The organism is Vibrio sp. THAF190c (assembly GCF_009363355.1).
Taxonomy (GTDB): Bacteria; Pseudomonadota; Gammaproteobacteria; order Enterobacterales; family Vibrionaceae; genus Vibrio; species Vibrio fortis_A.
On record NZ_CP045339.1, the window covers coordinates 749,234 to 806,904 of the forward strand.

A 57,671-nucleotide genomic window follows, 5' to 3' on the forward strand; every position below is an offset into this window, starting at 1 on the left:
GGTGATCTGGTGTATGTACCGATTGTCGGTGTCGTAATTCTGGTTATCTATGCAATCATCATTCAAGGACCTCTGCGCCGCACTATCGAAGAGGGTTCTCGTCTTGCTTCGCAGAAGTACGCGAACCTTATCGAAAGCTTAGCTGGTCTAGAAACCGTTAAGCTCTTCAGTGCGCAAAGTCAGTTTCAATTCCGTTGGGAAGAAGCCGTTGCTCACATGGCAAACTGGAATATTAAGAGCCGCCGAATCACCGACAGTATCCAGAATACAGCCGGGTTCGTTCAACAAAGTACTAACGTAGGTATGATCATCTTTGGTGTGTACTTGATTGCCGAAGGCGATCTCACCATGGGTGGTTTGATTGCAGCAACCATGTTGAGTGGTCGTGCGATTGGTCCACTAGTTCAGCTCTCTATTCTTTCGACTCGCTACAACCAAGCCAAGTCATCGATGACGTTGATCGAGCAGGTTATGGATATGCCTGATGAGCAAGAAGAAGGTAAACGCTATATCCACCGCCCAATCATTCAAGGCCACATTGCACTGGATAAAGTGACTTTCCATTACCCTGATTCACCAATTGCATCAGTGCGCGACCTCAGCCTGACGATTACTCCGGGTGAGAAAGTTGCCATCATTGGCCGTATTGGTTCGGGCAAGACAACACTAGAGCGCCTCATTATGGGCCTATACAAGCCTACAGAGGGCCATGTACGCATTGATGATACCGATATGGAGCAACTACATCACGTCGACGTACGTCGCAATATAGGCTGTGTTCCACAAGACAGTAACCTCTTCTACGGTTCTGTTCGTGACAATATCACTCTAGGCCGTCCGTTAGTGGATGATCGCGATGTGATGGACGCTGCCAACCGAGCAGGTGTAACGAACTTCACTCAGCAAGACCCTGCGGGCTTAGAACGCCAAGTCGGTGAAGGTGGCGGATTACTATCAGGTGGCCAACGTCAAGCAGTGGCCATCGCTCGCGCTTTCCTAGGCCGTCCTCCTGTACTGTTGATGGATGAGCCAACAAGTGCGATGGATAACCGCTCAGAGATGCACATCAAGCACCAACTGAATCAGTTGCTGCCGAGCGAGACACTTATCCTTATTACTCACAAGACGTCGATGCTAGATGTGGTAGACCGTGTGATTGTAATGGAGAAAGGCTGCATCATTGCCGATGGACCAAAAGCCAAAGTACTGTCTGACCTTAAACAAGGAAAAGTGAGAGCAGTTAGCTAAGTCCAAACAAGGATTAACCTTTCAACCTAAATGTAAAAAGGAGCCACTGGCTCCTTTTTTATTTCTATCGTTCTCTGCTCATAAGAATTAATGACGTAGCTACAGCTGTTCCCCAATATCTTCTTTTTCCATCTTGAACGAACATTGAATCTCATATTGGTTAAACGAGAACACACTGCCACCATGAGTGCGCTTAGTCGTTACGGTTTCATCGCCATATTGAATCGTCACACGGGTATAGACCTTCTCATGCGCCTCGACAGTACACTCTTCAAGTAGCGTATCAAATTCAGCCTCAAGGCTATCAATCTGCTGCTTAGTCGATTCAATCGCTTGGTTGTTCTGTTCCTTCATTGACTCTATGCGCTGCGCCTCTTCGTCTGTACGCTCCGCTTTAGGTCGCTTTTTGAATTCCAACTCTTGGCGAATCACATCCATGGTTTTCTCTTGAGCTGCTTTATAAACGTCTCTCAACTCACCCATCTTCTGCTTGTAGCTATCATAGCGAGCAAAGCAGTGAACCTTAGTTGCGGTATCACCCTCAACACCAAGGAAGACACACTCTACTTTTCCACCGACTTTCGCTTCACCGCCGCTTAACGTGCCGTGTCTCTTCATCCCATCAACCACAATCAAATCGTGACCGCAGCGTATTTCATTACTCATACTGTGTACTGTCAGCCTAATATCAGTGCCTGCTTGCAGTTCTGAGTACTGAGCGTAGCTCGCTTCAATTGCTCCCTTGGTCAGCACCTTACAGCTTTTACTCTCTCCCTCTTTAACCGTGTGACCAATGATACCTTTCGCGACTTTTATATCTCCTTGTGCTTGTACTTCGGCTGATTCAATAAACCCGCCAACCGTAACACTGCCCGTCGCCTTCACCACCATGCCCGGGTCGATGTTGCCGGACACAAACACATTCCCTTTAAACTTAACGTGACCAGTTGCGACACTAACGCTGTTTAGGCACAACGCCTCATCAACTTCGATGGTGCGCTCTTTAATAAGTGGGAGTCCTGAACAGTTTGCGACAAGAAGATTCGGATCATCAGAAGAGATGGTTGTTCCTTTGCCGGGTTTGAGCAGGCTATCTTTACCAGGGAGTGGCGGAAGAAGTTTTCCTTGAACAGTAAAACCAGCAGTACCTTTGGTTGCTGGCGTTCGCCTCATTACAGGATCGTTTTCTCCGACTGTGATGGTTTCGCCCAAGTCTCGCATATCGATTTTGCCAGACTCTTTGCTGCGTGGTTTAAGGACCTGGTGAGTAATGTCAGGAACGAGCGCTTCAAATTTTGCATCTTTCCCTTTTACGGGTTGTTTACCTTGAGCAACGGCTTGGGTGAACTTCTCCCCCGCTTTAAGTTTGTTGCTCATCACTAGCACTTTTTTCAATGCCAGTTTATTAATGCCTTTAGTTACATGAGCCTGAGCAAGTGCATGTACAATTTCAGCACCTCTTAACCCACGCCCTGCGTAAGCACCAGTAACAGTAATACTTGCAAGCATCTCATCGTCAGATAGCTCTACGACCATACTTGCATTACGTACTTCAGCGACAGCCACGCCTTCATACGCTTCCCCCTTCCCCTCTTTTGCTAGGTTCACGAAGCGAATGATTTCATCGTCTAAAGGATAGAATTGGCTAGCTTCCAATTTCTCTAATGATGCAGGAAGCTCCTTCTGGTCGAAACTGCTGTCCACGACAAAACCAGATTGCAAACGAGCAATCACTTCATTTCCGTCCTCAGACAATGTAACTATGTTGTCCCACATACGACTGCCACTTCCTTAGCAAAAGAGTATGATTTCAGTTTATAGAAGATACTGTTTTGTGAACATATTCCTTTTTCAATAACAAGGGATAAGTCACTTTACTCAATATTTTCTCAATAATGAGCTACTACACATCAATTAGCAACTTATTGACTTAAAGCATTAAATTGATTTGAAGGGCATCGTCAAAGGCCAATTATGTGCTGGAGTACAGGATATTCCCCAGGGGCTCAACAAACCTAAGTATGGGTGTTGCTAGTTCAAACCTCGAGAATTTCAAGCTGCTAGAGAAGATAAAATAAGAAAGCGATGAGAACACTTAGAGGAAGTGAGTTTACAGTGTAAATTGAGTTGTCATTCAGTTTACACTGTAAATCGATAATTGAGGCGGTTTAAATGGTGGCGCTATTTACACTGTAAATTGGAGAGCAGTAATCCAAGATCGTGACGAAGGGTTGATTCGGTTTGCTTTCGACCGGCAAGATTGGATAACTCACAGCACTCTGTCCAAGTTCTTTTCTGTACAACTTTCCAAAGCAGTAAATCACTCGTTTGCTCTAGCTGCACTTTATCCAAGTTATAGATTAAGTTCTCTAGCATGAAACCAACACTATCAAAGCTGTTCCCTCCGTCAACGTAATAACCGAGTAGAGGATTAATATCCTCAACCAAAAGTTGGCGTGGTTGAGAGGATAGCAATGAACGCACAATGGCTGGTTCAAGCGAGCGGTATGTCGTGGACAACAGATAACGAAGGCCGGAGTAAAAATAGAGACTCCCTTCCTCAACCCAATGACGACTTTCTTCATTCAAAGTTAGACACATCAGCAATGAATGACAACCGCTCGACTGATCTCGCTGGTGGCCAAAGTGTACTGAGACGAAGCCATTACTGCACCAGAAGTCGACTAGCTCGCCGGTCGCGCCAAAGCTCGTTGCCAAATAATCGAACTCTGCATTTGCTTTGACCAAGTGGCCAATCATTCGATGTCCTAAGCCCTGCCCTTGGATATCAGGGTGAACAGCAATTCTCATAATTCGAAGGCATTTCTGCACTGCAGCTTTATCAAGACCTAAATGGTTAGCGAGAAGTGTTGGAGCCAAATGGCCGCGAGGGCGACGCTTACCAAGCTGAACATCTTGAATAAGTTCATTTGACAATGCGCCCTCTTCAACCGTTAGAATGCAACCCAAGCAATGCTGGTCTGAAAACAGTGCGTGCAGTGACATTTGAGGGTTATCTAAAAGTTGAATCAAGTCATTAGGCGACGTTTGATAATGAGCGCTGACTAGTAAACCAAAACACTGAATAAGGACTCTAGGATTGTCGAGTAGCGTTTGTTTATCAAACTGATACCAAGACAACCCATCAAGTTCAACATCCTTTGGTAGAGCCTCGATATCAGAATCCAACAAGAAAGTATCAAACAACCAACTTTCCAACGGATCGTGTACGTTCCAGCGTATTGGTTGTTCAAGTTTAAACGAGCGCCAATTAGGGCGTTGCTCAGACAGCCACTTTTCAAACTTGATACCAAAGCCTCGTCCACTGCCCTCATATCCGTGAACCGTAGTTGAGAAAACCATACGATGATAGCTTTCAACCATACGTTTCAACATAGGCAACGGGATTGCTGCAGCTTCATCAACCAACAAAAGGTCGCAATCGGGTTGTGTTCTTAGTACTTCGTCAGGAGCAACAAAGACAATTTTGCTTTGTTCATGGACGAGCGTATGTCGATTCTCCATAGAAGAGTTAGGAAACAACTTCTGCGCATGTTCAAACAGAGGCTGTATCGCTTTGATGTTCGGCGCAGTAACTACAATCGTGACTGAGCTTTTAGCCTTAATAATATTAGCTGACGCGATACCCAACGCGGAGCTTTTACCACGACCACGGTCAGCAGTTAAAACAAGTGGGCGCTTGCGGTGACCAAACATTACTTTTTCAATCGCTTCAATAGCGAGCTTTTGTTGCTCATACTTATCGAAACCATCTGGTGTGACAACCACTTCAGGTAGCGCCGGCATTGCAGATACGCCAGCCACTTCAGAACCTTCTGACAGCGCCTTTTGCGATAAACAGATAAGCTTATCAAACTGACGTCTCAACCAAACTTGCGATAAAGTAGTTTCATGGCCTGCTGGCGGGATGACAAATAACACCCCTCCCCCAACTAGCGCACCTAATGCCGCGGTAAAACTATTTGCATCAAACCCTGTTCTAAAATCACAAATCAGAACTTGGCACTCTTGCCCTAATAATTGTTGGCCTTTATTGAAGGCGATATTTGTAGCGTCGGCTACGCTTAGTTCACCCAAAACAAAAGCCGTGGGGCTGTCTAAATCAGAGAGATAAGACTCAAGCTCTTGAGATTGCCACGCTTGATCGCCTTCGAGTAGGACACCATAGCGGTGGTTATTATTTAGGGCTACTGCGGAGAGTTGAGTTAAGAAAGGGAGAGTCGTCATAAATTGCGTCCAAATTCGTCTAAACACAGTTTATCACAGGTAAAGAAAAAGCCGCATCAAGCGGCTTTTAATCGGTAAGTGAGGAGCTTAGTTCAGCTTAGATTGAACAAAAGCGAGAATTTCTTCCATGGTCGCATCATCAACTTTTTTAAGGTTCAATGCCAAGTTAGCGCCTTTACGACTGTAAGAAGCGCGGCCTTTAACAAGTTCAACTTTTGGCGTTGTCTTTTTCGCCGGTGCTGGCGCAAGTTCAGAAATCCAGTTCTCTAGTGTTTCTGTCACATCTTTAGTCAAACGAGTAACACCTTGAGCGTCGCTACGCTGCCAAACAAAACCATCGGTTGCATCGCATTTAGTTAGCAAGCTTTGTTGCTGTTCTTCGTTAAGGGCACCAAATTGCTTGTGCAGTTTAACGATTGTTGGACGACCTAAATCGCTCACATTTGGGTATGCTTGTAACAGCTCTAACGGAAGTGATGCGGCTTTCAATGCGCCACTCACTAATGCTTCACTGCACTGGAACATTTTCGCCAATGCTTTTTGGTCCTCAGCTTCGCCTTTATCTAGCTTAGCTTGCATCTCTTTACCTTTCTCATAAAGCGATAGAGGTTTGTGTGCGTTAGCCACATCAGAAAGGAACTTAGCATGTTCACCGTTAATGTTCTCTGCTACATAGATAAGAAATTCTTTGTCAGCAAGAATACAAGACATACGACGGCGGCTACCGTCTAGAACCTCAATCTTGCCATCTTTGTTCTTACGACCAACAGCAGGATATTGTTGTCCGCGCTCTTTAAGAGTGGTTAAAACGTCAGAAAGTGCATGTTCGTTTAGGAAAGATTGCTCACGAGCATTCTCTTCGAATACGACAGTTTGCGTTGCAACTTTGTCAGCAGGAATACGAACCAGTTCAAAAGAAACCATTTGTTCACCAGCAACAGCCAGTTCAATAACTTGAGCCTGCTCTTTTGCTGCGGTTTGAGCTTCTTGAGGAGTCGCTACTCGGCGCTTGTTCGCTTTACCAAATAGCTTTGCATTTAGATCAGATGTTTTAATTGCCATGTTAATTATCCCTGATTAAGTGAAGGCCAGTTGCTATGTAATACGCGCTCTAGTTCAAGCGCACTCTTTTGAACGGCATCTTGAGCGACAGCAAGCGTCTTCTTACCACCCTCAAAATCACTTGTCGTTAAGTCGAAAACCGTACTATAGGTATCGGCACAAGTTTCAAATGCACGGCTACGAGGAATGGTTGCCATCATAACTTGGTCATTCAACAGGTAATTCATCTCGGTTAGTACAGAAACCTGTTTCTTGTTGTCATCTTCAAACATTGTTGGCATCAAGCGAATGAACTCAAGCCCTTTCCAGTCGTCTGGGAACATCTCGTAAACTGTTGGTAGATGCTGGAAAAAGTTAACTGTTGATGCCCAATCCAGACGTTTTGCAGCACATGGGATCAATAATGCGTTCGATGCGTACATTGCATTCCATACCAGCGGGTCAACGTGAGGACCTGTATCAATCATAATGACATCGAAGTCGTCAGCGATTTTATCAATCAACTTCTCTTTCAATAGACGAACAATGTCCAAAGACTGATCTTGAGAAAGGCTTTGCCAAGCTTCCGCATTGAACATTGCATCTTCCGGGAACGCTGACACGGTCTTCAAATTTGGGTATTGCGTAGGAAGTAGTACGTTCTTATGTAAGAACTCAGCGTCAACTTCTTGCCCTTCAGGAACGTTGTCCAGCATGATATCAACCGCTGAATAGATGCTGTCGTGCTCTGCACCACTAATTTGTGGGTTCAAAAACAAACGTAAAGAGCCCTGTGGGTCAAGGTCAATTAGACAGATGCGGTAGCGCTTATCCAAGTTAAGAGAGAGACAAGCAGCCAAATGTACAGCTGTCATCGATTTACCGGTACCACCCTTCTGGTTCTGAACGTTGATTATCCAAGGCTTATTATCTGCGTGTTTCTTACGTTCATGGAACTTAGCAACACCCGCAGCATCCATTAGCATGTGTGCTTCGGTAAGAGAAATTGAGTAGTGGTTGGCGTTATTCTTTGTGAACTGGTGACCTTCAGATTCAAGCTTTGTGATCGCTTCGTCCAACTTACGACGTGTCAGGCCAGAGCGTGTCTCCATCATCGCCTTAGACATTGGAGGAAAGTGTTCATCACTTCGCTCTTCTAAGATGATCTCAATTCGGTCAGCCTGAACTTGTTGAGTCTGTTCGGCTAGCTGATAGAGCTTATCAATCGTTTGTTCTCTTTTCATTGCCAATTTCCGTTATGGTTAACTTAGTTAGAATTGTACAGCAAATAACAATAAATCCAACAAAAACATGAACATCCATTTATGAGTAAAATCACATAAAATTGATGGTATATGTTGTTTTCTATGTTAAGAGACCTACCTAGGTGAACAAAAATAACTCAAAACAATGGCTGCAACTACCGATGTAGAGCCATAAATTTAAAGTGTTACAATGTCACTAATTTACAATGTAAATGAAAAATTGGCCGTTTTTCTCGGAACGATTGAAATTCAAGCACAAACTACGGTGAATGTGATTTCTACTGAAAAAACAGTCTATGAATAGTAGAAAGAAAAAGTACATTCGATTCTAGCTGCTAACAATAAACATGAATCTAACGATGGCCAATATCAGAATGACATTATTTGCGTTTCACCAGTCTCTAAAAACGGAACGATGATCAAGGAGGCTTCAGTTTTCATGCTTTCGTCAAACACAGTATTATGAAGCATGATCAAGGGGAGTTGACTAAACATAGGATCGCGACGAGATGAATTTGGACAAGATCCATTTACGGAAAAATGATCAAGAGTATACGACTCCGGAAGCATGTAATTTTAATGCTAAATTACGGAAGAATGTAGACAGACTGGGCTTTGAGCTCAATTCTCATGTTTCTACTTGATAAATCAATCGACACACAACTGAAATACAAATGTCATTGAATATCCTGATCATGCTTCCAACAGAATATACAAACCAGCATTACACCATTAATCTATATTTAAAGCGCAGAATCCGTTTAAACATTCAACAATTGTGGCTAGTTCTTATTAATACAGGCCTTACCATGATCATTGTTCCGATAAATACACCAAAATTATTACTCACATTCGATATTCAGCGTTCATCGCTTAACCGACGTCTGTGGATAAGCTGTAGAATGCTAATGATCATGCTTTCGGAACGATAATGATCATAGTTACAAGAACTTAGTGATCATTGTTCTGTGGTTTATTGATCATGCTTTCCGAGTTTCTTTGATCATGTTTTCGGACTTGTTATGATCATGCTTTCCAACGGTTTTTATTTTTGTCCCAATTATTCAGTAACTTACAGGCCACCCGAGCGCTAGATCATTAGATCACTTAATCATTTAAGATCAGATTAATCAAAAAGATCAGTTATTTAAAAGATAATAAATTCTCTTTATTTATGATCATTTTTTCTTTATTCTTCAGGAACTATAGTGAAATTACGGCTAGTGTGATACGGATCAAAGATGAAACCAGATGAAAAGTTACTGATTAAGGCAAGAAGCCATAAAGATGGTCATTTATTTGAGGTATCAGAAAGCGCAGTAGAATGGATAGAGCAGTATCAACACTTTAAGGGAGTCACCAAAAGTATTGTTGAGCTCCTTAATCTTATCTCCTTGCGTGGCTTTAGCAGTAAAGATGGTTATGTATCTACGACCGAGATCATCGATGCGACAGATGGTCAGGTGACTCGTGCTGCTCTTCAACAACGACTCAGAGCAGCCGTTAACATTGGTCTCTTTAAGCAGATTCCTGTTCGCTTTGAAGAAGGTTTAGCTGGAAAAACCATGCTTCATCGCTTTGTTAATCCGAATCAACTAATTTCAGTACTCGGTGCCACCAGCTTAGTGACTGAAAGCGTTAAACAAAACGAAAAACAGAAGCGTTCTAAAGCGTTGGCTCAAACACAAGTCAACAAGCGTTTGCTGAATGAACATGGTCTGAATACTCCCCCAACGATGAAAGATGAAGCGGATCAGTTTATTGTCTCACCAACAAACTGGGCCGGTATTATCGATCAAGCGTTAGCGCCGCCGCGTACTCGTAAAAGCTATCAAAAATCGATGGTTTCGATCTCTGGAACACGCGCTGTGATCGAGACAAGATCATCGAAAAACATAATGACTGTTGATGATCTCATGACTCTTTTTGCACTGTTTACACTGACCGTGCAATATCATGACCACCACCAAGATGATTATCATCTTGATGCGAAATCAACACCAAACAAGACGCCGTTATACATTACCGACATTCTTTCTTTACGCGGTAAGAAGGACAGTGGTCCTGCTCGTGATTCTATTCGCGATAGTATTGATCGTATCGAATTTACCGATTTCCAATTGCATGAACTGACAGGCCGTTGGTTGAGTGAAAATATGCCTGAGGGCTTCAAGAGTGATCGATTCCGCTTCCTAGCACGCACAATCACTGCATCGGAAGAAGCGCCGACAGAAGGCGCTGACGGTGAAATCCGTATTAAACCGAATCTATACATTCTTGTTTGGGAACCATCGTTTTACGAAGAACTCCTCACGCGAGACTACTTCTTCCTATTCCCACCAGAGATCCTGAAGCAGCATACCTTGGTATTCCAGCTCTACTCTTACTTCAGAAGCCGTATGGCACGCCGTCATTCAGATTGTATGTTGCTAAGCGAACTTAACCAGAAGCTCGCGAGAAACATCGATTGGCGTCGTTTTTCGATGGATTTGATCCGAGAATTAAGAAAGCTGGGTGAAGTCAGCGATCAAGACGATACTTTCTTAGTGAATTTATGGGGTTACCATTTAACGATCACCTCAATGATCGAAAAAGACAAAACCGTCGATTACCAGGTGGATATTAAATGTAACGTCGAAGAAGTATTGCGCTATTCACGCGCTCGTACCACCAATGCGGGCAAACGTAATATGGCGCCGACACTACCAAACCCTCTGCGTAACGAAATGGTTTCAAAACAGAAGCTAGAAGAATTGTCAGAGATCATCGATGGTGAGTTCGAACCGATCCAACGAAAAGCCCCTTCGCCTCGTGGCAAATTAGGGCGCCGAGTTAAGCTGCGTAAACACTCTGTAGAGATCAATGCTGATGAAATTACCATTACTCTCTCAAAATATACCTCTCCAGAGGCTCTAGAACGCAGTATAACGGCTCTCTCTGCTATGACAGGGCATTCACACGCCTCGATTAAAGAAGAGTGTTCAGAGCTCGTAGAGAAGCTCGATTGGTTGAGAGTTGCGGAAGAAGTGATTCCGTACGAAACGTTAAGTCGTACCATCGAGCTGTACAACGATCGTGATACCAATAAACACCTATCGATCGAACGTTTGATCTCTGGGTTGGCGGTAAGACGCAAAGTGTGTAAGCAGATCCACGAAGGGCACCTCGACGAAAACGTCTTTTTAGCACTGGATGAGATGGCTATCGGCCACTAAATTTGTGGGCGGAACAGGCATGAAAGGATAGAGTACGAGCTGAGTAAACAGTGACCTAATGAATCGTTCAATGAAATTGATTGGATATTGATGGTAAATCCACCTAACGCTGACAATTCACTGACATTGGCCATGAGGATGCTGGTTATTATTTATCCCGAATAGACAACCTTTTGTCCTTTCTTATGATTAATAGATTGGCTCATATTTTGTTACATCATACTGAATAGATTTTTCGCGAGTTCCACTGGAGCTCGCTTTTTTTTGTCTTAAAATCAGTAGGTAAACTCACTAACAACGAAATTAGTCGGCTATTGCTCTTGTTTGATTATCGAAAGCATGATCAAGAGTGAGATCGAAACGCCCGTTAATTGCCTTGATCATCTTTCCGTTATCAGTGGGAATAAGAGGGGTGACCTACTTGATCATGGTTATGAGGGTGGTGAGTCATGAATTTCACATGTGATTCGATCAACCTTTCCGATTCGCTTTGCCATCGCGGATCCTGTTGTTGGTTGGCAAACTCAAGTGCGAGCACACACAAATGCTGCATGCGTTTAGTGCACCAATCACGAAGCTCCGTTTCAGCTGTTGCGTCGCTCGACACTGCCTGAAGCTTACTGTAGGCAAACATCACAAACTGAAAGGCCTTCTCTGACTGGTCGGTCGTGGATTGTTTGTAGTGGGTATAAACTCGTAAACAGCCATCGAGCCAACATGCAATTGCCTTGCTCTGCTTATCATCAATCAACGGCCCCCAGATCGCGTCTGGAGGCGTTAAGATCAGACTTTCAAGTTTACTCACTTGATCATGCTTTCGAGAACGATACCAATTTTCAATGCTCTCTAACCATGCGTCTAGTTCATTCATGCAACACTATCCCAATGTTTTACATAGTGATTTTCAGAAATTTTATTCACCTTATGCTGAATAATACTGCTTCTCTCACGTACGAGATCCGCGTCTACCGAATAGTTTGGTTCATTTTTTACCAGTTCGCCAAATGGAAGATCAGGATCCGGCACCGCTGAGATCAGCAGCTTAGTGTATGGATGTTGCGGGTTGGTGAGGATCGATTGGGTTGAGCCCCATTCGACGATCTGCCCTTTGTACATCACTGCGGTCTCTTCAGCGATATAGTGAGCAGTAGCAAGATCATGAGTAATATAGAGAAAACCAATACCGAGCTCTTTCTTCATTCGTTGCATGAGATTGAGTACACCCAAACGAATCGATACATCGAGCATTGAGGTTGGCTCGTCAGCCAAGATGACTTGTGCGCCAACACCTAGCGCTCTTGCTAGGTTAACACGCTGTCTTTGGCCCCCACTGAGTTCATGTGGATACTTAGCTAAAGTTTCGATAGGAAGCTCAACCAGCTCTAATAACTCCTTGAGGCGGCTCTCAAGGGCTTGTTTAGAGTCGACCTGTTTGTGAATCTTAAGTGGGCGAGTTAGATGATGTTCAATGGTATGGGTCGGATTGAGTGAGCCGAATGGGTCTTGGAATACCATCTGTACCTTGCTGCGGTAGTCGAGAACCTCTTTACGACTCTTGAGCGTAGAGATGTCCTGACCATTAAACAAAATCTCACCTTCAGTGGCAGGGTAGACCTTGGTCATCAATCTCGCGCAGGTGCTTTTACCACAACCTGATTCACCCACCAGCGCTAGAGTTTTCCCCGCGTATAGGTCGAAGCTGACCCCGTGTAGCGCTCTAAAAATTTCTTCTTTGCCCAATCCACCACCGACAGTGAACTCTTTAACGACGTTTTTAACTTGGATAATTGGCTGTTGCATCATGCTCTCCTAGCTCGCAATCGCGTGTGACTGTTCGTGAATATTTGGGAATGAACTCCACAGTTTTTGGGTGTATTCATGTTGTGGGTTATTGCGGATCTCATGCGCGTCGTTGACCTCGACAATCTGGCCATAGCGCATAATGGCAATGCGGTGACACAACTGACTCATCAACGCCAAGTCGTGGGTGATGAAGAGGATAGAGAAGCCAAACTCTTCACGTAGTTGGTGTATCTGCTGCAAGATTTCTCGCTGCACTACAACGTCAAGCGCCGTGGTCGGTTCATCCATGATGATCAGCTTAGGGTTGAGTGCCAGTGCGATGGCGATAACAAGACGTTGTCGCATCCCACCACTAAACTGGTGCGGATACTCTGAGAGACGATTGCGTGGAATGTTCACCAAGTCTAAGAGCTTTTCGGCTCGGTCTTTAGCTTGCTCATCGCTCATCCCTTTATGGTGGCGAAGCACATCGGCGAACTGCTCTTGAATAGTTAGGACTGGATTGAGCGAGTTCATGGCACTTTGGAATACCATGGCAATCTCGCTCCAGCGCAGAGTGTTAAGTTGCGAGTCTGAGAGTTTTAGAAGGTCTTGCCCATCAAACAAGATTTCTCCACCGGAAATAAACGCCGGCGGCTTGTGTAGACGGTTAATGGCAAAGGCGATGGTGCTTTTACCGCAACCAGACTCACCGGCGAGGCCAAAAATTTCCCCTTTGCTAATATGAAAGCTCACGGATTTCACCGCATTGAAGTCACCATCGTCGGTGATGTAGTCCACGCAGAGGTTTTTTACCTCAATCAATGGCGTGCTTTTTAGTTCACTGGACATAGTTATCGCTCGTTATGATATTGATAATAATTATCAATATCATGTTGTGCTTTTAGGAAAAGCAGAGAGCATAGAAATATTGAAGTGACTCGTAATTAATTTGCACCTGTTTGCAGGAATTTTCAGGTGAGGAAATGAGTTGTGAGGTGGCCAAAAGTGGGAGTTAGATCAAACCACATTTCTTATGGGGAATCTTTTAAATGTAATGGCATAAATTCGGCTTGGCAAAGTTTAAATGAGGCATTTGTTAATTAGCTTTATGAAGCGTCGGAATCATCACATTTCGGTACAGAAAATCTTAACAACAGAAATGGCATTTGCTACAGATTACCTGTCCATTACATGGTGCTTTTCGGAGGAAAACATGTCCATTAATTCAATCAACCATGATGAAATGACGAACATTGCCAACAAGTGGGATGGTGATGAAGAAGTATCCCTAAAACCAGAGAAACAGATGAAATCGGCTGAAGCTCGCCGTCGTATTGAGGCTCTTAGAGAAATTAGAGAAAGCGGTCTGAGCCTTGAAGAAGCGAGAGAATTAGGTCTGATTCACTGATCTTTGATTATTCCTTTTAGAGCGACCAAGCGTCGCTCTATCTGTATTTCCACCCTATTTACAGCATGCTGCCCCTGCGGTTAAGTGAACCCCATTCACAGACTCGCACTTCACTGGCGCACTCTATTTGACACCACTATCACGCAGCACTAATTTTAAAAGAAAAAGATAAGCGCTGAGATGCAATGTTGGTGAGGAGTAGAGGATGGCGAACTGCAAAGAGGTTCTGTTTTACGAGCCAGAAGACCCAAACGGTTACCTTTCAAATTTCGCGGCCTGTCCGATTCGCGTTGGCGATGAGGTATGGGCGACCAGCGAACACTATTACCAAGCGATGAAGTTTACCTGCGAAAAGCTTAGACAGCAGATTTACATGGCAAGTTCGCCTGCTGAGGCATTCGCATTGAGCCGCGATTATGATGAGCAAGTGCGTGAAGATTGGTATGACATTCGCGTCGATGTAATGCGCTTTATTGTGACCGAGAAATTCAAACAGAATCCTTGTTTTGCTCTGTTTCTTATCAATACCGGCGACTCAGTCATCAAGGAGCACTCACACAAAGACAGCTTCTGGGGCGATGGGGGAGACGGGACAGGTGAAAACCACCTCGGCAAGATTTTGATGAGCGTTCGTAGCCAGCTTAATGATCAGCCCGTCTGCTTAAAGCCTGTAGCGACACACAGTGAGCGTGACTTGCTGTCGGTACCTCTACTGTTTTCACGCCCTAAAGAGAGTTTTAAAGTTCATCACTAAAAAAGCCCCAAGACAGACTTGAGGCTTTCGTTTGGGATGAGGTATCTGGCTAATTAAAGGTATTTACCAACAATATCATCAAGTTGCCCATTATCTCTCATTTCTACTAAGCGCTGATTGATAAATGATTGCAGTTCAGGCTTCATTTGAGGGTCAAAGGCGAGGTGAATCGGATAGTCACTGATTACCGAACCGAACCTTTGCAGTTGGTAGTCATTGACGTCGAGGTTTTGATCCTTGAGATTGTACTTAATACGTGACTCCATCTCAACAAACACGGTGTCACCTGGGGTACGGTTAAGAACACGGAAGGCAGCAGTATAGTCCTTTACTCGAATTTCGTTGAGCTTGCCTTCGGCGATGTAAGGGTCAAGGTTTGGATATTCAAAACCTAATAGTAATACTACCGCTTTGCCCTCTAAGTCATCGATGGTATTGAACTCAAATGGTTTTTTTCCGCTGCTGAGGAGCGAGTGTTTTACATTGTAAATCGGAATGTCTGAAAGGTTCTCAGATTGGATATTCCCCCAGCTTGGGCTGCCATAGGTTACCCAGTTGTCATTCTCGCGAGCTTCCAGCTTCGAGATCATGCGATTGAATGGGTAGGTGTGATAGTTGATGTCGTAATCACTGTCTTGGAATACGGCTTCAACAATATCGGTGACCATGCCTTCGTGAGCGCCACCTTCCTCTTCTATCTGAAAAGGTTGGGCTTGGCTAGCAATGATGTAGTAATGAAGTGGTTCAGACGACACCGCGTAACCACTTGAAAATAAAGCTGCTATTGCAGTTGAAAGAAGATATTTTTTCATAACCTTCCCTGGTTATTTGTAGGACGACTACTATTATACTAGTTGAGTAATAGTAATTTACTAAACTTAAAAAACGGAATTTATTTATGGTGAAACAAGGAAAGCGCTATATCGGACTATCTCGTCAACTCATCGGGATAATCATCGCTATCAGCACTTTGTTCACTGTTATTGTGACAGGGCTCAGCCTATATGTTGAGTACCAAGATCGCGTTTCTTACATCAGCACTCAAATTGACCAAGTAAAAACCGGTCACCTTCCTGGATTAACCTCAAGTCTTTGGGTTGAAGACCGTGATCAACTGAATGTACAAGCCGAAAGCGTCTACCAACTGCCGACGGTCAGTTATCTCTTGATTGAAGATAGCAATCAAGCTGTGATTGAGCTAGGGCAGCCGATTATCGGCAGAGCCTATTCAAAAACTTGGGATATGGTCTATCAGCTAGGGGGAAAAGAATACCCACTGGCAAAACTGACGGTTCAATCCGATCTCAATTTGATTCTGAATGACTTTGTTGATCGTGTACTTGTTTTAGCCGTGTTTGAAGCAGTGAAGGTATTCCTACTTTCACTCGTTTGCCTGACAGTCGTCTATCGTCTTGTCGTTCGACGTTTGATGACCATCTCTGCCCAAATAGATGAACAAGACCAGCAAGCCGGACCGCAAAAGCTTACACCTGTGGGACACACCTATTCTGATGAGATCACCACACTCGAGTACAGTTACAACCAATCAGTAGAGCGTATTCGTCAGCAGTACGAAGAGTTAAAGCAAGCTAAAGAAGCCGCTGAGGTGGCTAACCAAAACAAGAGTGAGTTCTTGGCGAACATGAGCCATGAGATACGTACTCCGATGAATGGCATCATTGGCTTGTCATCTCTATTGGCAGATATGGATATGCCTAAAGAGCAAAAAGAGTATGTGCGCATGCTCAATACCTCATCATTAACGCTGTTGGATCTGATCAACGACATCCTCGACTATTCAAAAATCGAAGCAGGGCACCTCGACTTGCAGTCTGAGCCATTTCGTATTGCCAATATTATCGATGATGTAGAATCGACGTTCCGTATCAAAGCAGAACAGAAAGGCCTCAAATTCCAACTGGTCACCGATCCGCGTATCCCTGCAGTGATCAAAGGTGATGGCACGCAACTTCGTCAGGTGCTGAACAACTTAGTCGGTAATGCTATCAAGTTCACTGAGCAGGGCCATGTGACTCTTTCTCTGTCTCTAGAGCCATCATTAAATGGCGCTCCGAACAGCGACAAAGCTCGAATCAAGTTTGAGGTGAAAGATAGCGGTATAGGCATTGCAGAAGACAAGCAGCGCAGCATCTTTGAGAAGTTCCAACAAGCTGATGGCAGTACCACTCGTAACTATGGCGGTACCGGTCTTGGGCTCGCTATTTGTGAGAAGATTGTCACGCTGATGGGCTCTAAGCTTGAGCTGTACAGCATCGAAGGTAAGGGGAGCTCTTTCTACTTCTCGGCTGACTTCGATGTGTGCAGCGAAGTGACGCAAACCCAAGTGGATATGAGCAAGGTGTCGGTACTGCTAGTGGACGACAGCCAGCTCAATATGCGTATTACCTCGGCACAACTGAAGGCATTCGGTTGTCAGTCTCAGAGCTGTGATGGCGCAGAGAGAGCCGTTGAACTTGTCGCTCAATCTTTGGAGAAAAACACCCCTTACGATTTGATATTGATCGACAAAGTGATGCCTTCAGTCGACGGTTTCCAATTGGCAGATACCTTAACTCAACGGTTCAAAGAGCAGTGTCCACTGCTTGTGATGATATCCGCCGACCCACACCTTGAAGACGAACAGAGAGCCAAGCAGGTGGGTTATGTGGCATATATTGCGCGCCCTTATCACGATAACCAACTGAAGTGGACGGTGAACCGTGTCCTCTCGAATAGAGCTTCTGAACAAGGCTTCACCTATGCAAATCGAGGCGAAGTTTCTTTCAAAACTGTCGCTACTGAGCAGCCGAAACCAGAAGTAGAGCCGCCAGTTGAGCAAGCGCCACTGCCTCAATTTGAAGGTAAAGCGCTGGTGGTTGAAGATTCTCGAGTGAATCAACAAGTGGCCAAAATGATGATCAAAAAATTGGGGCTTGAAGTAGACATCGCAGAAAACGGGAAGATCGGTGTCGAGATGTATCAAAAAGCCGACTACAAAATCGTGTTTATGGATTGCCAAATGCCTGTCCTCGACGGCTTCGAAGCGACCAAGCTGATTCGCGCCATCGAAGAAGGGTCTGAGCGACATGTACCAATTGTTGCTTTAACCGCTAACGTGGTTCAAAGAGATAAGCACCTCTGCTTCGAAGCGGGGATGGATGAGTTTATCGCTAAACCTGTTAACCAACATAAGCTGCTGGCTGCTGCCGAGAAGTTTTTGAGTCTGCCGAAGAAGGTGCTCGATAAAGATGGAGTCGAGCAGCAGATCATTTAACTTCTTTATTAATTGTAAACGGGCCATACAAGATGAGTTGTATGGCCCGTTTTTTATGCTCGCGTGACTGCATTATCAACGCGAAACCGAATTCTGCGACAAGCTTCAATGTAACAATTCATTCACACTTGACTTGCCTTGTAAACCCCGCCTTTAATCCTCAATCGCTTGATTGGGTTAGCTTTCAGCCTTTTTATTCTCGGGTGTAACATCTTGTTTACATCTTTCATTGTGAAAGGTGGTTTTTGCTGATTTTGTTGAAGATTTTCAATCTCACGAGTTCTGTTCCAAGTTTAAGTTAAGCGCGTTCTACGTGCTGCAATTTTCACAAGGAGAGAAACATGGTCGATAGCTACAACCCGTTAGGTACGGATGGTTTTGAATTCGTTGAGTACACAGCAGCTAATGATGAAGGGATAGAGCAACTGAAGGCGCTGTTTGTGTCACTGGGTTTTGCCGAGATTGCCAAGCACCGCTCAAAAGAGGCGTGGTTATATCGACAAGGGGACATCAGTTTTATCGTCAATGCGCAGCCTCACAGCCAAGCTGAGGAGTTTGCGAGAGTCCATGGCCCATCCGTCTGTGGCATGGCTTTTCGTGTTCATGATGCCAATGTGGCGCTGAAACAAGCATTGGACAATGGTGGCGAGGAATACATCACTGATATTGGCCCGATGGAGCTCAGCATTCCCGCGATTTATGGTATCGGCGAGAGTCTTTTGTATTTCGTTGACCGCTATGGAAAACAGAGTATCTATGACGTCGATTTCCGCTTCTATGATGATGCGGACCAAAGGCTAGCAGGTGCCGATGTCGGTTTGTATGAGATAGACCACCTGACCCACAACGTGAAACAAGGCAATATGGATTTATGGTCAGGTTTTTACGAGCGTATCGGTAACTTTAGAGAGATTCGCTATTTCGATATCGAGGGTAAACTTACGGGTCTTGTAAGCCGTGCCATGACTGCACCGTGTGGCAAGATCCGCATCCCAATCAATGAGTCTTCTGATGATAAATCTCAGATTGAGGAGTTCATTCGCGAATACAACGGCGAAGGGATTCAGCACATTGCCCTGACTACTGACGACATCTATCAAACGGTTTCGACTTTGCGTGACCGAGGCATGGATTTTATGCCAACGCCTGACACCTACTATGAGAAAGTCGACCAGCGCGTCAAAGGCCATGGTGAAGACACCAGTCGTTTACGTGATTTGCGTATCCTGATCGATGGTGCACCAACCAAAGATGGCATCTTGCTTCAGATCTTCACGCAAACCGTTATTGGGCCGGTGTTCTTCGAGATCATTCAACGCAAAGGTAACGAGGGCTTTGGTGAAGGTAACTTTAAAGCGCTGTTTGAATCGATTGAAGAGGATCAGATCCGACGCGGAGTGTTGACTGATGAGTAAATGGATCCCTTTTCCTCATCGTGAGGGTACTTGCTCTAAGCAAGCGCACGCCGACTTTCCTAAGGAGGCGATTTATGAGCGCGAAGCAGGTCGAAGTGGCTTCTTCGGCCCCGCCGCACACTTTCATCATCAGCACGCTCCCACGGGTTGGTCGGAATGGGAGGGGGAGCTACGTCCTCGCGCGTTTGACTTTACTCGCGTTGAGTCCGCTATTCAGGCGTCGCCTTGGCAAGTTCCACACTTGCTACACAATGCGGACTGCAAGATTCGGGTTTGGAAAGTTGAAAAGAGTATGGAGCACCTAGTTCGTAATGCTGATGGTGATGAGCTGTTGTTCATTCATCAAGGCAGCGCGCACCTTTACTGCGATTACGGACACTTAGAAGTGAGGGATGGTGACTACGTCATGATCCCGCGCTCCACCAGCTGGCGTTTAGAGCCTAACGAGCCGATGTTTATCTTGATGATTGAAAACACCGACGCTGCGTATACCTTGCCGGAGAAGGGCATGGTTGGCAATCATGCGGTGTTCGATCCGGCCGTGCTTGAGGTGCCTTCTATCGATGAGGCGTTTCAAGCTCAATACTCAGAAAACGAGACGCAGGTTCATGTGAAGCGCCATGACCAGACTAGCGTGATCACCTATCCATTTAATCCGTTAGATGCGATTGGTTGGCATGGTGATCTGGCGGTTGTGAAGGTCAATTGGCGCGATATCCGACCTTTAATGTCACACCGTTACCATTTACCTCCATCTGCTCACACGACTTTTGTTGGGGCTGGGTTTGTCGTGTGTACCTTTGTACCACGCCCGATAGAGAGCGACCCTGGTGCGCTAAAAGTGCCGTTTTACCACAACAATGACGATTATGATGAAGTGCTCTTCTACCATGCTGGCGACTTCTTCAGTCGCGACAACATCGAAGCCGGGATGGTGACGTTTCATCCTGCGGGCTTCTCGCATGGCCCACACCCTAAAGCCTTCAAGGCGGGGTTAGAGCACAAGAAAACCTTTACCGATGAAGTCGCCGTCATGATTGATACACGCCACGCTCTATCGTTTGCTGATGAGCTCGGCGCGGTAGAAAACAAACAATATGTCTACAGTTGGCAAGAGAAGTAGGAAGCAACGATGAAATTAGCAACCAAGAAAAATGGGACTCGCGACGGACTATTGATGGTCGTGAGTCGAGATCTTTCTCGATGTGTCCCTGCAACAGAGATTTTCCACGCACTGCATCTCTCGCCGACGATGCAGACAGCCATGGATCATTGGCAACAGGTAGAATTACCATTGTCCGAATTGTATGAAGCGCTTAACGATCAGAGCGTCGAACAAAGCGAGCCTTTTGAGGCGTTTGATTGTGAATCACCACTGCCGCGAGCCTACCAATGGGCGGATGGTAGCGCTTATGTCAATCATGTTGAATTGGTCAGAAAGGCGCGCGGCGCGGAGATGCCAGAGAGCTTTTGGAGCGATCCGTTGATGTACCAGGGCGGTTCCGACTCTTTCATTGGTCCTCGCGATGACATTGAATTTGCGAGTGATGAATGGGGGATAGACTTTGAAGGGGAAGTCGCCGTGATCACTGGTGATGTGCCGATGGGAGCAAATCGAGAGCAGGCAGAAGCGTCGATTCGCTTGTTAATGTTGGTGAACGATGTCTCTCTGCGAGGATTAATCCCAGCCGAACTAGCCAAAGGTTTTGGTTTTTTCCAATCAAAACCCTCATCTGCATTCTCGCCCGTGGCCGTTACCCCAGGCGAGTTAGGGCAAGACTGGCACCAGAGCAAGATCCATCTTCCTCTGATCTCGACCTATAACAACGAGCCGTTTGGTTGCCCCAATGCTGGAGTTGATATGACGTTTGATTTTGCGCAGCTGGTTATGCACGCCTCAAAAACACGTCCGTTGTCGACAGGCACCATCATCGGCTCTGGCACCGTATCGAATAAACAGGGCACTGATCATGGCACGTCGATTCAAGAGGGTGGTGTTGGCTATTCATGTATCGCAGAGGTGCGCATGATTGAAACCATTCGTGATGGTCAACCTAAGACGCGCTTTATGACCTTTGGTGACTCGATCAAATTGGAGATGTTGAATAGGGAAGGGCAGTCGATCTTCGGTGCCATTGAGCAACAAGTGATTAAGTATCAAGGCTCGTAAGTAGAGGGTAAGCGATGAGTGAAAGGATCAAGCTTTACGGATATTGGCGATCATCAGCGGCTTATCGAGTCAGGATCTGTCTCAACCTAAAACAGCTTAGTTACCAGTCACAATCGATTCATCTGTTGCGTGAAGGCGGTGAACAGCACAGTGCTGAATATCACCGCTTGAATGCCGCCGAGTTAGTACCTGTGCTGGTGCACGGTGAAATTTGCCTTAACCAGTCCTTGGCTATCATCCAATATTTGGATGACGAGTACCCATCCAACATAGTGATACCGACGCAAACGCCGCTGCGCTATCAGGCATTGGCGTTAGCTCAAGACATCGCGGTTGATGTTCATCCGCTCAATAATCTACGCGTTCTGCAATACTTAGAGCGAGAGCTAGGCTGTGAGCAATCAGCCAAGGTTAAATGGATGCATCACTGGATTGGGCAAGGGTTCTCGGCGTTTGAAGAGAAGCTTGCAAAGCATAGAGAGAAGTACGGCTCGTGTCGATTCAGTGTGATTGATACACCGTCGATTGCTGATATCTGTCTGGTTCCACAAGTGTATAACGCACAAAGGTTTGGAGTTGATATGTCATCCTATCCGCTGATTAACTCGATCGTTGCAGCGTGTAATCAACAGCAAGCCTTCATTGATGCTCTGCCCGAGAACCAAGAGGACGCGGGCAGTTAATCTGAGGGACAAACAGTAACGAGATTGCAAAAGGGGTAGCTGTATGAGCGGCTATCCCTTTTTCATAATCATTTGCTCTATCTCTTCTAGTACCTCGGCATTGGCGATCGCACCGATGTTCTCGACGGGGTTGCCATTAACGACCTGTTTCACGGCCAGCTCCACCAACTTACCTGAGCGGGTTTTAGGAATATCACTGATCGCAAAGATTTGGCTCGGGACATGCCTTGGTGAACACGCAGATTTCAACTGGCTCTTAATGGTCGTCTTTAAAGGCTCGGTAAGCTCTATTTGTGATTCCAGTTGAACGAATAGCCAGATCTCTTCATTGCGCTCAGCCGCTTTGCCCACGGCGATAGAGTCGACGATCCCCTCAATATGATTCACCTGTTGGTAGATTTCCGCCGTACCGATGCGCACGCCACCGGGGTTGAGTGTTGCATCGCGACGTCCGAAGAATACAAAACCTCGATTGTCACTCTGCTTTACATCGTCTCCGTGGTGCCAAGTATCCTCAAAACGGCTCCAATAGGTGTCGTGATAGCGTTCACCATTATCATTCCAAAATTCGTTCGGGAAGTTGGGGAGTGAGTTGCAGCACACCAGTTCGCCTCGTTGTTCGGTTATGGCCTCTCCGTGGCTGCTAAACACTCTTACATCCACTGCTAGGCCAGCTGCTTGGCACTCTCCTCGATAAACCGGAGAGATAGGGTTGCCCAGCACAAAGCAGCCACAGATATCGGTGCCACCAGAAATCGAAGCGAGGTGTAAGTCGGGCTTTATCGATTGGTAGACAAAATCGAACTGCTCAGGGTAGAGTACGGAACCGGTAGAGCAGAGCGTCTTCAGCGCGGGCAAAGCGGTGTGCTCTGCAGGGTGAAATGGAACCTTTTCGAGCGCTTCTAAATACTTCGCTGAGGTACCGAATAGGGTTATGTCGGCTCGTGCAGCTAAATCCCATAAAACGCTTGGATTTGGGCACATTGGGCTGCCATCAAATATCACCAAGCAAGCCCCACTCGCCAGTGCAGAAACATGCCAGTTCCACATCATCCAGCCACAGGTGGTATAATAGAATACGCGATCGTGTGGCTTGATATCGCAGTGCAGTTGATGCTCTTTCAGGTGGTTGAGTAGTGTGCCACCGACGTTGTGCACAATGCATTTCGGTTTGTCAGTGGTTCCTGAAGAGTAGAGAACAAACAGCGGCTGATTAAAACTCACTTGAGTAAACTCGATGATTCTAGCTTGGTAAGAAGCGATAACCGCTTGCCAGCTTTGGTGAGAGGGTGACGCTGGCGCACTGGCTTTGTTGGCGTAGCTTATCTGACAGACCTGCTCTAACCCTGATATTTGCTGAGAAAGCGCGTGGTTTTTCTCTGACATATCGAAGTGCTTACCATTAAAAGAGTAGCCATCACAGGTAAACAACACTTTCGGTTGAACTTGTCCAAAGCGCTCCAGCACGCTTTCCACACCAAAGTCGGGCGAGGTTGATGTCCAAGTCGCTCCTAAACTGGTAGCAGCGAGCATAGCGATCACCACCTCTGGTAAATACGGAGTATACGCAGCGACCGTATCGCCTTTCGTCACTCCGCACTCCATCAGCCACTGTTGAATACGAGAGACATCGTCATACAGTGCCTGCCAAGTGTATTGAGTCTGTTCGCCCAACTCATTTTCGAACCATATCGCCAGAGTGTCCTGTTGCTGGTGGGCATGCTTAAGCAGGTTTTCAGCGTAGTTGAGTTTGGCTTCTGGGAACCATAAGGTATCTCGATTGGGCTGTGACTGCTGCCAACGTGGCTCTCCCAAAATGGCGATATGTTTCCCTTGTGAACCTACCACACCACAAAACTCCCACGTTTGCCCCCAGAAACGCTCTGGTTGCTCAATAGACCATTGATACAGTGCGGGGTAACCATCAAGATTTAAACCCTGTTGGTTTAGTTGATCCATGTACCTTGTGATGTTCGCTTGAGCAATGCGCTCAGAGCTTGGTTGCCAGATTGGTTCACTCTTATCCATGAGCGCCTCTTCGATAAAAAGTTAATAGATTCAGTCTTGTACCGACGATCTCCAAAGTCAAACAATGGCTATCAACACGCTAGCACCTCACTTGTATAGCCTTTGAGTGAACTAGGCGGTGTTATTCCCACTGTTATGTATTTAAAAGTCCAATAAAATCATACAACTAAAATTAATGTAAAATATTTGTTACAGGCTTCATGTTGCTAATCCGTCTGTACAAACTGGCGGTTAAGGGGAGGGCGGATACGCTTAAAGTAGGGAAGCAATTGGAGGGAAGCAGTGACTCATTATCATTCTAAACCTGTCAGCCAAGATGGGTGGGTAGATTGGAACAGCCAAGAAGATGCGATTTGGCATGACTTGGTTAGTAGGCAGCTAAAATTGATCCAAAATCGAGCCTGTGAGGCCTATTTGCAAGGGTTACGCTTATTGGATTTGCCTTTAGACCGAGTACCACAACTACCTGAAATCAATCGAGTATTAGCCTCCACCACAGGGTGGCAGGTAGAGCCTGTGCCCGCATTGATTGATTTCGACCGTTTCTTTGCACTGCTTGGTAGCAAGCGTTTCCCTGTCGCGACCTTTTTAAGAACCCGTGACGAGTTCGACTACTTGCAAGAGCCGGACTTTTTCCATGAAATCTTTGGCCACTGCGCGATGCTGACCAATGCCAGTTTCGCGTCGTTCACTGAACACTATGGCCGTTTGGGTCAAGCTGCGACGCCCAAGCAACGTGCTTATCTTGCTCGCCTATACTGGTTTACCGTTGAGTTTGGTTTAGTCAAAGAGCAAGGACAAACCAAAATCTATGGCGGTGGGATCTTGTCATCGCCAGCAGAAACACTCTACGCATTGGAAGAGCCAAGCGTTATTCGAGAAACGTTCGATCTTCAGACTGTACTCAGAACGCCTTATCGAATAGACATCATGCAGCCGAAATATTTTGTTATTGATGGTTTAGCGCACTTGTTTCAGTTAAGCCAACAAGATCTCATTGCTCAAGCTGATTTAGCTCGTCAGTCAGGGCTATTACCACCACTTTTTGAACCAAAGGAAGCGACACATGCTGAATGAATTAAAATGCGAAGCCTGTACCAGTGATGCCAAAGCGTTGAATGAATCAGAGCAACAGACTCTACTAAAAGAGCTGCATGACTGGGAGATTGTCATCAGAGAGGGCATTCCGCAGTTGGAGAAAACCTATCGCTTTAAGAATTTTAAGCTGGCATGGGCGTTCAGCAATCAAGTCGCAGAATTGGCTGAAGAAGAGTTTCATCACCCTTCAATATTATTGGAATGGGGCAAAGTGACCGTGACATGGTGGAGTCACTCCATTAAGGGGCTCCATAACAACGATTTTATCTGTGCGGCCAAATGCGATGAGTTCAGGCCAGATGTCTAACAAAGATATTGTTGACGAGTTGCGTCAAGCATTTAGGGGATTTGTGAGTTATTTGTGATGAGAGTGCCATCATTGCTTAAATAGGCAAGCTAGGGGCTCTGTGTGAGCCTCTTTCTTATTGAATTCTTCTTATAATATTGGTTTTACTAGAGCCCTATATGCTATATTTCTCGGCCAAGTTTACTACAGACTGAGGCTGAAAATGTCTATCAACCTTTCACTCCTTCCACCCGATGAGAAAAACAAGATCGAGCTGGATAAGCAGGCTTCATTCCTCGTATGGCAATTGAAGCAGGCAAAATGTGGCCCTGAAGCCATTGTTGAAGAAGCAATGAAGCTCACTGAACCACAAGAGAAAGCTTGGTTTGATCAGTCTGTAGAGAAATACAAACAGGTAATGGGTGTCGCATAATTGCAGACCACGCTTACCCCAGCAATGCCGCAGAATTGAAATGATGCGGTTTTTTGCTAGAATTTGCCCCGTTAATTGAATCAGAGAGAAGATCCCGATGGGAAGAAGTTTTGAAGTGCGTAAAGCCTCTATGGCGAAAACAGCAGGCGCAAAAATTAAAGTTTATTCCAAGTACGGTAAAGAAATTTACATGTGTGCGAAGAATGGCGGTTCAGATCCAGATATGAACCTATCGCTTAAGCACCTGATTGCTAAAGCGAAAAAAGACCAAGTACCTGCACACGTTATCGACAAAGCGATCGATAAAGCAAACGGCGGTGGTGGTGAAGACTACGTACCAGCTCGTTACGAAGGTTTCGGCCCTGGTGGCACAAGCGTAATCGTTGACTGTTTAACAGATAACGGTAACCGTACTTTCCAAGACGTTCGCCAATGTTTCGTTAAGACTGGTGCGAAAATCGGTGTTGAAGGTTCTGTTTCTCACATGTTCGCTCACCAAGCGGTATTCCAATTCAAAGGCGAAGATGACGAGATCATCCTAGAAACGCTAATGATGGAAGACGTAGACGTAACTGACGTTGAGCTAGAAGACGGCGTAATCACTGTATTCGCTCCAACAACAGAGTTCTTCAAGACTAAGACTGCACTAACAGCTGCTTTCCCAGATCTAACACTAGACGTTGAAGAGATCACGTTCGTACCTCAAACTCACACGCCAGTAGCGGGTGATGATGCAGTGAAATTCCAGAAGTTCCTAGATCTTCTAGATGACTGTGATGACGTACAACAGGTTTACCACAACGCTGAGCTGTAATTCTGCGTTGTCGTGACAGTTCACTGAGCTGTCATTTGAATACTAAAAACCGAGCCATGTGCTCGGTTTTTTTATGTTTGCGATTTTACCTTGATCATTGTTCCGCCGGAACGATGAAAAAATTGGTGTTTTTTGGCTTTAATCATTACAAAAACCATTCGTCGACTCCCTATTCATCACACAGCCCTACTTGAGACGGTTGTGATTCTCTTGGCTTACATATCCACTCTGCGAGCTTTTTCACTTTTGGCAGTAGCGTAAGGCTAAGTACCAGTGCACATGGCCACGCCAACAAAAAGCTGTTTAGCCATACTGGTGGCCAATCGTGGCTGAAGCCCATCTTAGTACCTGAAATTATGCCTGACATCAGCACTGCCATGACCAGTGAAGAGAGTGTTGCAGTGACATAGTGAAGTTTTTTGTTCATCTCTGCTCCTAATGATTTTTCTTGTTCGTTGGGTTAAGGTTACTCTTATCCACAAATGAGAAAAATAGGCATGTAAAGAACCATGAATTCCATATATGGAAACATTGATGATCTGTTTTTATTTTGTGCTGTGGTAGAGAAAGGCTCTCTGCTGTCGGCCTCGCGTTCACTGCAGCTTCCTGTCTCAACCATGTCGCGCCGTCTATCTGCTTTAGAGGAGCGGCTTGGGATTCGTCTGCTCGAGAAAAAAGGGCGAGAGTTGGTTGCGACGGAGGATGGAGAAGCGGCGTTTCAATCCCTCAGTAGCGGTATGGAGTCACTGCAAGCTGGTTTTTTGGATCTGCTCAAAGGCAAGGATGTGATTCAGGGCAAGATCAAGCTGACCGTCCCACACAATTTTTATGGCAGCTTTTTGAGCAACACGATCGAGAGTTTTCTGATCCAGTACCCTAAGGTGCAATTGGATTTAGTCTTGAGTCAGCAACATTTAGTCCCAGAAACGGATCGTGACTTGCTCGTAACCTTTAATGTCTCCAACTTGGAAGGGATGATTGCGCGCCCCCTGTTTAAAGCCAAGCACGGCTTCTTTACTAGCCAGAAATACCTAGAGCGCAGAGGTGCCATAACCACCCCAGAACAGTTGGCGCAGCAAGACTGGGTCAGTGTTGACCATGTGACGGACATTCCGCTCTATAAAGGAGATACCCTTGAGCGCAATATCAGCATTCAACCCAAGTTTGTGGTCAATGATATCCACCGAGTCGCCGAAGCGGTTGAGAATGGCTTAGGTGTCGCTTCACTGCCGTTTCGTCATATCTCACCCAATATGGACCTTATTCAACTCCTACCTGAATACCATCGAGGTGACCGACAGGCATATTTAGTGTACAAAGAGAGAAAATATCAGCCTAAGGCGTTGACGCTACTGATTAATGCACTGATCGAGAGCATTCGATCTTTTCACAATGAAGCGCCCGCCTCATAAAAAGGAGCAATAAATGAAAGTAAGTTTTATCGGACTGGGTGTAATGGGTTTCCCAATGGCAGGTCACCTAGTTAAAGCCGGTTTCGAAGTAACGGTATTTAACCGTACTCACAGCAAAGCACTCGATTGGGCTGATAAATACCAAGGTAAAGCCGCTGAGACCGTTGCGGAGTGTGTAGCAGAAGCTGACGTAGTGTTGGTTTGTGTTGGCAACGATGACGACGTTCGCAGTATGACGACCAGCGAAACAGGTGCATTGGCGGCGATGAAGCCAAACGCGATCCTTGTCGACCACACCACGACGTCTGCACTGTTATCGGAAGAGCTTGACGTTGCTGCTAACAAAGCTGGTGTTCGTTTTATGGATGCACCAGTATCAGGCGGTCAAGCGGGCGCAGAAAACGGCGTGCTAACTATCATGTGTGGTGGTGAGCAAGATCTATTCAATGATCTTCAACCTGTATTCGACGCTTACGGTAAATCATCTGTTTTGATGGGTAAGGTCGGCCAAGGCCAGCGCGCGAAAATGGTTAACCAGATCTGTATCGCAGGTGTATTGAACGGCCTGTCTGAGGGCTTAGTACTTGCTGAAAAATCAGGTTTGGACATTCAAACACTGGTTGATTGCCTTAAAAATGGCGCTGCTGGCTCATGGCAGATGGAGAACCGTGCGGTGACGATGTCGGAAAACAAATTCGATTTTGGCTTTGCTATCGACTGGATGATCAAAGACTTAGGCTTCTGCTTGGATGAAGCTGAGCGCCAAGGCATTCAACTTCCATTGACGGAAAAAACCAATAATGCTTACAAAGCTTTATCTGCTCAAGGCGAAGGTCGCATGGATACTTCGGTATTGATGAAGGCTGTGGTTGAAGAGACGAAGAAGCAAAAGTCATAAAAGCTTCGTTTAGATAACTAAAAATAGCCGCTAATCAGCGGCTATTTTTGTTTGTGTGAACTTAGGGATGCAGTGAAAGAGTTGGAACTGAAACTCACTATTGGACAAAAGGTTGTCAGCGACCCCCCTAAACTAAAAATCTAATAAAGATAGCTATGGAAAATCATAAACGCTTTCAGTATCACAGGGGTTAACCATTCGATATATAGTGCAGACTACTCAACACCAAAGCACTTGTTTTTAGTCGCAAGACTAATTTGCACGAGTGTCTCCATCTGAATAGTAGTTTGTATCATGTAGTCGTTGCGTGACTCTCTCAAATCTTTAGTGATCGAAGCCAAACTTAGCTCTGGGTGTTTACGCATTGCCATTGCAGCAATTGTTTGCCCAGTTCTTCCAACCCCAGCTCTACAGTGTACTATTGGTAGTAGTTTATTTGGGTCATCAATTGCACGACTCTTGCGTTTAGTATAAAAACTTCTCCTCTCCAGCAATACCGACTCAATCATGTTAATCAGATGTTCGGTATTCGCAGGGGTGATAGTGTGGTGATCTGGCCAATTATGAACGTGTATTACTGGTACTGTTAAGTTTGTTTGATAACCTTTTATATCGAGGTTGTAAGTTTTAGCCTCAATCGAATCGGTAAGATCCACTTTACCAGTAAAAGTGGAAGTCACTGTTATAGCCCCATAGATACCCGAAATAGAAAAGTAGTCAGGCATTTGGTCCTCTACAATATCTTTGTTACTTGCTAGCACCACTAATACAGGGGTTCTGTTATCTACCAATAGCTGTAAGTGTGCTTCCAACTGATGATGGTAAGGGTACTGCGTTGCAATAGCGATATTCTCATCATTGACCTTAAGATAGTTGGCATTTAAGTCACTGCGAATACTAGTTTTTAGACTGTGGGGAATATTAAATCGGTCCCTTCTTGAGTCAAACCGAATGCGTCTAGCTGCACCTTTGATCCCCATCAGTAGTTCGGCGGTATCAGAACTATTCCCAGAAGTACGAACTCTCATACTTTTCCTCCCCCTGTGGTTAAATCCTTTTTGTGTACGGATATTTAGTACTTCTTACGCACCAAATTGTTGTATCTCAAATTTTAGTAATTAAAGGATTTTTATGGTTGCGCAATTAAAAGTCTATTGTTCCTTATAAATTTGAGTATGGAAAAGCTCATGAATAGTATCTGAATAAGCAAAAATTCTAACACATTTTGGGGCAAAGACGTGTTTACCGAGATCGGCGTCAGCGCGTCTTTGGACAATTCTGAGTCAGTGACTTTGCTAGATTAACCATTCACGGATAACTTCTTGTGTCCCAAAATGACGAACGGCACCTATATGCGAGATGCCGATCGTGAAAGCTTTTGCCCGTTGCGCGTTATTACGATTGCTTTTCCACAGTACAGTTTTACTAGTACGAATGATTCGCGATTGGGTTAATAAGAGGTCTGCCCTATATTTATCCCTAACGCCCGCACAAAATTAATACAACATGTTGATGATAGTCTTTTTTGTACGTAAATTCAGGTAGATAGGATTAGGCCAGTAACAGAAAAGTAGGATGACTCAGTTCGAAACTATAAAGGTTTGGAGAGTAAACAGAGTTTTGTAGTGGGATTGGTACTCAGAAGGGTATCAAACCAATTCCGCCTAAAAGGATATTTAAATGAATAGGAAATAAATAGCGAATAATCAAATGCTAACGAGAATTAAGTTACTTACATACTACTTCAATTTTAGTAGGTTAAAAATTGAGAGAGATTTTCCTCAGGAGAATTCACATACAAAGGCTCTTAGTGCACTATACTGGCTAGTTAGTTACATGTTAGCTGCTTTGTTTTTCGTTCTATTACTCAATGTTGTTGATTATGATGTGATTGTTGATGCATGGCCATATGACTTTGGTAGAGAGCATGGAAAAAATTTTATTGCTCCAAGTGCTGTATTTTTTCTGGTGGTTTTGTACCTGATAAAGCGAGCTTTTATAGCATCCTTCTTAAACGAAAAAGCAATTGTGGAGATAGAGCAATTCTATCGGTTAGAGAGTATTGAGCAGAAAGAACATGACTATCTAATTAATATTGATACATTTCTATTCTATGCCACAACGACATCCATCGTTTTTCAAGTATGGCCCGCTTTTGTGTTCTGCTTTGCATTATTTTCCGCTCAAGAAGTATGGATACGGAAGCGTTTCTCACCAAGTAAAAGCTAGAACTAACATTGCAGCCTAAGCAGCGACGCTAAAAATACACATAAAAATGAATTGATTAATTTCCGCGAGAAACTCACTTTTTGTAAGAATTTGAGAGTAACTGAGCATTGCTTCTTTGTAGTCAGTTATGAGGAAAAGTACGGTGACTTCAGTGGCTCGTCTGCCACTAAGTACATACGTTAACAAACTAAGGGGCAGAACTGAGCTAGCCTGGGTAGCTAGCTCGAAGCTGGGCAAATTTGTGTCTGCCCCAATCATATTGCAATAAGTACACTACTAAACTCCGTCAGCTTGCTGCGCATCATTAGTAACCGCTAGCTCATGATTTAGCGATGTAAATTCAAGTTTGAATTCGTCCTGATCAAGTGCAGCCTTGTAAATATCCAAATATTCTCCAGTCAATGGATTAACAAATGGCCTATATGGTGAATCGAACTCATGTTCATCGAAAATACCTAAGAATTTTTGAATGTCACAGTTTGCCCCCAAGAAAATCCTGCCGATTCTATCCTCTTTGACCCTAGTGAAGAACATTATCTTCGTGGTATTAGAGGTGAACCAAGCATAAAAATGATCAATTGGTGCTGTCGTTAGTGGAATTTCTTCACGCACTGATGAACTTTCTGTTCCATCTGTGACCGAAATACCAAGGCTATTCAGAGTGGATGTAAGGGCACCTGTACGTTCATTTACAACTACAAACTGACCCATAGTAAATGGAAGTACATATCGATACTCCCCTTCATACTTCCATTTTTGATATTTGCTCAGATAGTAATGGGCGCGAACTTCATCCAAATTGTCAGGCTCAATTTGTTTAGGAAAGACTCTTGGTTTGCCGTAGGACACATCTGAAAAGTGGGAATCTGAACTTTCAGATGGCTGGTTGTAAAAGAGGTCGAATGGTCGGTTAGGGTCAACTTCGAACTCTATGACGACTCCTCGATATTCATCAGCGTAGTGACTCCACATGAGCAACTCTTCATGATTATCGCTCAAAGATATGATCCCATGAGAGTTCAAAAAGTTTTCAAAATTCGCCATAAATACATCCTGTGCTGCGTTTATCGAACTGTGCTCAGCTAGCAGCTGTCGCAGGGCTGACTTTGACTTTTCCGTAACTTTGCATTCGAAAGGGTCATTCAAGCAGTGACCTGGTGTTAATCTCAGAGCTGGATCTTTCAAAAAAGCCAAACCCGCGGCTTCACTCATGTACTTATACAGCTTCATTTGATTAATTCCCTTTAAATATGCAACGTTCTGCTTCAGGTTACTATCATAAGGAAAAACTGGTCAATTGGGCACTAGCATTCTGAGACTAGTGAAAGTAGCAACTCGAAACGGGGCAGAAATGAGTCAGCGCTGACTAAGGCCTCAAGTGGGCAATATCAGATTATGTATTGACCTATCTGTTGTATTCTTTCTTTTCGAATTTTCCATTCATTCCCCAACTCAACCATTCACTCCTCATAATTGCCATTCGTCGCATTGAGAAAACGGCGTGACAGTTTGTGGTTAACCTTTCAACGTCAACATTTGAAAGGGATTACATATCATGACTGCTTCAAACAACAAAAACTCGTTTACTTCTCTATTTAGCCGTTCACTTTTGATTGGGCTTGTGTCAATCGTTCCGACATTAACACTTGCCAACCCAACGCCAGAAGCTCTCTCTATGTATAACCAAGCTGCTCAAGGCGATGAAGAGATGGTTGAAGCGGCGCATGACGCGCTGAAATCGATCCTCGACAAAGAGGGCGCAACACCGCTGACTTTGGTCTACTTGGGCAGCACCGAAACCCTGCAGGGGCGCGATGCCTTTCTGCCTTGGAACAAGATGAAGTATGTCGAAAAAGGGCTTGCGACCATCGATAAGTCTTTGACTCTATTAAATAGCATCGAGCAGCCTGTTGCTGAACAGGCGAGAGTGCAAGGCTTGCCAGAAGCCTACCTCACCCGCGCAATGGCGGCGACCACCTACACCTCACTCCCAGATATGTTTAACCACTTTGACCGTGGCTATGACCTCTATTTAGACCTGCTGTCTGAAGACGAATTTGCACACCAAAACTTTGCTGTTACCGCTTGGATCTACCGCTATGCGATTACCGCTTCGATTCGAGCTGAAGACTTCGCACAAGCACAGTCTTGGTTGGCGGTTATGGAAGAGAAAGACAGCAGCAACATTGAAACCATGACGGCGAAAGCACTCGTCAGTCAGGCTCAATAATATCCGTTCGAACAAGGGAGATAACAAGATGATAGTGTTCGAAGCCATTAAAAAGCGATACAGAACGGGTGAGCAGGTAGTACATGCCCTTAATGGTGTCTCTGGATCGATTGAACAAGGCGAGATGGTCGCGTTATGCGGTCCGTCAGGCTCAGGCAAAAGTACCTTGCTCAATATCCTAGGAATGCTGGACCGAGATTACCAAGGGATGATTTCTATAGAAGGGCAGCCCTACCCAGAACAAGCTATTCCCGCTGCGCGTTTTCGTCGCCACGCTTTAGGTTTTGTATTTCAAAAATTCAATCTGGTGCCTGTCATGACTGCACTTGAAAATGTCGCTTACCCTCTGATGCTCAATGGTTTAAGTCTTGAAGAGCAGCATAAACAAGCGCAGCGGATGCTTATGCGTGTTGGCTTAGAGCAATACGTTCACCATCGACCAGATAACCTTTCTGGTGGTCAGCAACAGCGCGTCGCGATTGCTCGTGCTTTGGTTCACAAGCCTAAGTTAGTGATTGCCGATGAACCGACAGCAAGCTTGGATAGCCACACTGCCAATAAAGTGATCGATATTATGCGTGAGCTTGGCCACGAGTTCGGCACCACATTTATTGTCGCGACCCATGATCCAAGAATGGCTAGCCGCTGTGATCGAGTGATTGAGCTGGTGGACGGCAAGATCGTGACCTCAACAATGGATCAGGAGGCCGTCTCATGGGCAAGTTAATGCAGTTTGGTGTTCTACATTCGCTGCGCCTAGCGTGGCTCAATCTCCTGCGTAATGGACGTCGTAGTTTGTTGTCGGTTTTGATCGTGGCGATTGCCGTGTTTGCACTCACTTCCGCAGGTGGGTATGGACTTTATACCTATGAATCTTTGCGAGAGTCGACCGCGCGCGATACTGGGCACTTAACACTGAGTACTCCGGGTTACTTTGAGCAGGACGAAGATACGCCATTAAGCAACGGTTTAGACAACGCAGATGAACTGACAAAGATGATCATTGGCGATAGCGATGTGCGCGGTGTTCAGCCACGAGTCTACTTTAGTGGCCTTGTTTCCAATGGTTCTAAGTCGACCATCTTTATGGGAACAGGCGTTAACGAGCGTGAATTCGACATGAAGGGCCCGTTTTTAGATGTTCGACAAGGGCAGACTCTAACCAGTGTTGATTCACCAAGATACGACGATACCGAGCCACAAGTGATGCTGGGAAAAGACTTAGCGCGCAACTTGAAGGTGAGCATTGGCGATTGGGTTACGCTGCTCGCGACCACCAGTGATGGAGCCCTCAACGCATTCGACTTTATGGTGCAGGGGATCTACTCGACTGGTGTTCCTGAGTTAGATAAACGCCAGCTGTATGTTCATATCAGCCAAGCACAAGAGCTGCTGGCTACAGATCGAGTGAGCACGCTGTCGGTATTCTTGTTTGAGACTCAATTGACAAGTCAGGTTGATCAACGCTTGCAAGAAAAGCTGGCACAGCGCAACGGCGACGCGGATCGCTCACAGATCGAGATCACTCCGTGGCAAGATCGAGCGTTTTTCTACATCAAAGTGAAAGATCTCTACGATCGGATCTTCGGCATCATGGGTGCGGTGATGGCACTGGTGGTATTCGTCTCTCTGTTTAACACCATGACTATGTCGGTCACAGAGCGCACTCGAGAGATGGGAACGCTGTCGGCATTGGGTAGTTATCCATCTGAAATCATTGCTGGATTCTTGAAAGAGGCAGGCCTGTTAGCGGTACTTGGTGGTTTGCTTGGCGCTTTTGCCAGTGCAGCTGTGACTGTTCTATTGCTAGTTGTGGATGTGCAAATGCCACCGCCTCCAGGTCGAACTGATGGCTATCCGTTGAATATCTACTTCTCTTTTGAATTGGTGGCCTACGCCATGGCTGGTGTGACTGCTATCTGTCTCATTGCTGCTTATTTTGCTGCTCGTAAGGGCGTAAACAAACCTATCACGGAGGCGCTGACTTATGTTTAATGATCTAAATGCCATTTCGAATAGACGCGCAAGCCAAACTGGTTGGCATCACACAGTAATGACGTGTTTGTTGATGTTGTCGTTTGTGTTTAGTGGCACGAGTTGGGCGGTTGATGCCGACCAGGTGACAGAGATGATTGCGAAAGCCGATCGTTACCGACTCAACAGTGAGCAAGCCTCAAAGGTGGTGTCTGTGGTGCATCTTTTTGACAATGATAAGTTAGATAAAACTCGTCAGTACAACGTCTACACTCGTCCAAATCGTGAATCGCTGGTGATCTTTAAATCGGCAGTGGAAGCTGGACAAAAGATGCTGATGATTGAAGACAACTACTGGTTGCTCATGCCGAAATCGCGTCGACCTATTCGTATTACCCCAATGCAGAAACTTCTGGGTGAAGCCTCGGTAGGTGACATCTCAACACTGACTTGGAGTGAGGATTATCAAGGTGAGTGGGTGCAGCAAGAGATCATTGAGTTGGAAAACGGTGAGCAGGTAACGACACATAAATTAAAACTGACCGCTAAAACCAAAGGAGCAAGCTATCAGTCGATCGACTTGTGGTTAACCACTGATCGCGCGTTCCCAATCAAAGCCGATCTCTATTTAAGATCGGGAAAGCTAGCCAAACAGGCATGGTTTGATGAAGGAGAGCGCAACGGTCTACCTAGTGTCGTGGCAATGAGTCTGCTTGATAAGATTCAGCCGAACAAGCGCACCCTGATTGAGTATCAAGAGGTCAGCGAACAGTCACTGGCGGATAAGTACTACAACCCTGCGTATCTGTCTCGTAACAGCGTGTCTGGGCTATAGGTTGGTGGTGATGAACACTTTGGCTTGTTTGAAAACGAGAGATGGTAGCCCTAAACGCTGGTGTGCGCGAGCTGTCGCAATGAATATCGCTGCAACTTCTCTATTGAGTGCGAGCGTATTGGCAGATGATAGCCAACTGAGCCTAGCTTGGGACTGGCAGGTCAGCGCTGAAACGGTGCAATCACGGGAAACGCCATGGTTGAGTGAGCCCGAATATCATCGCCAGTCTGTGAATGCATTACTCGATCTTGAAGTGAATTATGCTCAATGGCTTGGCCTGTTCTCGATTAAAGGCGACGACCTTTACCACGAACAGAGCCGACAAGAGATCCCCGATAGTCACAGTGATACACAGCTGATTGTGCGAGAGCTGTTTTGGCAGCACAGTGTTAGCTTGTCTAGTTCGCTGTTCGGAGATCAGTATATCGATGTCACGCTGGGTAAGATGCGTCTCGACTGGGGCGTCGGTTATGGCTACCGCCCATTGGACGTGATAAAGCCCTACCGACAAAATCCTGTAGGTATTGTTGCGGAAGAGGGAGCGGGCGTGGCATCACTCTCTATGTTTGACGATAGCGGTGAGTGGACCCTGCTTTACAGTGACTCTTCTTGGGGTTCTCAAGAGGTCAATCAACTCGAAAGAGCCAGTGAGCAACAAGGTGTCGGAATTAAGCGCTACAACTTGATTGGTGACCATGAGTATCAATGGCTCGCCTATTATGACGATGTCAGACATGGGTTGCTTGGAGCGAGCTTGGTATCGGTATTAAACCTAGCGTGGGAGTTTCATGGGTCCATGGTCTACCAACGCCACAGCCTAGGGTACAGCTTGCCTGATGATGAATATCAGCCAGTTCAACTAGAGGAGCAAGGTGATGTCTTTCAAGCTCTTGTGGGGCTGACATGGGCTAACGATACTGGGCACAACATCGTACTCGAATATTGGTATGACAGCCGCGCATGGAGTGATTCTGAGTGGCAGACTGCAATTAATAGAGCCCAAGGCTTATCGCAGATGCCGACTACTCAGCCTTTGGCAAGTGCTTACGCGCAGGGGTATCAGCACGCCAATATTGTTGAGCACAATCTGATGGCTCACTGGTCATTGGACTCAAGCGGTTGGCGACACCTTTTTGCTGATGGCGCGTCTACATGGGCGTGGCTGGATGATGTTACCCCAACTCTGGATCTGATGATCGCCCCACAAGACGGCGGAATCATCGCAACACAATGGATCAACTATCAAGCAATAGACAATGGTAGTGCGTCGGTTGAACTGGAACTTGCTGCACGCTTTTTAGGCGGAAATAAGGATTCTGCTTACGCTAATTTGCCCGATAGTCATATGATTCTATTAAATATTAAAGGACGATTTTAATGAGTGAATCTGGATGTAAACAGTACTCTTGGTTTAAGAGTTGGTTAGTGACCACCCTGTTTTGTGCTGCGATTAGCGTGACAACGCAAAGTATCTGGGGAGGGCCACTGTTCACCAGTGCCATGATAAGTTTTGGCTTTGGCTACAGCGCGGTGTTTTCTTCTTTTGTCCTCATCAAGTTGTTTCCTGATACGTCACGCTTATTGGAGATCGCCATCTCGATGGTGTTTGCTCTAACGGTCGGAACACTCAATGCGCACTACTGGTTGAATGGCTTCTTTGGGGAAGGCATATCTGAGCTTAAGTCGGTGATCTTCCTTGGCGTCATTTTCTGTTCGGTCAGCTACTACTATTTCTACACCAGAGAGCAAAAGCTACGTGCAGACAATGAATTAGAAGTAGCCAAGCGTCGTCAAGCAGATCAAGAGAAAGTGGTTGTACTCAGCCAGTTAAAACAGCTACAAAGCCAAATTGAACCGCATTTCTTGTTCAATACTCTGGCAACAGTCAGCGCTTTGATTGAGACTGACAGTGATAAGGCAAAGCTGATGTTGGATAAGCTTACTGAGCTTTTGCGAGTTACACTGCGTAATAGTCGAAGTGAACAATCAACCATTGCTCAAGAGAGTGACCTTCTGGATGCGTATCTGAATATTCAGAAAATTCGTTTGGGTGAGCGCCTGACCTTCAGTATCGACAAAAGCCAAATCGACTCAACACAAGTGCTCCCGCCATTTTTGATTCAGCCCTTGGTTGAGAATGCCCTCACTCATGGGATAGAGCCCAAGGCTGAAGGCGGTGAGATCTCGATTCGATTCAGTGCTGAGCAAGAGTATCTAACGATCGATGTGGTTGATAATGGCTTAGGATTGTCGAGCTCGTCCAATAGCGGCGGTCATGGTGTAGGGTTGAGTAATATCCGCCAACGTATCGCGATGTTATTTGATGAGCAGGCAAGCTTATCAATCAAAGAGCAAGCTGCTGGTGGGGTGGTGGCTCAATTAAAACTGCCGCTCTCAGGCCAATAGAAATGGCGATTTACAGTGTTAATTTAAGGAAGAATAATGGCGAATATGGCAAAAAATAACGGCTTTACTGCCATCATAGCGGACGATGAGCCCTTGCTTCGCCATCACTTAGATAAGAGCTTGGCTGACGCTTGGCCAGAACTCGACATCCTTGGTCGGGCACAAAATGGTACCGAGGCGAAACAGATGATTGAGGCGCACCAACCGGATGTGGTGTTCCTTGATATTCGAATGCCTGAGCTTGATGGCATGGCTCTCGCAAAGCAGCTGCAAAAACAGACGAACTCACCACTGGTAGTCTTCATTACCGCGTATGATGAATATGCGTTGCAAGCGTTTGAGCGTAATGCCGCAGATTACCTACTCAAGCCGATCAACGAAGAAAGACTATTTTCATGTTGTCAAAAACTCAAAGATCGCTTGGAAGTGCGCAAATCTAACTCCTCTCCCGTTGATATGGGATCGTTAATGGAGCATATCCAACAGCTCTCTCAAACGGTCGCCACACCCCAATACCTTACGTGGCTCAAAGCCCATTCGGGTGATGATATCCATCTTATCTCAGTGGAAGACGTGCTCTATTTCAAGGCTGAAGACAAATATGTGTCAGTATTTAAAGTTGGAGAAGCTGGCGCTGTTGAGGAATTCATTCTGCGCACGTCGCTCAAAGAGCTGCTCGGTCAGTTAGAGCCGGATGTGTTTTGGCAAATTCATCGCTCGGTAGTGGTGCGAGTTGCCGCTATTGATAAGGTCAGTAAGAGCTTTTCAGGGCAGATGTCCGCCTATGTATCTGGGGTGAAACTGCCGGTAAGCCGTTCATCACAAGGGCTTTTTAAAGGGATGTAAGTCGATTAGTCGTGGTTCTATTAACAAGATAGAACAGGCTATGATATTAAACGGATAGTGTGATGAATTTTATAAAATGACGATCTTGATCACAAAGATATTCATGTGATTTAGTATTAAACGATAATTATTCACCTGATCTGTATATTGTCACGCAATGACATGTAAGAGGTTGTTATGAAAAATTATTGTTTAGCGGTCGCATTGAGCGTGACCTTGATCGGTTGTAGCTCTATCTCTACAGAAAATCGAATCCAATCCGATCCCGCTTGGGCATCAGGCCAGCTAGAAAACGGACTGACTTATCACGTCTACCGAGATCATGAAGAGCCAGTATCGGTTCGACTTGTGGTGCATGCTGGTTCGTTCCAAGAAACCGAACAACAAGAAGGCTACGCCCACTTTGTTGAGCACATGGCGTTTAATGGTAGTGAAAATTTCTCGCAGAATGATGTCATCAGCCTATTCGAAGATGCAGGCGTAAGCTTTGGTGCCGATTTAAATGCTTACACCTCTTACCAAGAAACGGTCTACCAACTCGACCTGCCAGACAACACTCAATTAACTCAAGCTTTGACTTGGATGCGGGATATCGGCGATGGTCTTGATATTGCTGACGTTGAAGTGGAAAAAGAGAAAGGCGTGATTCTGGGCGAGTTTCGCTATGCAAGACTTGAAGACAAGCAATTAGCCGACAAATTTTACGACTACTTTATCGAAGGTGGTCAGTATGAATCTCAGGATGCGTTGGGTACCAAAGCATCGGTCTTGACGGCAGATCAGCAGGGGCTAAGAAGCTTCTATCAAACATGGTATCAGCCTCAGCTCGTTGAAGTTGTCGTTGCTGGTGACATCAACAAAGAAGATGCAGTTGCGCTCATCAAGGAGAAATTCTCTGACTGGCAACGTGGCCAAACGCCTCGACCAGAGAAGCAGCGAATCACCTCGTTTAACGAAAATGACTTCGTTGAGTATGTAAAAGGTGGGGAATCGCCAAGCCTCAGTCTGATGTTCAACCGTGGCTCAGAAGTGGTCTACACTCATGAGCAGCAGCATCAACGCTGGTTAGATGACCTCTCTCAGCGACTTATCCAGCAGCGCTTGGGCTCGGTATTTAATGACGCAGCCCTGCCTACTCAATGGCTCCTCTCAGAACGTTACTCAATGGAGTATCAACGTTACTCTTTGGCCAGTGTCGCCTTTCCTGTCGGCTCTCGTGAGGTTTCCCAGCAGCAATTTATCTCTACACTGACCTCATTGAGGGATTATGGTGTCTCTGAAGATGAAATCGTTAGTGAGAAACAGTACTACATAGATTGGCTTCAAAATGTTGAGCGTGAATGGGATGCCATGAATGGGCTTGATCTCGCTAACTATAAGGTTAGTAGTTTAGTGGTTGAAGGGCCGTTACAATCGGCGAAAGATGAAAAAGCTAGCTTAGAAGCTTTTGTCGGGAGCCTTAACTTAGACACCATCAACGCCAATATTCGAAGTCTACTGTCTAGCGACTACTTCTTGGTTATTGGAGTTGATGCCAGTGAAGATAAGGATGCACTCACAGAGACGACAGCTAGCCTAAAAGCCGCTTATGCCGCACCTGGAGCTAAAGTTGTACGGGCTGCTAACGATCACGGCTTTGCTGTTCCAACCACCACAGGAGAAGTGGTGCTCGTTGAGCAGAAATATGTTGATCCTTATATCCAAAAGTGGACCCTCAGTAATGGCGTAGATATGTGGTATCTGCGAGACACCTATGCCAATGACGAAGTTGGAATCTACTACACCAGTCTTGGTGGCAAAATGGCGCTCGATCCGAGCCTATACCCTGCGACAGAAATTGCTATTGCTACCATCGCACGTAGTGGCCTAGGCAGCTTTACGGGGTCTGAGCTTGAAGCGCATCTCGATCGAGAAACTATCGATTTGTATTCCTTCATCGATTCAACCCGTCACGGTATTGAATTTAAACTTTACCAAGATGGCCTCGAGCAAGCCTTTGCCGCGCTTTACTCGATCGCTACTTCACCGAATATCTCTGCAAAGCAGTTAGACGCAGTAAAACAAGAGTTTATACAGGGAAGAACGGCCTTTCTTGAAAGTCCGACGGGTCAATTTGAGCAGGCGATGAACCACAATACCTACCAGCTAAATAGCAGTCATTACTTGATTGATGGCAGCTCGGTAGAAAACGTGTCGGTTGAACAAGTTCGCCAACTTCATAGCACCTTGTTCAGCAAAGACCGTCGCAATCAACTGGTGATTGTTGGTGATATCGATCCAAGTATTTTGAAACCACTAGTTAGCCAATATGTGGCTTCGATTCCTTTGCAAGAGGCGTCGATTCCAGACTTTTCAGTACCTTACAAACTGCCAAACAAAGAGCGTATCGATTTATCGGTCAACACAGAGAACAGTTCTGAGTATATCTTGCGCATGATCTCCGATATTCCAGCAGCAGAGGCTTCAAATTCTCAGACAAAGGTTGGGGTAACCGCTAAAGAAGTGTTCATGACGGATTTGATGCAACGCATCTTAACTACACGTCTAGACGCTTATGTTCGCGAAGAGTTGAGTTTGGATTACTCGCCATACAACTACTGGATCTCACAAGATGGCGAACGCAGTTATGACTGGTTTATTGAGGCGTTAGTTGAGCCGGGTAATGTGGATAAAATTGAGGTTGCGATTGATAAGGTTGTGGCCGATTTACTGAAAGGCATTTCTGACGATGAATTAAAGGCAGCAGGCAAACAATTGGTGAATGACTTCGCACCACTAGAATCGGTTCCTATCGACCAAGCTTGGTTTGTGTCTCGCTATAATATGCATGATTATGGTGTAGAGGCGTTGTTTGATGTAGAAGGGACGGTGGATTCTATCTCCCGCCAAGATATGGATGCGCTTGCTGAGCGCTTGTTTGGTGAAAATAGCCGCCACTACAAGAATATTCTGCGCCCTAAAAATTAAGGTTGTAGATAGCTGAGCACTTTTGCCACAGCGGGAAAGCAACAGAGTAAAAGCCAAGCGTATTATGCTTGGCTTTTTTATTGGCTCAAGATTGTCAGCGTTGTGTCAAATGTGAATAACGCTGCTTTTAAATCAATTGTATCTTTCATTGCTGTTATATATTGTCGTCGTTTCTACCATTTAGGACTGTTTTGAATTGTTGAAGTTGGGCGCGCGTTTAGTGTTGATGCTGTTTGTACTGAGTTTTGGCTTAGTGAACAGTCATGGCTATTCGTTTCCAGCAAAGCCTTTTCAAATTGCCACTTCAAGTAGTCACTTGTGTCAGCAACTGGCGCAAGCTTCTCAAAAAGACGCCTTTGAAACACGACACGTGTGTGAACAGACCAAGTTAACTCCTCCCGTGGAGGATGGCTCGCACTATCATGATTCTGAATCGAGCCTTCAAGCCAGCACGTTTCGTCGAATACTCAGCAATGAACAAGACGGTTCAAGTGATATCGAGCCCGTCTATCACCTGCTGATTGACTTTTCTCCCCCTTCTTTACTGGCTTCGCTGTTAGCGACAACCCCGATGTTGGACCTCAAACAGCATTGGACCAGTATTATCAGCTCTCCGCCTTCCCGCTTGTCTGGGTGGAAAGAGGGCAATATCCAATATTCACACTTCCGAGAATTTCTTAGCTAATCGTTTGTCCTGATTGGTCGTATCGACGCTCTCTTGTTCCCGTTGTTCTAGCCAATCCCCAAACAATTCGCGAATGTACTCTGCTGCCACTCAATCTGTTTGACCTGGTTGCGGTTAGCCATCGTTCGCGTTCGCAAAACTTAGTTAAAAATAAGAGATCTTGACTGTGAAAAAACGCATTCCAAGAAAACAAATCAACCACTACGCAAAGTGGAAATACGTGGTACTTATCACCACCATCATCATCATGATTCTGAGCGCTTTACCGTCTTGGTATGGTGAAGATGCTTCGGTTCAAATCAACAATCGATCTGAGCAGACCATCGACGCGACGCAGGTGACTCAATATCTTGCCAGCGAAGGCATCCAAGCTAAATCGGCTTATCAGAAAGACAAGCGTTTAGTGGTGATCTTAGAAGATGCCGAGCAGCAAGCAAAAGCCAAAGAAGTGCTGAATGAGCGTCTGCTTGATACTGCAACCGTCGCGCTAGCAATGGAGCCAGCGGCACCAAAATGGCTGACTGACATGGGATTTGCACCGATTCAGCTAGGCCTGGATTTACGTGGTGGCGTGCAGTTCTTACTCGAAGTAGATATGGAGCCGGTTTACCACGCGCAAGCTCAAGCTATGGTTGACGAGATCACAAGCCAAGTGCGTTATGCCCGCGGCAAAGTGGTCAACAACCAAGTGGAATTTAACTTCCGTACTGACGCGGACTTTGAAAAAGCGCAAAAGCTGATTCGTGAAGAGTTCCCGCAATGGCTACGTAACAGCTCAGACAAAAAGCTGACCCTGACGCAATCTGAAGATGAACAACGCACGCTACGTAACCTTACGGTGCAACAAAACCTGCAAATCATGCGCAGCCGTATTGAAGAGTTGGGTATCACTGAAGCCTCAATTCAACGCCAAGGTGAAAGCCGTATCCGTATCGAATTACCGGGTGTACAAGATCCTGCAGCTGCAAAAGACGTGATTGGTGCAACGGCATCATTGGCGTTCTACTCGGTTTACGACAACCCAACACGCAACACTCAAACGCTAAAAGATACCGATGGCAACCGTGTGGTTATCGCTCGCAAAGCAGTATTGAGCGGCGAGCACATCATTGATGCTCGCAGTGGCATTGGTGAAATGGGCAGCGCAGAAGTAAACATCACCCTAGATTCTGCGGGTGGTAAGAAAATGTCTGAGTTCTCTCGTCATAATATCGGTAAGCCTATGGCGACTGTGTACAGCGAGTACAGCCGAGACAGGGCCGGTAATAGCGAGAAAACCAGTGAAGTGATCAGTGTTGCGAATATCCAATCTCAATTGGGTAGCCGTTTTAGAATCACAGGTGCAGGCACAATGGCAGAAGCACAAGAGTTGGCTCTACTGCTTCGAGCGGGTTCGTTAACCGCGCCTGTGACCATCATTGAAGAACGTACCATTGGTCCATCTTTGGGTGCAGAAAACGTGACTAACGGCTTCGCTGCCCTAGCACTTGGCCTTGGTCTTACTCTGACGTTTATGGCGCTATGGTATCGCCGTCTTGGTTGGGTCGCGAATGGCGCGCTTATCCTAAATATGGTAACGCTATTTGGTTTGATCGCATTGCTACCGGGCGCGGTATTAACCCTGCCAGGTATTGCGGGCTTGGTATTAACCGTTGGTATGGCGGTAGATACCAACGTACTTATCTTTGAACGTATTCGAGACAAAATGAAAGAAGGGCGCAGCTTTGCTAGCTCCATCGATCGTGGTTTCGATAGCGCGTTCTCGTCAATCTTCGATGCTAACTTCACCACCATGATTGTTGCCGTCGCTCTTTACACCATTGGTAACGGGCCGATTCAAGGCTTTGCTTTGACACTGGGCTTAGGTCTTCTAACCAGTATGTTTACGGGCATTTTTGCTTCGCGAGCGATCATCAATTTGGTTTGGGGTCGTGACCAACGCCACGATGTAAGGATTTAAGCATGAGTACTTCAAAAATGACTATATCAGACCGCTATTTTTCAGACAGTAATATGACTCTTCTGCGCAAGGTGATGTCGGTAATCTCTATCGTGCTGTTCATGAGCTCAGTAATGCTGGTGGCCGTGAAAGGGTTTAACTGGGGCTTGGACTTTACAGGTGGTGTGGTTGCTGAGGTTCAGCTCTCTGACCAAGTGACCAAAGACGCGCTTAAAACCGAGCTTGATGCAGCTTTCCAACAAGACGTGCAAGTGGTGGGTATGGCAGAACAAGACCGCTGGACCATTCGCTACAGCCAACTGACGGAAGCATCGCAAACAAGCCTAGTTGATGCCTTGGCATCGGTGAGTGACCAAGTGAAAGTGCTTAACAGCAGTGTGGTAGGCCCTCAAGTCGGTCAAGACATGGTTGACCAAGGTGGCTTGGCGGTATTGGTATGTTTCTTAATGATCATGCTTTACCTAAGTGTTCGATTTGAGTGGCGTTTAGCTCTAGGTGCTCTGGCTGCAATCATCTACGACGTGACCATCATCTTCGGTTTGTTCGCTTTGACTCAATTTGAATTTAACCTAACAGTACTGGCGGCGGTGTTAGCGATTCTGGGTTACTCACTCAATGACTCGATCATCATTGCTGACCGTGTACGTGAGATGCTGCGTGGCAACCCTAACGGCGATACTGACAACCTGCTTAACGAGTCAGTCAAAGCAACGTTCTCTCGTACCATGGTGACCTCAGGTACGACGTTGTTGACGGTATCAGCGCTTTGGTTGCTTGGTGGTGCGGCGCTACAAGGCTTTGCGATTGCATTGGTTGTGGGTATCGCGAGTGGTACATGGTCTTCAATTTCGGTTGGTATCACTCTTCCGAAATTACTTGGCTTACAGCCTTGTCACTACCAAGTAAAGCCGGTTGATGAGCTGGAAGATAGCCGTCCTTAATCCAATACGCTAAATGCTCAGTTCGCATTGAGCATTTAGAGTTCGACACAATAATTGGCCCCAAGACTGGATTCGGTTTTGGGGCCTTATTTTTAGTGTGGTCAATAGGTTAGATAAAGTGACTCTATTTCAAAAATCTGCACATTGGCGCAGCACCTCTATCCAATATGACTTATGTTTATAAGATGTTAGTTGGAAATGAGGCAAAGCAATGGAATATCGACATCAATGTCACGTAGGCGATCATGGGGATGCACTCAAACATCCAGTATTGAGTGAATTCGTTAAAATGCTCATGCAGCAGCACTCAAGTTTGACCGTGATTGACACGCACTCAGGGACTGCGCGATACGACCTAACCACAGCGCCGAGCAATCATGCGGGCGAGTTTGCCGAAGGCGTCGGGTATCTATGGCGTAACAAGGGTTATCTACCAAATGCCTTCTCATCATTTATCTCGATCTTGGAATACTACAACCCTAATCAACTGATTACTGACTATCCTGGGTCGGCAGCGATTGCTTATCAGCATGGGCGCAGCCAAGACAACTTCTACTTCTCCGATATTCAGCAATCTGAAGCAGATCTGTTACGTTCAAATATCGAAGAGATTCAGCAACAACGTGGCGTCTCAAGTGCGTTGCATGTCAGTGCTGGAGACGGGTTGAAAGCACTTCCAGATATTGTTGCCAAGAGTGACAGACATCAATTAGTAGTAATTGATCCGCCTTACGAGAGTGACGATGAGTACCTTGCGGTTATCGATGCGCTGGCCAAGGCCTATCAGAAGTCAGATAAGGTGTCGGCGTTAATTTGGTACCCGCTGTACACCGAAGATAAGAGCTCGCTGATCCTCAGCCACTGCTTTGATGCAATGCAAGCAGAAGAGCTGCCGAACCCAATTAAGGCTGAGTTAAGATTGCGAGATCCGAAAGGGGATGACCGCCTGATAGGTAGTGGATTGCTGTTGTTTAATCCGCCGCAGGGACTTGCAGGCAAAGTCGCCGATATTCTGGAGTTTTTGCATCGAGATCTGGCAACCCACGGCGAAGGGTATTGGCAAATGCGTGGCTTAGCATAACTAAGTTGGCATAGCTAAGCGAACAGCATGTTAATAAGTCATTGTAAAAGATAAGGTTTTAATTGACCTAGCTCTAACTTATAAAAGTTGATTAATTCTCGTTAATCATTTAAAACTGAGACTTACAAACGGAGAGTTGCCCAAATTCAGGTTTGAATTGCGACACACTTAAACAAATAATCTCCATTTCAATCTATGCAGTTTACCCCCTAAACAGCATTAGGCTCGCACTAGTCACGCGAGCCTTTCTTTTGCCTATCGTTTAGCTTTTACACCGTTTGAGGCTGTTTTAACGTAGGATAATCGATATAACCTTTTTCATTGCCGCCGAATAGAGTGGCTCCATCGAGTCGTGCTAACTCACTGCCGTTTTGCAGGCGTGATACCAAATCTGGGTTGGCAACAAATGGGCGACCAAATGCGACGAGATCGGCGTAGCCTTTGCTTAACACTTCTTCGGCGCGCTTAGGCGTGTAGCTGCCTGCGACGATGATGGTGTTAGAGAATAGCTCTCTTAGCTCAATTCGGAAGCTTTCAGGGATAGCAGGCGCATCATCCCAATCGGCTTCTGACAGGTGAAGGTAGGCGATATCACGTGCTCGTAGTGCTTTTGCAGCTTCTAAAATCGTTGGCACTATGTCTGGGCAGTTCATGTCTTTGAAGGTGATGAAAGGCGCCAAGCGTACGCCCACTTTGTCTGCGCCAATTGCATCAATGACGGCATCCACCACTTCAATCAAAAAGCGAAGTCGGTTCTCGCGGTTGCCACCGTAGTTGTCGGTGCGCTTGTTTGAGTTGGTTCTTAGGAATTGATCGATAAGATAACCATTACCACCGTGGATCTCGACACCATTAAACCCTGCTTTGATGGCTTTTTTTGCTGAGTTCGCAAAGTCTTGAACCACTCGATCGATGTCTGCTTGGGTCATCTCTCTTGGTCGGATGCAATCGACCATATTGCCGTTGCCATTCTCATCAGAAATCCACACCTGAGTTTCTATTGGAGCCAAAGCTGACGGTGCGATCGGCAGTTCGCCTTTTTGAAAGGTAGGGTGAGACACGCGGCCGACATGCCAGAGCTGACAGAATATTGCTGCGCCTTGTGCTTTGGCTGCTGTGGTTACTGACTTCCAACCTTCAATTTGTGCATCGGTATAGACGCCGGGAGTGAATGAGTAGCCTTGAGAGTCATCAGAGATCTGCGTCGCTTCAGTGATGATAAGCCCAGCGCTAGCACGTTGTTGGTAATAGGTTGCCATCATTTCGTTTGGTACATTGCCCGGTTGGCTGCTTCGAGCTCGGGTCATGGGTGCCATAACGACACGGTTTTGTAGGGCTAACTCTTTTAATTGCGCCTTGTTGAATAATTTAGTCATGTTGAGAATTCCTATTTTCTGCTGATAGGGACCATTTTATTTATTCGACTGAATATGATAATTAGCTAAAATATGAATTCATTATTCGGATGAGATGAATAGTGTGATGAGGAAGAAGTAGCATGGATAAGTTTTCAGACATGGCGATGTTCGTCAGTATCGTGAAGCATCAAGGGTTGGCTGCGGCAGGGCGAGAGCTAGGCTTATCACCTGCGACCATGACGGCAAGGCTACAAGCACTGGAAGAGCGATATGGCGTGAAGCTGTTGAATCGAAGTACTCGACATGTGTCTTTGACTGACTCTGGTGAGCTATATCACAAGGCGTGTTTGGAGATATTGGATAACGTTAGCGAAGCCGAAAACCTGATTCAAAACGGTGTCAAAGAGGTTAAAGGTCCATTAAAGATCGCCGCACCGAAAGATATCGGCAAGCAGTACGTTTTGCCAATCTTGTCGGAGTTCTGTCAGCAATATCCTGACGTGATCCCTTACCTGTATTTGAACGACAACCTGTCGAATATTGCAGAGTCGGGCATGAATGTGGTGATTCGCTACGGACAGTTAGTCGACAGCAGTTTGATATCAAGACGTTTATCCCCGAGCCGACGTGTGTTGTGTGCTTCTCCTGAATATCTTGCCAAGCATGGAACGCCGTTAACGCCACAAGACTTAGTAGAGCATGACTGTTTGGCAATGCTACGTAGCAATGAAGAGCTCAAGACATGGCATTTCCAAGATCACGACATGAAGAAGTCGATTACCGTTATTCCAAAGCGATTCTCAGACGACGGTGAAGTGATTCGCTACTGGGCATTAAAAGGTGAGGGTATTGCGCTCAAATCAGTATTGGATGTGCAGGACGACATCAACAACCAACGCCTTGTCACTCTGCTCAACGGCTATATGAAAAACTTCAATACCTCGACCTCTGTATCGAGCGCCGATTTGAATGTGGTGTACATCAGCAAGAAGTATCAACCTAAGCGAATTCGGCTGTTCTTGGACTTTCTAATCGATAATTTTGGTCGTTTGACCGATAAATCAATTAATTAACGCGATATGACAAAACTCTCGAACTGAAAACGGGACTACGGACAGAATTGGCTGAACTGGTTATGATGTGAGCAATACATGGATGTTACTGGAGAGAACAATGAAAATAGTTGGCAATACGGTGATCAAACCATTTCATAAAGCGACCTGCCATTGCGGTGCGGTGGAGTTAGAGCTCAGCCTACCTAACGGAATCGAAAAGCCACGTCGCTGCGATTGCTCGATCTGTCGTCGTAAAGGGGCGATTGTTGGCTCAGTTGCCTTGGATGGCATCAAGATCCTTAAAGGTGCAGAGCATCTTAAGTTATATCAATTCAATACCAACACCGCGAAGCACTACTTCTGTTCGAACTGCGGTATTTATACCCACCATCAACGTCGCTCTAGCCCAAATGAATACGGGTTCAATATTGGTTGTTTAGAAGGGGTGAACCCTTTCGATATTGGTGATGTGGTGACTAATGATGGTGTGAACCACCCTGCGGATCGCTAAGGAGAAAACATGTCTGATTATGGTGCTCTGATTCGCTGGCAGAAAGGCGAAGATGAGGCTTTTAGCGATAACCAATACAGTCGCGGGCATACGTGGGAATTTGATGGTGGCGTTGTTGTACCTGCGTCGTCATCGCCTCATGTGGTGCCACTACCACTCTCTGTTGAAGAAAATGTTGATCCTGAAGAAGCCTTTATTGCTGCTATTGCCAGTTGTCACATGCTGACGTTTCTGGGCATTGCAGCTAAGCGTAAGTATGTGATCGAGTCTTACATTGATGATGCGATTGGCGTTCTTGAGGAAGATAAAGCAGGGCGCGCTTGGGTGAGCCATGTTACGCTTAGACCTCAAATCCAATTTGTTGGTGATAAGCGCCCTACGGATAAACAGCTCGAAAAGCTGCACCATCTGGCGCACAGTAACTGCTTCATTGCCAATTCTGTAAAAACCGAGATCACGGTAGAGATAGACTCGTAACCTACATTATGTTTTCAGTTGTACTAAATAGCTTTGTCCACCGAGTGCCAGATAAGGCGCAGGTGATCGCCTTAGCAGCCGAGAGTGGCTGTCAGTTAAAACGCATTCGACGTTCTCGGAATTGGATGCTGACGGGTGAAGAGGCGCAGCTACATAAATTAAGGGAGCAACTTAGCGATGCTCCCTTATTTTGGATAGTGACTGCGATTGACAAAGTATTACCTAAGCCAACTGTTTGCTTGCAACAACTGCTTCAACAAACACCGTCGATGACGGTCGCTCAACTAGTCAGTGAATCTGGCTGTTCACTCGCAGAAGCGCGCATCGCGATTGATGAGTTTGAAGGGCTGTGAGCGCCCCTCGGCTTAATCCGTTTGATTATTTATCTAACAAAAAATCCAAAGCTAATTTGTAGCCTTTTGTGCCCATACCTATGATGGTGCCTGCTGCAACAGGTGAGATGTACGAGTGATGGCGGAAAGCTTCGCGTGCATGCACGTTAGAGATGTGTACTTCAACCACAGGTACCTCAACACCTTTGATCGCATCGTGAAGAGCAATCGATGTATGCGTGTAAGCGCCCGGGTTAAACACAACGCCAGCGCATTCACCTTGAGTAAACTCGCGGCCCGCTTTGTGAATAGCATCAATTAGGCTGCCTTCAGTATTGCTTTGGAAACACTCAGCGTCATAACCGTACTCCGCTGCGACTTTGCGGCAGTTTTCTTCTACGTCAGCCAGTGTTTCGTAGCCGTATTGTGCAGGCTCACGTGTGCCAAGTAGATTCAGGTTTGGTCCGTTGAGTATTAAGATTTTTTTCATTGAGTCATTGTCCTTAACGTAAATTCGCAAGCTGTGTTTGCTTAAAAGTATTGAGTTGTTGAGTTGAAACTTGGGCACCGGTGAACAGGGTGAACGCATCATGGGCTTGATGGAAAAAGAGCTCAAAACCACTCAACGTATTGATCGATTTCTGCTGTGCGGCTTTTAGAAACTCTGTCTCCCGCGGTGTGTATACGGCATCAAAACACCAAGCCTGCTCCTGAAACCAAGAGGCTTCAATTGGGCAACCGGGTGTTTGATAGTGACCGATTGGCGTGCAATTGAGGACACCTTCTGCTTTTTGTACCGCTGTTGCTAGCGTCGTTTCATTCAAACATACGGTATCTATATTCTCAGCCGCAAGCAGCTTCGCTAGGCTATTCATTTTTGTTAGATCCCGGTCATATATTGCGATCTCTGTCGCACCGAGATCGGCAAGTGAAAAGCAGATTGCTTTGCCGACGCCACCACAACCAAGCACTACTACTTTGCCCGGCTTGTGCTGACCAAATTGGTTAAATGCAGCGATAAAGCCACTGTAGTCTGTGTTGTAAGCGATGACCTGTTGGTCACGTTTAACCAGTGTATTAGCCGCACCAACTCGCTTGGCACAAGGCGCGAGCTGATCGGCGACCGATAGAATTTGTTCTTTGTAGGGGTAGGTAACGTTAGCTGAATCAATCTCGTTGTCGAACAAGTCAGTTGTGTGCTGGTGGAGTGCTTCTTCGCTGTTGGTGATAAGCTCTTCGAGTTGATAGTGCAGTTCAATATTAAGCTGTTCAGCAAGGGTATTGTGAAAATCTGGCGATTGAGAACGTTGGATGTTCTGCCCTATTAGTCGACATTGAATCATGATTCACTCCTTATCGTTATTTGTCACTACGCTAGCAAAACCCTCTTTCTCGCGATAATTGTTTTTTCCTAACACCCATTCAATTTTTGAAGATTACCGATAACGCAGGGCGCAGCACCTAAGCGGCAACTGGTGTAATTGCACTCCCTATCTCAAAATCTTATACCTTGCGAAATAATTGAAATATCGCGTTTGTCAGCACCTCTTTATAGTGAATACATCAGCGAGCAGTAACCACCTTTGAAGGGATTCACCTGCCGAAATGTATTAAGAGGGAAAACAAATGCAGAACAACGTCGTAGTACAAAATATTCAGCGCGCAGACAAAGAGCTTATTGAAGGTCTGCGTCAATGTGGTGTGGCTACCATTCATGAAGCTCAGGGCCGTAAAGGTTTATTGGCTCACTACATGCGCCCAATTTTCCAAGGCGACGCGGTTGCGGGTTCTGCATTGACCATCTCAGGTGCAGCGGGTGATAACTGGATGATGCACGTAGCGATCGAGCAAGCAAAAGAGGGTGACTTCTTAGTATTCGCACCGACTTCTCCTTCTAATCACGGCTTCTTTGGCGACTTGCTAGCGACATCGGCGCAAGCGCGCGGTGTTGTCGGTCTTATCATCGAAGGTGGCGTACGTGACACTCGTGACCTTCGTGAAATGAATTTCCCAGTATGGTCTAAGGCGATCTTCAGTGAGGGTACCATCAAGGAGACTCTGGGCTCGGTGAACGTACCAATGAACTGTGCAGGCGCTCTGGTTTACCCAGGCGATGTGATGGTCGCGGATGAAGATGGTGTTGTGGTTGTGCGTCGTGAGGAGGCGGAAGAAGTTCTGCATGAATCATTAGCGCGTATTGAACGTGAAGAAGCAAAGCGTATTCGATTGGCGAACGGCGAGTTGGGTCTGGACATCTATCAAATGCGCGGCCGCCTAGAAGAGAAAGGTCTGAAATATGTCTAGCCATCCCTTCAGTGCACCGTGCATGTGGATGCGCTCTGGTACATCAAAGGGAGCCTATTTCCTGCGCAAGGATTTACCAGAGAGCGAGCAAGCATGTGAGCAGTTTTTACTGTCGATGATGGGCACCCCCGACCCAAGACAGATCGACGGAATTGGCGGCTCAGACCCGCTCGCCTCCAAGGTTGCGATAGTGGAATCGTCAAAACGTGAAGGCGTCGACGTTGACTACCTATTTCAACAGGTATTTGTTGACCAAAAGCTTATTAGTGGCAAGCAAAACTGTGGCAATATTTTAGCGGGTGTTGCACCGTTTGCGATTGAACGTGGACTAGTTGAAGCACAAGAGGGTCAAACCTCGGTTCGCATCTTCATGGAGAATACACAGCAGGTAGCAACGGTTACTGTGCAAACCCCAAACAAGCAAGTGACTTATGTTGGTGACTGCCATATTGATGGAGTCCCTAATACCGCGGCCCCGCTAGCGGTCTGCTTTGAAGATACGGCTGGCTCTACCTGCGGCGCTTTATTGCCAACGGGGAACGAAGTCGACGTGATTGATGGCGTGGGCGTCACTCTGATTGATAACGGTATGCCTGTCGTGGTGTTAAGAGCGCAAGATTTTGGCCTCACTGGTGACGAATCCCGCGAGCAATTGGACGACAACGCAGAACTTAAGCAACGTCTGGAGTCGATACGCCTGCAAGCTGGGCCAATGATGAATCTCGGCGATGTTCGTGAGCTAAGCGTGCCGAAAATGACACTGGTGAGCGCACCTCAATATGGTGGTGGTATTTCAACGCGTACTTTTATCCCTCATCGCTGCCATGCGTCGATTGGCGTGCTAGGTGCGGTGAGTGTCGCGAGTGCCTGCATCTTGAATGACGCCCCAGCCAAGCAACTTGCTGAAGTCGAAATAGAAAAACAAATACATATCGATGTTGAACACCCAATCGGAAAGATGAGTGTGGTGCTAGACGTTGAACAAAATCAAGTGAAGTCCGCCGCGATCCTTCGCACAGCAAGAAAGCTGTTCGATGGCACCGTATTTGGGCTGTAAGCCTGCTGAAAATAACAAGGAAGAAACATGGACGCTGATTACCTACCGTTCCACCCAAATCCAAGCAAGCCGAAGTTTGTGGTGCCAGAAGGCGCAGTGGATAGCCACTGTCACGTTTTTGGTCCTGCGGCTAAATTCCCTTACTCTCCGGCACGTAAGTACACCCCGTGCGACGCGTCAAAAGAGCAGCTTTTTGCCCTGCGTGATCATTTAGGCTTTAGCCGTAATGTGATTGTTCAGGCTTCTTGCCACAGTACCGATAACCGCGCGCTTGTTGATGCGCTAGAGACCGCTGGTGAGTTAGCTCGTGGCATTGCATTCGTTGACGAAACTGTCACTGACGAAGAGCTACAAGCGATGGACAAAGCTGGCGTTCGCGGTGTTCGCTTTAACTTTGTGAAGCGCTTGGTTGATACAGTACCAACTGAAAAGCTTAAAGCGATTGCGGAGAAGATTCGCCCATTAGGCTGGCATGTTGTGGTCTACTTTGAAGCGCAAGATATTGATGATGTAACGCCATTTTTAGAAGAGCTCAACATGACGGTAGTGATTGACCATATGGGTCGTCCTGATGTGGCAAAAGGTGTTGATAGCCAAGAGTTTGGTAAGTTTATTTCTCTGATGGAGCGTAACCCAGATATCTGGTGCAAAGTGAGCTGCCCAGAGCGTTTGACTCAAACGCCACCGGATTACTCCGATGTGGTGCCGTTTGCTAAAACCTTGGTTGATCTGTTTCCAAACCGCGTACTTTGGGGAACCGACTGGCCACACCCAAACATGAAATCGCACACTCCAGACGATGGCCACTTAGTGGATGTGATTCCACAAATTGCCACTACTGTTGAGCAGCAGCAAGCACTACTTGTTACTAACCCTATGAAACTTTACTGGCCGGAGAGCGTGTAACATGACTTACCTAAATAACAAGCCGATCCCCGGCACAACCATGTTTGATGGCGCGATGGCGCGTAAAGGCTATGGCTTGAACAAGATGTGTCATTCATTGAACGAACAAGCGGGGCGTGATGCGTTTTCAGCCGATGAAATGGCTTACTGTGACAAGTATGGCCTGACGGAAGCTCAAAAGACCGCGATCAAAGAGCGTGACGTTTTAGGGCTGATCGCAGAAGGTGGCAGTATCTATTACCTTGCTAAATTCGTCGGTATGTTGGGACTAAACATGCAAGACATTGGTGCGATGCAAACGGGTATGACAGTTGAAGAATTTAAACAGATGTTAGTAGAGGCAGGGAAATAGTTATGGCAAAGATCGTTGGCGGAATTACCACTTCCCACATTCCTTCAATTGGTAAAGCAATTGAGAACAATCTACAACAAACTGAATACTGGAAGCCTTTGTTTGATGCGTATCCACCGATTCACCACTGGCTAGATGAAGTTCAACCAGATGTTGCGGTCGTTTTTTATAACGATCACGGCTTAGAGTTCTTCCTAGATAAGAAACCGACCTTCGCCATTGGTGCAGCACAAAGTTATAAGAATGCTGATGAAGGCTGGGGTATTCCGACTATTCCAGAGATCAACGGTGATCCAGAGCTGTCATGGCACATCTGTAACGAGCTGGTTGAGAACGAGTTCGATATTACCATCTGCCAAGAGATGAAAGTTGACCATGGTCTGACTGTGCCAATGCAGCTGATGTGGCCAAACTTCAGCTACGGTCACATGAAGGTGATTCCGGTATGTATCAACGTAGAACAGCACCCAATGCCATCACCCAAGCGTTGTTACGACCTAGGTAAAGCGATTGGTAAGGCCGTTGAAAGCTACGATAAAGACTTGAAGGTTGTCGTACTTGGCACTGGTGGTCTTTCTCATCAGTTGGACGGTGAGCGTGCTGGTTTTATCAATAAAGAGTTCGACCTTTACTGCATGAAGAAGCTGATCGACAACCCAGAAGAGCTGACTAAGCTTTCGATCTACGACTTAGTAGAGCAGGGTGGTGCGCAAGGTGCGGAATTCATTATGTGGCTTGGTATGCGTGGAGCATTGACGGGCGAGCTTAATGTGCTGAAAAGCAGTTATCACGCACCCGTGTCGAATACCGGCGCTGGCACCATGTTGATAGAAAACCGTTAGATCAATTTCAGATTTAATCTTTCTAAAGCCCCAGAGCGTCGTGCTCTGGGGCTTTTCTTTACCTGGGCAATACAGCTATAAAGCCGTATTTCTTTTTGGCTCTCGCGCCATAATAATTTCCGAAATCCCTAAAAGTATCAAATGTTGCTTAAATTAAACTCAGTGTGATACTTATAGAGATATTGTGCGATGTTATTGACGATAGACTGATTCCGAACTCACAAAAGGAATCAAACAATGAAACTACCAACACTATCTCTACTCGCACTAGGTCTTTTTACCGCAGGCTCAACTCAAGCATTTGAACTGGTTAGTCAAGACATTCAGGAAGGCCATCCAATGGCTAAGACATTTGAATATCAGGGCTGGGGCTGTGATGGCGACAATGTGTCGCCGCAACTGATGTGGAAAGATGTACCGGAAGGCACCAAGAGTTTTGCTATCACTGCTTATGATCCAGACGCACCAACAGGCAGTGGTTTTTGGCATTGGGTCGCGTTTGATATTCCAAGCAAAACAACGGAGTTAGAACAAGGCGTTGATATCGGCAAGCTTGGTGGGAAAGAGGCTCGTATCGATTACGGAAGTACAGGTTTTGGCGGTGCTTGTCCGCCAAAAGGTCACGGTATGCACCGCTATCAGTTTACGGTTTGGGCACTGCCAAAGGCGACCTTAGGCCTCGATGAGAATACGCCGCCAGCCGTGGTAGGCTTTACACTCAACAGCATTGCTATCGACAAGGCCACACTAACGGCAACTTACACACGTTAGTCGACCAATTAGGAGACGTAATGAGCGCTCAGTATCAAGTGACTCTGTTTCGAGCCGAACAACTTCAGAAACTCAGA

General features: G+C 46.0%; 54 protein-coding genes (2 of these 54 running past the window's edge). 39 read left to right on the top strand and 15 right to left on the bottom strand.

What is annotated here, in order from left to right; genetic code table 11:
* On the top strand, positions 1–1,248 hold the 3' portion of the coding sequence (locus tag FIV04_RS18335; protein WP_150869792.1) for a type I secretion system permease/ATPase. 867 nt of this gene lie to the left of the window's left edge; 1,248 of the gene's 2,115 nt are visible here — the last part of the coding sequence; the start codon falls outside the window, past its left edge; its stop codon occupies positions 1,246–1,248.
* 99 nt (positions 1,249–1,347) lie between these two features.
* Here the strand turns inward: FIV04_RS18335 and FIV04_RS18340 are convergent, their stop codons facing one another.
* The 4 genes from FIV04_RS18340 to FIV04_RS18355 all read right to left on the bottom strand — a co-directional run bounded on the left by FIV04_RS18340 (position 1,348) and on the right by FIV04_RS18355 (position 7,781).
* The gene (locus FIV04_RS18340) at positions 1,348–3,024 is read right to left on the bottom strand and encodes a DUF342 domain-containing protein (protein WP_152470024.1); all 1,677 of its coding nucleotides are present in this window, start codon (positions 3,022–3,024) and stop codon (positions 1,348–1,350) included.
* Between the two features lie 405 nt (positions 3,025–3,429).
* Positions 3,430–5,496 carry a tRNA(Met) cytidine acetyltransferase TmcA gene (locus tag FIV04_RS18345; protein WP_152470025.1) on the bottom strand — a complete coding sequence of 689 codons (2,067 nt, stop codon included), beginning with the start codon at positions 5,494–5,496 and terminating at the stop codon, positions 3,430–3,432.
* Between the two features lie 87 nt (positions 5,497–5,583).
* Entirely contained in the window at positions 5,584–6,558 is a 975-nt protein-coding gene (locus FIV04_RS18350) for a ParB/RepB/Spo0J family partition protein (protein ID WP_152470026.1), read from the bottom strand.
* 5 nt (positions 6,559–6,563) lie between these two features.
* Positions 6,564–7,781, bottom strand: a complete 1,218-nt coding sequence (locus FIV04_RS18355; protein WP_032553739.1) for a ParA family protein — start codon at positions 7,779–7,781, stop codon at positions 6,564–6,566.
* Positions 7,782–9,043: 1,262 nt separating this feature from the next.
* Between FIV04_RS18355 and FIV04_RS18360 the strand changes: the two genes are divergently transcribed.
* Positions 9,044–11,017, top strand: a complete 1,974-nt coding sequence (locus FIV04_RS18360) for a replication initiator protein RctB domain-containing protein (RefSeq protein ID WP_032553738.1) — start codon at positions 9,044–9,046, stop codon at positions 11,015–11,017.
* Positions 11,018–11,411: 394 nt separating this feature from the next.
* Here the strand turns inward: FIV04_RS18360 and FIV04_RS18365 are convergent, their stop codons facing one another.
* Genes FIV04_RS18365 through FIV04_RS18375 form a run of 3 tightly spaced genes read right to left on the bottom strand, consistent with a single transcriptional unit; the run spans position 11,412 to position 13,651 of the window.
* A complete protein-coding gene (locus FIV04_RS18365; RefSeq protein ID WP_152470027.1) occupies positions 11,412–11,888 on the bottom strand; it encodes a transcriptional regulator in 477 nt (158 codons plus the stop codon).
* Positions 11,885–12,817 (bottom strand): ATP-binding cassette domain-containing protein, encoded by a 933-nt coding sequence (locus FIV04_RS18370; RefSeq protein WP_152470028.1) that lies wholly within the window; start codon positions 12,815–12,817, stop codon positions 11,885–11,887. The genes FIV04_RS18365 and FIV04_RS18370 overlap by 4 nt, the downstream gene beginning before the upstream one ends.
* A gap of 9 nt (positions 12,818–12,826) precedes the next feature.
* Complete coding sequence (locus FIV04_RS18375) at positions 12,827–13,651, bottom strand: ABC transporter ATP-binding protein (RefSeq protein ID WP_152470029.1); 825 nt, start codon at positions 13,649–13,651, stop codon at positions 12,827–12,829.
* 364 nt (positions 13,652–14,015) lie between these two features.
* Here FIV04_RS18375 and FIV04_RS18380 point away from each other — a divergent pair, with 364 nt between their 5' ends.
* Both FIV04_RS18380 and FIV04_RS18385 read left to right on the top strand, forming a co-directional pair.
* Complete coding sequence (locus FIV04_RS18380; protein ID WP_032553733.1) at positions 14,016–14,210, top strand: PA3496 family putative envelope integrity protein; 195 nt, start codon at positions 14,016–14,018, stop codon at positions 14,208–14,210.
* A 205-nt stretch (positions 14,211–14,415) separates the two neighbouring features.
* On the top strand, positions 14,416–14,964 hold the full coding sequence (locus FIV04_RS18385; protein WP_152470030.1) for an NADAR family protein: 549 nt from the start codon (positions 14,416–14,418) through the stop codon (positions 14,962–14,964).
* Between the two features lie 53 nt (positions 14,965–15,017).
* Here FIV04_RS18385 and FIV04_RS18390 read toward each other — a convergent pair whose 3' ends face one another.
* Positions 15,018–15,776, bottom strand: a complete 759-nt coding sequence (locus FIV04_RS18390; protein ID WP_152470031.1) for an ABC transporter substrate-binding protein — start codon at positions 15,774–15,776, stop codon at positions 15,018–15,020.
* A gap of 86 nt (positions 15,777–15,862) precedes the next feature.
* Here FIV04_RS18390 and FIV04_RS18395 point away from each other — a divergent pair, with 86 nt between their 5' ends.
* The 5 genes from FIV04_RS18395 to maiA all read left to right on the top strand — a co-directional run bounded on the left by FIV04_RS18395 (position 15,863) and on the right by maiA (position 22,506).
* Positions 15,863–18,238, top strand: a complete 2,376-nt coding sequence (locus FIV04_RS18395) for a response regulator (protein ID WP_152470032.1) — start codon at positions 15,863–15,865, stop codon at positions 18,236–18,238.
* Between the two features lie 341 nt (positions 18,239–18,579).
* Positions 18,580–19,653, top strand: coding sequence for a 4-hydroxyphenylpyruvate dioxygenase (hppD, locus tag FIV04_RS18400; protein ID WP_032553729.1), 1,074 nt, complete (start codon positions 18,580–18,582; stop codon positions 19,651–19,653).
* Positions 19,646–20,776, top strand: a complete 1,131-nt coding sequence (locus tag FIV04_RS18405; protein ID WP_152470033.1) for a homogentisate 1,2-dioxygenase — start codon at positions 19,646–19,648, stop codon at positions 20,774–20,776. The genes hppD and FIV04_RS18405 overlap by 8 nt, the downstream gene beginning before the upstream one ends.
* A 9-nt stretch (positions 20,777–20,785) precedes the next feature.
* Positions 20,786–21,823 (top strand): fumarylacetoacetate hydrolase family protein, encoded by a 1,038-nt coding sequence (locus FIV04_RS18410; RefSeq protein ID WP_152470034.1) that lies wholly within the window; start codon positions 20,786–20,788, stop codon positions 21,821–21,823.
* 14 nt (positions 21,824–21,837) lie between these two features.
* Entirely contained in the window at positions 21,838–22,506 is a 669-nt protein-coding gene (maiA, locus tag FIV04_RS18415; RefSeq protein ID WP_152470035.1) for a maleylacetoacetate isomerase, read from the top strand.
* A 51-nt stretch (positions 22,507–22,557) separates the two neighbouring features.
* Here maiA and FIV04_RS18420 read toward each other — a convergent pair whose 3' ends face one another.
* Positions 22,558–24,534 carry an acetoacetate--CoA ligase gene (locus FIV04_RS18420; RefSeq protein ID WP_152470036.1) on the bottom strand — a complete coding sequence of 659 codons (1,977 nt, stop codon included), beginning with the start codon at positions 24,532–24,534 and terminating at the stop codon, positions 22,558–22,560.
* A gap of 282 nt (positions 24,535–24,816) precedes the next feature.
* On the opposite strand from FIV04_RS18420, the gene phhA reads away from it, so the two are divergent.
* The 4 genes from phhA to FIV04_RS18440 all read left to right on the top strand — a co-directional run bounded on the left by phhA (position 24,817) and on the right by FIV04_RS18440 (position 27,165).
* Complete coding sequence (gene phhA / locus FIV04_RS18425) at positions 24,817–25,611, top strand: phenylalanine 4-monooxygenase (protein WP_152470037.1); 795 nt, start codon at positions 24,817–24,819, stop codon at positions 25,609–25,611.
* Positions 25,601–25,939 carry a 4a-hydroxytetrahydrobiopterin dehydratase gene (locus FIV04_RS18430; RefSeq protein ID WP_032553721.1) on the top strand — a complete coding sequence of 113 codons (339 nt, stop codon included), beginning with the start codon at positions 25,601–25,603 and terminating at the stop codon, positions 25,937–25,939. The genes phhA and FIV04_RS18430 overlap by 11 nt, the downstream gene beginning before the upstream one ends.
* 202 nt (positions 25,940–26,141) lie before the next feature.
* The gene (locus tag FIV04_RS18435; RefSeq protein ID WP_152470038.1) at positions 26,142–26,351 is read left to right on the top strand and encodes a DUF3283 family protein; all 210 of its coding nucleotides are present in this window, start codon (positions 26,142–26,144) and stop codon (positions 26,349–26,351) included.
* 97 nt (positions 26,352–26,448) lie between these two features.
* A complete protein-coding gene (locus FIV04_RS18440) occupies positions 26,449–27,165 on the top strand; it encodes a YebC/PmpR family DNA-binding transcriptional regulator (RefSeq protein WP_032553717.1) in 717 nt (238 codons plus the stop codon).
* A 169-nt stretch (positions 27,166–27,334) separates the two neighbouring features.
* On the opposite strand, the gene FIV04_RS18445 is transcribed toward FIV04_RS18440, so the two are convergent.
* A complete protein-coding gene (locus tag FIV04_RS18445; RefSeq protein ID WP_032553716.1) occupies positions 27,335–27,592 on the bottom strand; it encodes a DUF2798 domain-containing protein in 258 nt (85 codons plus the stop codon).
* A gap of 82 nt (positions 27,593–27,674) precedes the next feature.
* Between FIV04_RS18445 and FIV04_RS18450 the strand changes: the two genes are divergently transcribed.
* Together FIV04_RS18450 and FIV04_RS18455 are read left to right on the top strand one after the other, a co-directional pair.
* Positions 27,675–28,577: a LysR family transcriptional regulator gene (locus FIV04_RS18450; RefSeq protein ID WP_152470039.1), complete on the top strand. Its 903-nt coding sequence runs from the start codon at positions 27,675–27,677 to the stop codon at positions 28,575–28,577.
* Between the two features lie 13 nt (positions 28,578–28,590).
* On the top strand, positions 28,591–29,475 hold the full coding sequence (locus FIV04_RS18455; protein ID WP_152470040.1) for an NAD(P)-dependent oxidoreductase: 885 nt from the start codon (positions 28,591–28,593) through the stop codon (positions 29,473–29,475).
* A 215-nt stretch (positions 29,476–29,690) separates the two neighbouring features.
* On the opposite strand, the gene FIV04_RS18460 is transcribed toward FIV04_RS18455, so the two are convergent.
* Positions 29,691–30,503, bottom strand: a complete 813-nt coding sequence (locus tag FIV04_RS18460; protein ID WP_152470041.1) for a protein-tyrosine phosphatase family protein — start codon at positions 30,501–30,503, stop codon at positions 29,691–29,693.
* Between the two features lie 808 nt (positions 30,504–31,311).
* On the opposite strand from FIV04_RS18460, the gene FIV04_RS18465 reads away from it, so the two are divergent.
* Positions 31,312–31,704 (top strand): hypothetical protein, encoded by a 393-nt coding sequence (locus tag FIV04_RS18465; RefSeq protein WP_152470042.1) that lies wholly within the window; start codon positions 31,312–31,314, stop codon positions 31,702–31,704.
* A 276-nt stretch (positions 31,705–31,980) separates the two neighbouring features.
* On the opposite strand, the gene FIV04_RS18470 is transcribed toward FIV04_RS18465, so the two are convergent.
* Positions 31,981–32,934: a DUF2971 domain-containing protein gene (locus FIV04_RS18470; protein ID WP_152470043.1), complete on the bottom strand. Its 954-nt coding sequence runs from the start codon at positions 32,932–32,934 to the stop codon at positions 31,981–31,983.
* 325 nt (positions 32,935–33,259) lie between these two features.
* On the opposite strand from FIV04_RS18470, the gene FIV04_RS18475 reads away from it, so the two are divergent.
* The 12 genes from FIV04_RS18475 (at position 33,260) to rlmJ (ending at position 47,629) form a co-directional block, all read left to right on the top strand.
* Positions 33,260–33,934, top strand: a complete 675-nt coding sequence (locus FIV04_RS18475; protein WP_152470044.1) for a hypothetical protein — start codon at positions 33,260–33,262, stop codon at positions 33,932–33,934.
* A 28-nt stretch (positions 33,935–33,962) separates the two neighbouring features.
* Complete coding sequence (locus tag FIV04_RS18480) at positions 33,963–34,661, top strand: ABC transporter ATP-binding protein (RefSeq protein ID WP_152470045.1); 699 nt, start codon at positions 33,963–33,965, stop codon at positions 34,659–34,661.
* Positions 34,649–35,929, top strand: coding sequence for an FtsX-like permease family protein (locus tag FIV04_RS18485; RefSeq protein WP_152470046.1), 1,281 nt, complete (start codon positions 34,649–34,651; stop codon positions 35,927–35,929). Before FIV04_RS18480 ends, FIV04_RS18485 begins: the two co-directional genes overlap by 13 nt.
* A gap of 58 nt (positions 35,930–35,987) precedes the next feature.
* Complete coding sequence (locus FIV04_RS18490) at positions 35,988–36,743, top strand: outer membrane lipoprotein-sorting protein (protein WP_152470666.1); 756 nt, start codon at positions 35,988–35,990, stop codon at positions 36,741–36,743.
* A gap of 79 nt (positions 36,744–36,822) precedes the next feature.
* Positions 36,823–38,121, top strand: a complete 1,299-nt coding sequence (locus tag FIV04_RS18495) for a hypothetical protein (RefSeq protein ID WP_152470667.1) — start codon at positions 36,823–36,825, stop codon at positions 38,119–38,121.
* The gene (locus FIV04_RS18500) at positions 38,121–39,149 is read left to right on the top strand and encodes a sensor histidine kinase (RefSeq protein WP_152470047.1); all 1,029 of its coding nucleotides are present in this window, start codon (positions 38,121–38,123) and stop codon (positions 39,147–39,149) included. The genes FIV04_RS18495 and FIV04_RS18500 overlap by 1 nt, the downstream gene beginning before the upstream one ends.
* 36 nt (positions 39,150–39,185) lie before the next feature.
* Positions 39,186–39,995: a LytTR family DNA-binding domain-containing protein gene (locus tag FIV04_RS18505; protein WP_152470048.1), complete on the top strand. Its 810-nt coding sequence runs from the start codon at positions 39,186–39,188 to the stop codon at positions 39,993–39,995.
* 177 nt (positions 39,996–40,172) lie between these two features.
* The gene (locus tag FIV04_RS18510; RefSeq protein ID WP_152470049.1) at positions 40,173–42,962 is read left to right on the top strand and encodes a pitrilysin family protein; all 2,790 of its coding nucleotides are present in this window, start codon (positions 40,173–40,175) and stop codon (positions 42,960–42,962) included.
* A gap of 226 nt (positions 42,963–43,188) precedes the next feature.
* A complete protein-coding gene (locus tag FIV04_RS18515) occupies positions 43,189–43,647 on the top strand; it encodes a hypothetical protein (RefSeq protein WP_152470668.1) in 459 nt (152 codons plus the stop codon).
* Between the two features lie 160 nt (positions 43,648–43,807).
* Positions 43,808–45,607, top strand: coding sequence for a protein translocase subunit SecD (gene secD / locus FIV04_RS18520; protein ID WP_152470050.1), 1,800 nt, complete (start codon positions 43,808–43,810; stop codon positions 45,605–45,607).
* Between the two features lie 2 nt (positions 45,608–45,609).
* Positions 45,610–46,548 carry a protein translocase subunit SecF gene (secF, locus tag FIV04_RS18525; protein WP_152470051.1) on the top strand — a complete coding sequence of 313 codons (939 nt, stop codon included), beginning with the start codon at positions 45,610–45,612 and terminating at the stop codon, positions 46,546–46,548.
* Positions 46,549–46,759: 211 nt separating this feature from the next.
* The gene (gene rlmJ / locus FIV04_RS18530; protein ID WP_152470052.1) at positions 46,760–47,629 is read left to right on the top strand and encodes a 23S rRNA (adenine(2030)-N(6))-methyltransferase RlmJ; all 870 of its coding nucleotides are present in this window, start codon (positions 46,760–46,762) and stop codon (positions 47,627–47,629) included.
* Between the two features lie 269 nt (positions 47,630–47,898).
* On the opposite strand, the gene FIV04_RS18535 is transcribed toward rlmJ, so the two are convergent.
* Entirely contained in the window at positions 47,899–49,005 is a 1,107-nt protein-coding gene (locus FIV04_RS18535; RefSeq protein ID WP_152470053.1) for an alkene reductase, read from the bottom strand.
* Between the two features lie 122 nt (positions 49,006–49,127).
* Between FIV04_RS18535 and FIV04_RS18540 the strand changes: the two genes are divergently transcribed.
* The 4 genes from FIV04_RS18540 (at position 49,128) to FIV04_RS18555 (ending at position 51,383) form a co-directional block, all read left to right on the top strand.
* Entirely contained in the window at positions 49,128–50,060 is a 933-nt protein-coding gene (locus tag FIV04_RS18540; protein WP_152470054.1) for a LysR family transcriptional regulator, read from the top strand.
* Positions 50,061–50,160: 100 nt separating this feature from the next.
* Positions 50,161–50,553 (top strand): GFA family protein, encoded by a 393-nt coding sequence (locus FIV04_RS18545; protein WP_152470055.1) that lies wholly within the window; start codon positions 50,161–50,163, stop codon positions 50,551–50,553.
* A gap of 9 nt (positions 50,554–50,562) precedes the next feature.
* Positions 50,563–51,030: an OsmC family protein gene (locus tag FIV04_RS18550; protein ID WP_152470056.1), complete on the top strand. Its 468-nt coding sequence runs from the start codon at positions 50,563–50,565 to the stop codon at positions 51,028–51,030.
* A gap of 8 nt (positions 51,031–51,038) precedes the next feature.
* On the top strand, positions 51,039–51,383 hold the full coding sequence (locus tag FIV04_RS18555; protein WP_152470057.1) for a ribosome recycling factor family protein: 345 nt from the start codon (positions 51,039–51,041) through the stop codon (positions 51,381–51,383).
* A 25-nt stretch (positions 51,384–51,408) separates the two neighbouring features.
* Here FIV04_RS18555 and aroQ read toward each other — a convergent pair whose 3' ends face one another.
* Both aroQ and FIV04_RS18565 read right to left on the bottom strand, forming a co-directional pair.
* Complete coding sequence (gene aroQ, locus FIV04_RS18560; RefSeq protein ID WP_008216825.1) at positions 51,409–51,852, bottom strand: type II 3-dehydroquinate dehydratase; 444 nt, start codon at positions 51,850–51,852, stop codon at positions 51,409–51,411.
* Positions 51,853–51,865: 13 nt separating this feature from the next.
* The gene (locus FIV04_RS18565; RefSeq protein ID WP_152470058.1) at positions 51,866–52,705 is read right to left on the bottom strand and encodes a shikimate dehydrogenase; all 840 of its coding nucleotides are present in this window, start codon (positions 52,703–52,705) and stop codon (positions 51,866–51,868) included.
* Positions 52,706–52,988: 283 nt separating this feature from the next.
* Between FIV04_RS18565 and FIV04_RS18570 the strand changes: the two genes are divergently transcribed.
* The 7 genes from FIV04_RS18570 to FIV04_RS18600 all read left to right on the top strand — a co-directional run.
* Positions 52,989–53,666 carry a 4-carboxy-4-hydroxy-2-oxoadipate aldolase/oxaloacetate decarboxylase gene (locus FIV04_RS18570; RefSeq protein ID WP_152470059.1) on the top strand — a complete coding sequence of 226 codons (678 nt, stop codon included), beginning with the start codon at positions 52,989–52,991 and terminating at the stop codon, positions 53,664–53,666.
* On the top strand, positions 53,659–54,723 hold the full coding sequence (locus FIV04_RS18575) for a 4-oxalomesaconate tautomerase (RefSeq protein ID WP_152470060.1): 1,065 nt from the start codon (positions 53,659–53,661) through the stop codon (positions 54,721–54,723). The genes FIV04_RS18570 and FIV04_RS18575 overlap by 8 nt, the downstream gene beginning before the upstream one ends.
* A gap of 27 nt (positions 54,724–54,750) precedes the next feature.
* Positions 54,751–55,629 (top strand): amidohydrolase family protein, encoded by an 879-nt coding sequence (locus FIV04_RS18580; RefSeq protein WP_150868289.1) that lies wholly within the window; start codon positions 54,751–54,753, stop codon positions 55,627–55,629.
* Between the two features lies 1 nt (position 55,630).
* Entirely contained in the window at positions 55,631–55,981 is a 351-nt protein-coding gene (locus FIV04_RS18585; protein ID WP_105058664.1) for a protocatechuate 4,5-dioxygenase subunit alpha, read from the top strand.
* Between the two features lie 2 nt (positions 55,982–55,983).
* The gene (locus tag FIV04_RS18590; protein ID WP_061034043.1) at positions 55,984–56,823 is read left to right on the top strand and encodes a class III extradiol dioxygenase family protein; all 840 of its coding nucleotides are present in this window, start codon (positions 55,984–55,986) and stop codon (positions 56,821–56,823) included.
* A 237-nt stretch (positions 56,824–57,060) separates the two neighbouring features.
* Positions 57,061–57,594 (top strand): YbhB/YbcL family Raf kinase inhibitor-like protein, encoded by a 534-nt coding sequence (locus FIV04_RS18595; RefSeq protein ID WP_152470061.1) that lies wholly within the window; start codon positions 57,061–57,063, stop codon positions 57,592–57,594.
* A gap of 20 nt (positions 57,595–57,614) precedes the next feature.
* A protein-coding gene (locus FIV04_RS18600; protein WP_152470062.1) for a helix-turn-helix transcriptional regulator crosses the window boundary here: on the top strand, positions 57,615–57,671 show its start. Its footprint extends 723 nt past the window's final position; 57 of the gene's 780 nt are visible here — the first part of the coding sequence; the start codon lies at positions 57,615–57,617; its stop codon lies off the right edge, out of view.

Excerpts from the sequence above, each read along its gene's own strand:
- FIV04_RS18475 (WP_152470044.1), top strand. The coding sequence starts at position 33,260 with ATGACTGCTTCAAACAACAAAAACTCGTTTACTTCTCTATTTAGCCGT.
- FIV04_RS18555 (WP_152470057.1), top strand. The coding sequence starts at position 51,039 with ATGTTTTCAGTTGTACTAAATAGCTTTGTCCACCGAGTGCCAGATAAG.
- FIV04_RS18565 (WP_152470058.1), bottom strand. The coding sequence starts at position 52,705 with ATGATTCAATGTCGACTAATAGGGCAGAACATCCAACGTTCTCAATCG.
- FIV04_RS18420 (WP_152470036.1), bottom strand. The coding sequence starts at position 24,534 with ATGGATAAGAGTGAACCAATCTGGCAACCAAGCTCTGAGCGCATTGCT.
- FIV04_RS18585 (WP_105058664.1), top strand. The coding sequence starts at position 55,631 with ATGACTTACCTAAATAACAAGCCGATCCCCGGCACAACCATGTTTGAT.
- FIV04_RS18350 (WP_152470026.1), bottom strand. The coding sequence starts at position 6,558 with ATGGCAATTAAAACATCTGATCTAAATGCAAAGCTATTTGGTAAAGCG.
- FIV04_RS18355 (WP_032553739.1), bottom strand. The coding sequence starts at position 7,781 with ATGAAAAGAGAACAAACGATTGATAAGCTCTATCAGCTAGCCGAACAG.
- FIV04_RS18340 (WP_152470024.1), bottom strand. The coding sequence starts at position 3,024 with ATGTGGGACAACATAGTTACATTGTCTGAGGACGGAAATGAAGTGATT.
- FIV04_RS18395 (WP_152470032.1), top strand. The coding sequence starts at position 15,863 with ATGGTGAAACAAGGAAAGCGCTATATCGGACTATCTCGTCAACTCATC.
- FIV04_RS18360 (WP_032553738.1), top strand. The coding sequence starts at position 9,044 with ATGAAACCAGATGAAAAGTTACTGATTAAGGCAAGAAGCCATAAAGAT.
- FIV04_RS18370 (WP_152470028.1), bottom strand. The coding sequence starts at position 12,817 with ATGCAACAGCCAATTATCCAAGTTAAAAACGTCGTTAAAGAGTTCACT.
- FIV04_RS18380 (WP_032553733.1), top strand. The coding sequence starts at position 14,016 with ATGTCCATTAATTCAATCAACCATGATGAAATGACGAACATTGCCAAC.
- FIV04_RS18485 (WP_152470046.1), top strand. The coding sequence starts at position 34,649 with ATGGGCAAGTTAATGCAGTTTGGTGTTCTACATTCGCTGCGCCTAGCG.
- FIV04_RS18455 (WP_152470040.1), top strand. The coding sequence starts at position 28,591 with ATGAAAGTAAGTTTTATCGGACTGGGTGTAATGGGTTTCCCAATGGCA.
- FIV04_RS18505 (WP_152470048.1), top strand. The coding sequence starts at position 39,186 with ATGGCGAATATGGCAAAAAATAACGGCTTTACTGCCATCATAGCGGAC.
- FIV04_RS18390 (WP_152470031.1), bottom strand. The coding sequence starts at position 15,776 with ATGAAAAAATATCTTCTTTCAACTGCAATAGCAGCTTTATTTTCAAGT.
- FIV04_RS18495 (WP_152470667.1), top strand. The coding sequence starts at position 36,823 with ATGAATATCGCTGCAACTTCTCTATTGAGTGCGAGCGTATTGGCAGAT.
- FIV04_RS18510 (WP_152470049.1), top strand. The coding sequence starts at position 40,173 with ATGAAAAATTATTGTTTAGCGGTCGCATTGAGCGTGACCTTGATCGGT.
- FIV04_RS18515 (WP_152470668.1), top strand. The coding sequence starts at position 43,189 with ATGCTGTTTGTACTGAGTTTTGGCTTAGTGAACAGTCATGGCTATTCG.
- FIV04_RS18405 (WP_152470033.1), top strand. The coding sequence starts at position 19,646 with ATGAGTAAATGGATCCCTTTTCCTCATCGTGAGGGTACTTGCTCTAAG.
- FIV04_RS18375 (WP_152470029.1), bottom strand. The coding sequence starts at position 13,651 with ATGTCCAGTGAACTAAAAAGCACGCCATTGATTGAGGTAAAAAACCTC.
- FIV04_RS18445 (WP_032553716.1), bottom strand. The coding sequence starts at position 27,592 with ATGAACAAAAAACTTCACTATGTCACTGCAACACTCTCTTCACTGGTC.
- FIV04_RS18570 (WP_152470059.1), top strand. The coding sequence starts at position 52,989 with ATGCAGAACAACGTCGTAGTACAAAATATTCAGCGCGCAGACAAAGAG.
- FIV04_RS18440 (WP_032553717.1), top strand. The coding sequence starts at position 26,449 with ATGGGAAGAAGTTTTGAAGTGCGTAAAGCCTCTATGGCGAAAACAGCA.
- FIV04_RS18365 (WP_152470027.1), bottom strand. The coding sequence starts at position 11,888 with ATGAATGAACTAGACGCATGGTTAGAGAGCATTGAAAATTGGTATCGT.
- FIV04_RS18480 (WP_152470045.1), top strand. The coding sequence starts at position 33,963 with ATGATAGTGTTCGAAGCCATTAAAAAGCGATACAGAACGGGTGAGCAG.
- FIV04_RS18575 (WP_152470060.1), top strand. The coding sequence starts at position 53,659 with ATGTCTAGCCATCCCTTCAGTGCACCGTGCATGTGGATGCGCTCTGGT.
- FIV04_RS18450 (WP_152470039.1), top strand. The coding sequence starts at position 27,675 with ATGAATTCCATATATGGAAACATTGATGATCTGTTTTTATTTTGTGCT.
- FIV04_RS18345 (WP_152470025.1), bottom strand. The coding sequence starts at position 5,496 with ATGACGACTCTCCCTTTCTTAACTCAACTCTCCGCAGTAGCCCTAAAT.
- FIV04_RS18410 (WP_152470034.1), top strand. The coding sequence starts at position 20,786 with ATGAAATTAGCAACCAAGAAAAATGGGACTCGCGACGGACTATTGATG.
- FIV04_RS18460 (WP_152470041.1), bottom strand. The coding sequence starts at position 30,503 with ATGAGAGTTCGTACTTCTGGGAATAGTTCTGATACCGCCGAACTACTG.
- FIV04_RS18595 (WP_152470061.1), top strand. The coding sequence starts at position 57,061 with ATGAAACTACCAACACTATCTCTACTCGCACTAGGTCTTTTTACCGCA.
- FIV04_RS18435 (WP_152470038.1), top strand. The coding sequence starts at position 26,142 with ATGTCTATCAACCTTTCACTCCTTCCACCCGATGAGAAAAACAAGATC.
- FIV04_RS18580 (WP_150868289.1), top strand. The coding sequence starts at position 54,751 with ATGGACGCTGATTACCTACCGTTCCACCCAAATCCAAGCAAGCCGAAG.
- FIV04_RS18430 (WP_032553721.1), top strand. The coding sequence starts at position 25,601 with ATGCTGAATGAATTAAAATGCGAAGCCTGTACCAGTGATGCCAAAGCG.
- FIV04_RS18550 (WP_152470056.1), top strand. The coding sequence starts at position 50,563 with ATGTCTGATTATGGTGCTCTGATTCGCTGGCAGAAAGGCGAAGATGAG.
- FIV04_RS18490 (WP_152470666.1), top strand. The coding sequence starts at position 35,988 with ATGACGTGTTTGTTGATGTTGTCGTTTGTGTTTAGTGGCACGAGTTGG.
- maiA (WP_152470035.1), top strand. The coding sequence starts at position 21,838 with ATGAGTGAAAGGATCAAGCTTTACGGATATTGGCGATCATCAGCGGCT.
- FIV04_RS18545 (WP_152470055.1), top strand. The coding sequence starts at position 50,161 with ATGAAAATAGTTGGCAATACGGTGATCAAACCATTTCATAAAGCGACC.
- FIV04_RS18540 (WP_152470054.1), top strand. The coding sequence starts at position 49,128 with ATGGATAAGTTTTCAGACATGGCGATGTTCGTCAGTATCGTGAAGCAT.
- secF (WP_152470051.1), top strand. The coding sequence starts at position 45,610 with ATGAGTACTTCAAAAATGACTATATCAGACCGCTATTTTTCAGACAGT.
- FIV04_RS18385 (WP_152470030.1), top strand. The coding sequence starts at position 14,416 with ATGGCGAACTGCAAAGAGGTTCTGTTTTACGAGCCAGAAGACCCAAAC.
- aroQ (WP_008216825.1), bottom strand. The coding sequence starts at position 51,852 with ATGAAAAAAATCTTAATACTCAACGGACCAAACCTGAATCTACTTGGC.
- FIV04_RS18465 (WP_152470042.1), top strand. The coding sequence starts at position 31,312 with ATGTTAGCTGCTTTGTTTTTCGTTCTATTACTCAATGTTGTTGATTAT.
- FIV04_RS18470 (WP_152470043.1), bottom strand. The coding sequence starts at position 32,934 with ATGAAGCTGTATAAGTACATGAGTGAAGCCGCGGGTTTGGCTTTTTTG.
- hppD (WP_032553729.1), top strand. The coding sequence starts at position 18,580 with ATGGTCGATAGCTACAACCCGTTAGGTACGGATGGTTTTGAATTCGTT.
- FIV04_RS18500 (WP_152470047.1), top strand. The coding sequence starts at position 38,121 with ATGAGTGAATCTGGATGTAAACAGTACTCTTGGTTTAAGAGTTGGTTA.
- FIV04_RS18535 (WP_152470053.1), bottom strand. The coding sequence starts at position 49,005 with ATGACTAAATTATTCAACAAGGCGCAATTAAAAGAGTTAGCCCTACAA.
- FIV04_RS18590 (WP_061034043.1), top strand. The coding sequence starts at position 55,984 with ATGGCAAAGATCGTTGGCGGAATTACCACTTCCCACATTCCTTCAATT.
- rlmJ (WP_152470052.1), top strand. The coding sequence starts at position 46,760 with ATGGAATATCGACATCAATGTCACGTAGGCGATCATGGGGATGCACTC.